At 60.5% G+C, this 57,671-nt stretch carries 43 protein-coding genes; 12 read left to right on the forward strand and 31 right to left on the reverse strand.

Translation table 11 applies throughout. The features are described from left to right. Positions 1-551 (reverse strand): IS1/IS1595 family N-terminal zinc-binding domain-containing protein (locus ACEXKH_RS04855; protein WP_373573276.1); only part of this gene is annotated, 551 nt, incomplete at its 3' end. Between the two features lie 72 nt (positions 552-623). Further along, entirely contained in the window at positions 624-767 is a 144-nt protein-coding gene (locus ACEXKH_RS04860) for a hypothetical protein (RefSeq protein WP_373573277.1), read from the reverse strand. 116 nt (positions 768-883) lie between these two features. On the opposite strand from ACEXKH_RS04860, the gene ACEXKH_RS04865 reads away from it, so the two are divergent. Both ACEXKH_RS04865 and ACEXKH_RS04870 read left to right on the forward strand, forming a co-directional pair. After that, the gene (locus ACEXKH_RS04865) at positions 884-3,451 is read left to right on the forward strand and encodes a hypothetical protein (protein WP_373573278.1); all 2,568 of its coding nucleotides are present in this window, start codon (positions 884-886) and stop codon (positions 3,449-3,451) included. Positions 3,452-3,493: 42 nt separating this feature from the next. Beyond that, positions 3,494-4,348, forward strand: a complete 855-nt coding sequence (locus tag ACEXKH_RS04870) for a MurR/RpiR family transcriptional regulator (RefSeq protein ID WP_373573279.1) — start codon at positions 3,494-3,496, stop codon at positions 4,346-4,348. A 344-nt stretch (positions 4,349-4,692) separates the two neighbouring features. Here ACEXKH_RS04870 and pyrE read toward each other — a convergent pair whose 3' ends face one another. Next, positions 4,693-5,373, reverse strand: a complete 681-nt coding sequence (pyrE, locus tag ACEXKH_RS04875; RefSeq protein ID WP_373573280.1) for an orotate phosphoribosyltransferase — start codon at positions 5,371-5,373, stop codon at positions 4,693-4,695. 438 nt (positions 5,374-5,811) lie between these two features. On the opposite strand from pyrE, the gene mgtA reads away from it, so the two are divergent. Beyond that, the gene (gene mgtA, locus ACEXKH_RS04880; protein ID WP_373573281.1) at positions 5,812-8,580 is read left to right on the forward strand and encodes a magnesium-translocating P-type ATPase; all 2,769 of its coding nucleotides are present in this window, start codon (positions 5,812-5,814) and stop codon (positions 8,578-8,580) included. 63 nt (positions 8,581-8,643) lie between these two features. Here the strand turns inward: mgtA and ACEXKH_RS04885 are convergent, their stop codons facing one another. The 8 genes from ACEXKH_RS04885 to ACEXKH_RS04920 form a co-directional block, all read right to left on the reverse strand. After that, on the reverse strand, positions 8,644-9,318 hold the full coding sequence (locus ACEXKH_RS04885; protein WP_373573282.1) for a hypothetical protein: 675 nt from the start codon (positions 9,316-9,318) through the stop codon (positions 8,644-8,646). Positions 9,319-9,356: 38 nt separating this feature from the next. Further along, positions 9,357-10,112 carry a hypothetical protein gene (locus ACEXKH_RS04890; protein ID WP_373573283.1) on the reverse strand — a complete coding sequence of 252 codons (756 nt, stop codon included), beginning with the start codon at positions 10,110-10,112 and terminating at the stop codon, positions 9,357-9,359. 75 nt (positions 10,113-10,187) lie between these two features. Further along, positions 10,188-11,750: a hypothetical protein gene (locus ACEXKH_RS04895; RefSeq protein ID WP_373573284.1), complete on the reverse strand. Its 1,563-nt coding sequence runs from the start codon at positions 11,748-11,750 to the stop codon at positions 10,188-10,190. A gap of 20 nt (positions 11,751-11,770) precedes the next feature. Beyond that, on the reverse strand, positions 11,771-12,220 hold the full coding sequence (locus ACEXKH_RS04900) for a hypothetical protein (protein WP_373573285.1): 450 nt from the start codon (positions 12,218-12,220) through the stop codon (positions 11,771-11,773). Positions 12,221-12,365: 145 nt separating this feature from the next. After that, complete coding sequence (locus tag ACEXKH_RS04905) at positions 12,366-13,910, reverse strand: helix-turn-helix transcriptional regulator (protein WP_373573286.1); 1,545 nt, start codon at positions 13,908-13,910, stop codon at positions 12,366-12,368. 382 nt (positions 13,911-14,292) lie between these two features. Continuing rightward, a complete protein-coding gene (locus ACEXKH_RS04910; protein WP_373573287.1) occupies positions 14,293-15,204 on the reverse strand; it encodes an ROK family protein in 912 nt (303 codons plus the stop codon). A gap of 112 nt (positions 15,205-15,316) precedes the next feature. Then, a complete protein-coding gene (locus ACEXKH_RS04915; protein WP_373573288.1) occupies positions 15,317-16,849 on the reverse strand; it encodes a DUF5605 domain-containing protein in 1,533 nt (510 codons plus the stop codon). Between the two features lie 87 nt (positions 16,850-16,936). Beyond that, the gene (locus tag ACEXKH_RS04920) at positions 16,937-18,229 is read right to left on the reverse strand and encodes an MFS transporter (protein WP_373573289.1); all 1,293 of its coding nucleotides are present in this window, start codon (positions 18,227-18,229) and stop codon (positions 16,937-16,939) included. Positions 18,230-18,537: 308 nt separating this feature from the next. Between ACEXKH_RS04920 and ACEXKH_RS04925 the strand changes: the two genes are divergently transcribed. Continuing rightward, positions 18,538-19,179: a TetR/AcrR family transcriptional regulator gene (locus ACEXKH_RS04925; protein WP_373573290.1), complete on the forward strand. Its 642-nt coding sequence runs from the start codon at positions 18,538-18,540 to the stop codon at positions 19,177-19,179. A 103-nt stretch (positions 19,180-19,282) separates the two neighbouring features. On the opposite strand, the gene ACEXKH_RS04930 is transcribed toward ACEXKH_RS04925, so the two are convergent. Both ACEXKH_RS04930 and ACEXKH_RS04935 read right to left on the reverse strand, forming a co-directional pair. Continuing rightward, positions 19,283-20,596: an apiosidase-like domain-containing protein gene (locus ACEXKH_RS04930; RefSeq protein WP_373573291.1), complete on the reverse strand. Its 1,314-nt coding sequence runs from the start codon at positions 20,594-20,596 to the stop codon at positions 19,283-19,285. 210 nt (positions 20,597-20,806) lie between these two features. Then, positions 20,807-22,234: a PTS transporter subunit EIIC gene (locus ACEXKH_RS04935; RefSeq protein ID WP_373573292.1), complete on the reverse strand. Its 1,428-nt coding sequence runs from the start codon at positions 22,232-22,234 to the stop codon at positions 20,807-20,809. A gap of 490 nt (positions 22,235-22,724) precedes the next feature. On the opposite strand from ACEXKH_RS04935, the gene ACEXKH_RS04940 reads away from it, so the two are divergent. The 6 genes from ACEXKH_RS04940 (at position 22,725) to ACEXKH_RS04965 (ending at position 30,487) form a co-directional block, all read left to right on the forward strand. Next, positions 22,725-24,062: a prolyl oligopeptidase family serine peptidase gene (locus ACEXKH_RS04940; protein WP_373573293.1), complete on the forward strand. Its 1,338-nt coding sequence runs from the start codon at positions 22,725-22,727 to the stop codon at positions 24,060-24,062. Between the two features lie 263 nt (positions 24,063-24,325). Beyond that, on the forward strand, positions 24,326-25,837 hold the full coding sequence (locus ACEXKH_RS04945; RefSeq protein ID WP_373573294.1) for a nucleoside hydrolase-like domain-containing protein: 1,512 nt from the start codon (positions 24,326-24,328) through the stop codon (positions 25,835-25,837). Between the two features lie 358 nt (positions 25,838-26,195). Continuing rightward, on the forward strand, positions 26,196-26,933 hold the full coding sequence (locus tag ACEXKH_RS04950) for a DUF4428 domain-containing protein (RefSeq protein WP_373573295.1): 738 nt from the start codon (positions 26,196-26,198) through the stop codon (positions 26,931-26,933). Between the two features lie 24 nt (positions 26,934-26,957). Further along, the gene (locus ACEXKH_RS04955; RefSeq protein WP_373573296.1) at positions 26,958-28,280 is read left to right on the forward strand and encodes a hypothetical protein; all 1,323 of its coding nucleotides are present in this window, start codon (positions 26,958-26,960) and stop codon (positions 28,278-28,280) included. Between the two features lie 48 nt (positions 28,281-28,328). After that, entirely contained in the window at positions 28,329-29,567 is a 1,239-nt protein-coding gene (locus ACEXKH_RS04960) for an SPFH domain-containing protein (protein ID WP_373573297.1), read from the forward strand. An 80-nt stretch (positions 29,568-29,647) separates the two neighbouring features. Then, positions 29,648-30,487, forward strand: coding sequence for a hypothetical protein (locus tag ACEXKH_RS04965; protein WP_373573298.1), 840 nt, complete (start codon positions 29,648-29,650; stop codon positions 30,485-30,487). A 206-nt stretch (positions 30,488-30,693) separates the two neighbouring features. Here ACEXKH_RS04965 and ACEXKH_RS04970 read toward each other — a convergent pair whose 3' ends face one another. The 4 genes from ACEXKH_RS04970 to ACEXKH_RS04985 form a co-directional block, all read right to left on the reverse strand. Beyond that, the gene (locus tag ACEXKH_RS04970; protein WP_373573299.1) at positions 30,694-31,317 is read right to left on the reverse strand and encodes a response regulator transcription factor; all 624 of its coding nucleotides are present in this window, start codon (positions 31,315-31,317) and stop codon (positions 30,694-30,696) included. After that, the gene (locus ACEXKH_RS04975) at positions 31,314-32,807 is read right to left on the reverse strand and encodes a sensor histidine kinase (protein WP_373573300.1); all 1,494 of its coding nucleotides are present in this window, start codon (positions 32,805-32,807) and stop codon (positions 31,314-31,316) included. The genes ACEXKH_RS04970 and ACEXKH_RS04975 overlap by 4 nt, the downstream gene beginning before the upstream one ends. Before the next feature lie 2 nt (positions 32,808-32,809). Next, positions 32,810-34,432, reverse strand: a complete 1,623-nt coding sequence (locus tag ACEXKH_RS04980; protein WP_373573301.1) for a histidine kinase N-terminal 7TM domain-containing protein — start codon at positions 34,430-34,432, stop codon at positions 32,810-32,812. Between the two features lie 609 nt (positions 34,433-35,041). Then, on the reverse strand, positions 35,042-36,472 hold the full coding sequence (locus ACEXKH_RS04985; RefSeq protein ID WP_373573302.1) for a 6-phospho-beta-glucosidase: 1,431 nt from the start codon (positions 36,470-36,472) through the stop codon (positions 35,042-35,044). A 465-nt stretch (positions 36,473-36,937) separates the two neighbouring features. On the opposite strand from ACEXKH_RS04985, the gene ACEXKH_RS04990 reads away from it, so the two are divergent. Further along, positions 36,938-38,044 carry an ATP-binding protein gene (locus ACEXKH_RS04990; protein ID WP_195622200.1) on the forward strand — a complete coding sequence of 369 codons (1,107 nt, stop codon included), beginning with the start codon at positions 36,938-36,940 and terminating at the stop codon, positions 38,042-38,044. A 195-nt stretch (positions 38,045-38,239) separates the two neighbouring features. Here ACEXKH_RS04990 and ACEXKH_RS04995 read toward each other — a convergent pair whose 3' ends face one another. The 12 genes from ACEXKH_RS04995 to ACEXKH_RS05050 all read right to left on the reverse strand — a co-directional run bounded on the left by ACEXKH_RS04995 (position 38,240) and on the right by ACEXKH_RS05050 (position 51,398). Continuing rightward, entirely contained in the window at positions 38,240-38,884 is a 645-nt protein-coding gene (locus tag ACEXKH_RS04995; RefSeq protein ID WP_373573303.1) for a DUF4867 family protein, read from the reverse strand. 125 nt (positions 38,885-39,009) lie between these two features. Next, positions 39,010-39,990, reverse strand: coding sequence for an alpha/beta hydrolase (locus ACEXKH_RS05000; RefSeq protein ID WP_276675040.1), 981 nt, complete (start codon positions 39,988-39,990; stop codon positions 39,010-39,012). Positions 39,991-40,094: 104 nt separating this feature from the next. Beyond that, positions 40,095-41,465 (reverse strand): PTS transporter subunit EIIC, encoded by a 1,371-nt coding sequence (locus ACEXKH_RS05005; protein ID WP_158554644.1) that lies wholly within the window; start codon positions 41,463-41,465, stop codon positions 40,095-40,097. A gap of 68 nt (positions 41,466-41,533) precedes the next feature. Then, positions 41,534-42,373 (reverse strand): PRD domain-containing protein, encoded by an 840-nt coding sequence (locus tag ACEXKH_RS05010; RefSeq protein WP_373573304.1) that lies wholly within the window; start codon positions 42,371-42,373, stop codon positions 41,534-41,536. 200 nt (positions 42,374-42,573) lie between these two features. Beyond that, entirely contained in the window at positions 42,574-43,062 is a 489-nt protein-coding gene (locus ACEXKH_RS05015) for an S-ribosylhomocysteine lyase (protein WP_373573305.1), read from the reverse strand. Positions 43,063-43,213: 151 nt separating this feature from the next. Continuing rightward, positions 43,214-44,704: an FGGY family carbohydrate kinase gene (locus ACEXKH_RS05020; protein WP_373573306.1), complete on the reverse strand. Its 1,491-nt coding sequence runs from the start codon at positions 44,702-44,704 to the stop codon at positions 43,214-43,216. 56 nt (positions 44,705-44,760) lie between these two features. Then, on the reverse strand, positions 44,761-45,702 hold the full coding sequence (locus ACEXKH_RS05025) for a transketolase family protein (RefSeq protein ID WP_373573307.1): 942 nt from the start codon (positions 45,700-45,702) through the stop codon (positions 44,761-44,763). Further along, entirely contained in the window at positions 45,695-46,531 is an 837-nt protein-coding gene (locus tag ACEXKH_RS05030) for a transketolase (RefSeq protein ID WP_373573308.1), read from the reverse strand. The genes ACEXKH_RS05025 and ACEXKH_RS05030 overlap by 8 nt, the downstream gene beginning before the upstream one ends. Before the next feature lie 2 nt (positions 46,532-46,533). Continuing rightward, on the reverse strand, positions 46,534-47,934 hold the full coding sequence (locus ACEXKH_RS05035) for an L-fucose/L-arabinose isomerase family protein (RefSeq protein ID WP_373573309.1): 1,401 nt from the start codon (positions 47,932-47,934) through the stop codon (positions 46,534-46,536). Between the two features lie 258 nt (positions 47,935-48,192). After that, entirely contained in the window at positions 48,193-49,203 is a 1,011-nt protein-coding gene (locus ACEXKH_RS05040) for a LacI family DNA-binding transcriptional regulator (protein WP_373573310.1), read from the reverse strand. 220 nt (positions 49,204-49,423) lie between these two features. After that, positions 49,424-50,398 (reverse strand): nucleoside hydrolase, encoded by a 975-nt coding sequence (locus ACEXKH_RS05045; RefSeq protein ID WP_373573311.1) that lies wholly within the window; start codon positions 50,396-50,398, stop codon positions 49,424-49,426. 4 nt (positions 50,399-50,402) lie between these two features. Next, positions 50,403-51,398 (reverse strand): ribokinase, encoded by a 996-nt coding sequence (locus ACEXKH_RS05050; RefSeq protein ID WP_373573312.1) that lies wholly within the window; start codon positions 51,396-51,398, stop codon positions 50,403-50,405. A gap of 186 nt (positions 51,399-51,584) precedes the next feature. Here ACEXKH_RS05050 and ACEXKH_RS05055 point away from each other — a divergent pair, with 186 nt between their 5' ends. Beyond that, positions 51,585-53,828 (forward strand): acyltransferase family protein, encoded by a 2,244-nt coding sequence (locus tag ACEXKH_RS05055; protein WP_373573313.1) that lies wholly within the window; start codon positions 51,585-51,587, stop codon positions 53,826-53,828. 506 nt (positions 53,829-54,334) lie between these two features. Here the strand turns inward: ACEXKH_RS05055 and ACEXKH_RS05060 are convergent. Continuing rightward, the gene (locus ACEXKH_RS05060) at positions 54,335-55,531 is read right to left on the reverse strand and encodes an Nramp family divalent metal transporter (protein WP_055252163.1); all 1,197 of its coding nucleotides are present in this window, start codon (positions 55,529-55,531) and stop codon (positions 54,335-54,337) included. A gap of 74 nt (positions 55,532-55,605) precedes the next feature. Further along, complete coding sequence (locus ACEXKH_RS05065; RefSeq protein ID WP_373573314.1) at positions 55,606-57,450, reverse strand: magnesium transporter; 1,845 nt, start codon at positions 57,448-57,450, stop codon at positions 55,606-55,608. Positions 57,451-57,671: the final 221 nt, after the last annotated feature.

Here is a 57,671-nt window from a genome sequence, read left to right on the forward strand (position 1 = left end):
TGCTTGCCGCGGTGCCGGGAGGGGCGCGGCATCGTGAACGACCCCTTCGCGTGGTTGCCCTTGAACGACTCGGGGAAGTAGGTCTCGTCGAGCTCGCAGCCGCAGCCCCGCTCGACCCTGAACGAGGGGGAGTAGGCCGAGAGGCACTCGATCAGCCTGTGGCGCATGGTGTAGGCGGTCTTGAGGCAGACGCGGCAGCGCCTCGCGCATTCGCGCAGGGGCAGCATGAGCGCGAAGCACTCGGCGTAGGCCATCCAGGTCTCCTTCGGGAGCTTGCTCGTCCCCAGGATGCGCTCGCTGCCCATGCCGAAGGTCCTGCCGCAGCCCCGGCAGAGGTAGCGCTGCTCGCCGTTCTTCGATTTGCCCTTCTTCACGACCGCGGCGGACCCGCAGCGCGGGCAGCGTTCGATTTCGTAGGCGGAGCCGGCCGCGTCGTCGAACGCCGCCGCGCGGATCACGTCCCTGACGGACTCGATAGCGCGGCGGCGCTCGGTCTTGCTGAGGTTCGCCATGCCCTTCTTGAAGTTGAGGACCAGGTCTTCGGCGTTCATGCTGCCCCCATCATCGCGGTCTATGGGGTCAACGATATGGCACCGTGGGGACACATGTATGTCAATCCTGGTCTAACAGAGCCTATGTTTTTCACTGATATTCTGTTGATGACCCCAGCTGAACGCATCATTCCAGTCATAGCGGGCGCCCGCGTGGTAAGCACGCTCGCTGTCGGTCAGCTCGAGCAGAAGGCTGTCTAAACGTGCAAGATCCATGGCATCACAATCGTTGATTCGGTCATATTCTGCTGTGGTTTTGATATTAGCAGGACGGCGCGCTCGGCGTACTCTGACTTCAATCGATTTAAAAGGTTGGTTTTAGAGGAGTGGATATGGCGGCATACGACAACCATGTGCTTCCGTTCTTGTGGCTCAAGGGCGAGGCGCACGAGACGATTACCGAATACCTGGAGCAGATCGCCGGTGCGAACATCCGCGAGGTCTGCCTCGAATCGCGCACGCATCCCGAGTTTTGTCGCAACGGCTGGTGGGCTGACCTGCGTTTTATCATCGGCGAGTGCAAGCGCTTAGGGTTGAAGATCTGGCTGCTCGACGACGCCCATTTCCCCACGGGCTACGCCAACGGCGCGCTTGCGGGCGAGAACGTCGACCCCGCGCTTAAGAAGACCGTGCTCAAACATCGCACGGTTACGGTCGTCGGTCCCCAGCCGTCCACGGTCATCAAGCTCGGCAATCTTATGGATCCCACGGAGCGCTTTGTGGGCGCGGCGACTTTCGACGCCGCCGGCGCACCGCTCGACCTTGAGCTCTCCGTTGAGCAGGCCGACGGCACCCCCGCTCGCCTGCGTTTTGACGCGCCCGCCGGCATCACCACCGTCGAGCTCTTCGTCACCAGCCAAAAGACCGGCTTTCGCGATGAGTACATCAATATGGTCGACGCCGATTCGTGCCGTGTGCTGATCGACGCCGTCTACGAGCCCACGTTTGTGCATCTGGGCGACGAGTTCGGCCACACCATCCTAGGCTTCTTTACCGATGAGCCTGGCTTTATGAACGAGAAGGGCACGGCACTCGATGACGCCTCTACCAGCAGCTTTATCGGAAGAGGCGACCTGGCGCTGCCGTGGTCGGACGAGCTTGCCCGCCGTTTGTACGAGGCGTTGGGCGCGAGCTGGCTCACCAAGCTACACGGCCTTTGGACGCGCGAGGCAGATGGTGCCCGAGTCCGTCACACCTACATGGACATTGCCACGCAACTCTACCGCGCATGCTTTGACGAGCAGATTGGCGACTGGTGCCGCGAGCACGGCGTCATGCACATCGGGCATGTGATTGAGGACAAAAGCTGCCACACGCGCCTGGGCCAGGGCGCCGGGCACTACTTCCGCGCGGTCGCCGGACAAGATATGGCGGGCATCGACGTTGTCATCAACCAGCTTGTCCCTGGCGTCGACCACGGGCGCTACAGCTACTTCCACGGCGCGTGGAACATGGAGTTCTTTACCTACGCACTTGCCAAGCTGGGCTCTTCGGCCGCGCGCCTCGACCCAAAAAAGCAGGGGCGCTGCATGGCCGAGGTCTTTGGCGCCTTCGGTTGGCACGAGGGCCTGCGCGAGATGAAATGGATCGCCGACCACATGCTCGTCCGCGGTATTAACTGGTTTACGCCGCACGCGTTTAGCATGGCGCCCTTCCCCGATCGGGACTGTCCGCCGCACTTTTACGCGCACGGCAACAATCCGCAATGGCCGCACTTTGGCCAGCTCATGAGCTATATGAACCGCACTGCCACGCTGCTTTCGGGAGGCAGCGCCACGCGTCCCGTCGCCGTCCTGTACCACGCCGATGCCGAGTGGGCCGGCAGCGCCATGCCTATCGAGCGCGTGGCTGCCGAGCTCACGCGTGCGCAGATCGACTTTGATTTTGTGCCCGCCGAGGCTTTTGAGGATGAGGACCGTTACGAGGTTTCGATTGCCGATGGAATGCTTACCATAAACGATTGCCGTTACCAGGCGTTTGTTATGCCAGGAGCTTCATTTATTGGCTCGGCGACGGCGCAGGCCGTGAGGCGCATGATGGCGGCGAGCGTTATGGTCCTCGCCGTCGACGAGGTGCCGAGCACGCTTTACGACGCCGATGGCGTGGTTGAACTGGGTGAACTTGCAGCGACTCCGCTTGCCGATATGGCGGGCGTGCTGGCGAGCGTTGGGCTGCAGACGGTTGTCACCGACACGCCCCAGCCCTGGTTGCGCGTGCTTCGCTACGAGCACGCCGGCGAGACCTACGTCATGCTGGTCAACGAACACCCGCACGAGCGCATCGACTGCACAGTTAAACTCGCGCAGGGCGAGCGACTTTGTGGCACGCGCCTCGACCTGCTGAACGGCACCGATCCTGTTGCGTTTGACGGAACGCTTGAGCTCGCACCCTTCGAGAGCTGCCTCGTTGCCTTGGAGACGGACGGCGAGTTTGAGTCCGGAGACGGCGCAGACATGGGCTCGAGCGATGCGCTCGCCCTCGACATCAACGGACCTTGGACCGTCGCCCTCTCCCCCGCCGGCAGCGGAACCTTTGGTGCCCCGCAGGAACTCGAGCACTTGTGCGATCTCACGGCCGAGCGATTCCCCGATGCATGCGGGACGTTCCGCTATCGCACATTGTTCGAGCTGGCGAACGACCTTGCCGATGCCACGATCGACCTGGGAGATGTCTACGAAGTCGCGACACTTACGCTCGACGGACACCCACTCGGCACACGCATCTGTCCGCCCTATCGCTTTGCCATCGACCCGCTTGCCGCCGGCACGCACGAACTCACCGTCGACGTCATCAACACGCTCGATCATGCGATTCCCGACATCTTCGCCCTCACCGAACCCGTCGCCCCGAGCGGCATCCTCGGTCCCGTTACCCTTTGCGGGCAAAACCTGCCAAAATAAACCTGTCCTTTTTTGGCAGGTTTGTTGAGTGTGGGAGTTCGCATGGATATCAAACGCAAGATTTCCGAGGCACAGGGCCTTACCCCTACCGAGCAACAACTCGGCATCTCGGCCCTTGCCATGGGCGAAGACGTCCGCGGGCTCTCTATTAAGGAATTTGCCGCACGCACCAATGTTTCGGTCGCGAGCGTGCACCGTTTTTGCAAAAAGCTCGGCCTCGAGGGATTCAAAGACCTCAAGGTCGAGCTCATCCGTCAGGCAGCCGAGACGGGTAACCGGCGCGACGTGGACATCAACTTTCCCTTCGATGCCACCTCCACTCCTGCACAGGTGATGGAGCGCATGGAAAGGCTCTACCAGACTACCTTGGCCGAAACGCAGGAGCTGCTCGACCCCGTACAGCTCGACTACGCCGCCAAGCTCGTCATGCGCGCCGGCACCGTGGACATCTACACGGGCTCGCACAACCTCTATCCAGCGGGAATGTTCCACGATCGTCTGCTTTCCGCCGGTAAGCGCGCGACGTGCTACGGCGGCGTCGAGGCCCAGGTGCGCACGGCGCTCACCTCGGGCCCCGACCATGTGGCAATCGTCATTTCCTACAGCGGCCTTGCCCCCAACTTCAAGGAAATCTTGCCGATCCTCAGTAGTCGGCATGTCCCGGTCATCGTCATCGGCACACCATACTGCGCCCGCATTCACCCCGGCTTTGCCGTCTATCTCATGGTGAGCGACCACGAGAGCATGACGCACCGTATCACGCAGTTTGCCAGCCACATCGCCGTGCAGTACGTGCTCGATTCGCTCTATAGCAGCTACTTTGCCAAAGATTACGCCCGCTGCTCCGAGTTCCTCGAGCGATTGTTTCCCTACACCCGCCTGCCCGGGCTTAAGTAGCGACGAGCGTGGGTTTTCGGACACTAACCTAACGAGCGTGGATAATCTCCCACTTTGAGACCGTCACCGAGCCAAAAACGGGAGATTATCCACTCTCATTTCAGACTGGTCATTGGGGACGTTCTTAAACGACTAGTCAAACAAGAACGTCCCCAAGTGCCGCATTTGGAGCAAGATGACGCCGCAGGCAGAGGACGGACAGCGAGCGGGTCGCATTTGAGACAAGGTGACGTGAAGCGAAAGGGCGCTGACCTTCTGGTCGCGCCCTTGAAGTTGAACGTCAGATTGTCCAAATGCAGCCCGCGCAGCGTCGAGCTGTTACGCGGTTTGGTAAAACCGCGTAACTAACGGACTCCGTACTGCTCGTAGTAGGCGTCGATGGCGGCCTTGAGTTCGTCGTCGATGACGACCTTGCCGTCAATCTCGTGGTTGTAGAGGGTCTCGACGACCTCGGCCATGGAGACGATGCTCGCGACAGGGAAACCGTACTTGACCTCGATCTCCTTCTGTGCGGTGGTCACGCCGCCCTTGCCGACCTCCATGCGGTTGAGGGACACGATGAGACCCTTGATTTCGACATCGGCAGCAGCCTTGACCTTGGGATAGGTCTCGTCGATGGACTTACCGCTGGTGGTGACGTCCTCGACCATGATCACACGGTCGCCGTCCTGGGGCTCGTAGCCCAGCAGGTTGCCCTTGTCGGCACCGTGGTCCTTGGCCTCCTTGCGGTCGCAGCAGTACTTGACCTCCTTGCCGTACAGCTCGTGGTAGGCAATCGCGGTCACGACGGCCAGCGGAATGCCCTTGTAGGCAGGCCCGAACAGCACGTCAAAGTCGTCGCCAAAGTTATCGTGAATGGCCTGGGCGTAGTACTCGCCCAGCTTCTTGAGCTGATAGCCCGTCACGTAAGCGCCGGCGTTCATAAAGAACGGGGACTGACGGCCGCTCTTGAGCGTAAAGCTGCCGAACTTAAGAACGTCGGACTCGACCATAAACTTGATGAACTCTTGCTTGTAAGCCTCCATGCGGGCTCCTCTCGTAATCGCGTACGTGCTTCACAGTTTAGCGCAGGCAGGACGTCGATGCGGGCGCGCTTTGAAGCCATGGCGCTCTGTAAGGGCTTTGTCAGGGGCGATGATTTTCCGAACAATGGGGTTGACACGGCAAACCCCCTCGTCAAAAATACCGGCGGATTGAAACGGGTACGAGATACCCAAAGCGCGCTGCGCCCGGCCTTAAGGAGGTGTGCCATGGAAGGCAGTCATAGTCGAAAAACCTGCATGTCGCCCTCGGCACGCCGCGAGGACCCCGCGCACGCATAAGCGCCAACAGTCGATCACCAAAACCACCACAAAGGTGCCTGTCCCCTTTGTGGTGGTTCGCGAGCATGACGTGAGCGACATCTAGGTTTTTTGCAATTCAATACGACACGTACGCTAACTCCCTTTAACAAGGAGGACCCTATGCTGATGCTCAAAACCGCCACGGTACTCGAAGTCATCTCCAAGCGCCGCCGCACGGCGCGCCCTGCCGCTCACGCCGGCCTTGCCAAGAACACCATCTTTGCCGCAACCCATAGCGCCGAGGACTCCCTCCTGCTGCTCGACGCCACGGCTGACGGCCTCACCGCCGGGCAGGCCGCCGAGCGCCTGGACGGCGCCGGTCCCAACACCATCGAGGCGCCGACCAAGACACTTGCCCGCCGCATCGCCGACGCCTTCATCGACCCCTTCGCCGGCATCCTCGCCGCGCTCGCGCTGGTCTCGCTCTACATCGACGTGCTCGCCGTGCCCGAGCCGCAGCGCGACCCCTCCACGGTCATCGTCATCGGCATCATGCTACTGGTATCGGGCGGCATGAAGTTTATCCAGGAAGCACGCAGCGGCAATGCGGCAGAGGCCCTCAAGGACCTGGTCTCCAACACCTGCACCGCCCTGCGCGACGGCGAGCGCATCGAGATACCCTTCGACGAGCTCGTCCCCGGCGACGTGATCCGCCTCTCCGCCGGCGACATGGTGCCGGCCGATGCCCGCATCATCACCGCACGCGACCTGTTTGTGATCGAGTCCGCCCTCACCGGCGAAAGCGAGGCCGTCGAGAAGACCGCCGTCGCCACCGTCGTCGAAGGCGCCGACAGCTCCACGCTGCCGCTCTCCGCCTGCAAGAACATCGTCTTTACCGGCACCTCCGTGCAAAACGGCACCGCCATGGCGCTTGTCGTGGCCACCGGTTCGGACACCTACCTGGGCGGCATCGCCAAGATGCTCAACGGGCGCGGCGAGAAGAGCGCGTTCGACCGCGGCGTCTCGAGCGTCTCGATGCTGCTCGTGCGCCTGATGCTCGTCATGGCGCCGGCAGTCTTTGCCATCAACGCCGCCACCAAGGGCAACGTCATCGATGCGCTGCTGTTCGCCACGAGCGTGGCCGTGGGCATCACGCCGCAAATGCTTCCCGTCATCGTGACCACGAGCCTGTCGCAGGGCGCCAAGGACCTCGCCCGCCGTCAGGTCGTCGTCAAGGAGCTGCCTGCGATCCAAAACCTCGGCGCCATGGACGTGCTGTGCTGCGACAAGACCGGCACCCTCACCGAGGACCGCATCGTGCTCGAGCGCTATCTCAACACCGACGGCAACGAGGACACGCGCGTGCTGCGCCATGCGTTTTTGAACAGCTTCTTCCAGACCGGCCTCAAGAACCTTATCGACCTGGCCGTCATCGATCGTGCCGACATGACGCCCTCGGCCATCGCGCCCGATGCCATGCTGGGCGAGAGCCTGCGCGGGCGCTATACCAAGGTCGACGAGGTGCCCTTCGATTTCTCGCGCCGTCGCCTGAGCGTAGTCGTCGCCGATGCCCAGGGCAAAACCCAGATGGTTACCAAGGGAGCTGCCGAGGAAATGCTCGAGATCTGCTCCTTTGTTGAGGTCGAAGGCGTCGCCCAGCCGCTGAGCGAAGAGAAGCTCGCCCAGATTCGCAAGCAGGTCACCGGGCTCAATGCCGAGGGCCTGCGCGTGATTGCCGTGGCGCAGAAGACCGATCCGCGCTGCGTGGGCGAGTTTGGCATCGCCGACGAGTGCGACATGGTACTGATGGGCTTTTTGGCCTTCCTCGATCCGCCCAAAGCAAGTGCCGCGGGCGCTGTCGCCACGCTCGAGGCCAAGGGCGTAGCGGTCAAGGTCCTGACCGGCGATAACGATCGCGTCGCCGCCACCGTCTGCGAGCAAATCGGTATCGATGCGAGCAACGTCTTGCTGGGCTCCCAGATCGATGCGCTCGACGACGCCGAACTTGCCGAGCGCGCCCAAGAGACGCACCTCTTCGCCAAGCTCTCGCCGCTGCAGAAGGCGCGTCTGGTGCGCGTCATGCGCGAGCAGCTCGGTCACACCGTGGGCTTTATGGGCGACGGCATCAACGACGCCGCCGCCATGCGCGCGAGCGACTGCGGCATCTCGGTCGACTCCGCCGTCGACATCGCCAAGGAATCCGCCGATATCATCTTGCTCCAGAAGGACCTGGGCGTGCTCGAGCGCGGCATTATCGAAGGCCGCCGCACCTACGGCAACCTGCTCAAGTACCTCAAGACCACGGTGAGCTCCAACTTTGGAAACGTGCTTTCCGTGACCGTCGCGAGCCTGTTCTTGCCGTTTTTGCCCATGAGCGCCCTGCAGCTGGTGCTGCTGTCGCTCGTCTACGAGATCGTATGCATCGCGCTGCCGTGGGACACCGTCGACGACGCCTGGACTGCCCGCCCGCGCGCCTGGGACGCCGCGTCCATCAAGGGCTTTATGCTCGCGCTGGGCCCCGTGAGCTCGCTGTTTGACATCGTGACCTTTGCGGCGCTCTTCTTTGTGGTGTGCCCCGCCGCCGTGGGCGCAAGCTGGACCGAGCTTGCCACCGCGGGCAACGTCGAAGGCATGGCGGCCTTTACGGCGCGCTTCCAGAGCGGCTGGTTCGTTGAGTCCATGTGGTCGCAGACGCTCGTGATCCACATGCTGCGCTCCCCGCGCCTGCCGAGCCCGCGCGACCACGCCGCGCCCGCGCTGTGCGTCCTCACCGTGCTGGGCCTGGCGCTCGTCACTTGGCTGCCGGCAAGCCCCATCGCCGACGCGTTGGGCCTCATGCCGCTGCCGACGAGCTTTTTCGCGCTGCTCATCGGCATCGTCGCCGCCTATATCGCGCTCACCCAGCTGGCCAAGCGCCGCTACATCGCCCGCCACGGCGAGCTGCTGTAGCAGACAGCCCTAAGGCAAAACCACCACAAAGGTGCCTGTCCCCTTTGTGGTGGTTTTGGTGCGCTATGATGCGTTGGCCAGGCGGCTCCAGAGCTCATCGATATCGATCTGGTCGCCGCCGCTCAGGTAGCCGGTGCGAATAAAAGCCTCGTTGTAGATATAGATGTCATGAGCGCTGTCGCCATCGTCTTCGGTGTCGTAGGCCGAAATCACATAGCGGCTGCCGTCGAGTGCCCTGACCAGCCAATACGCGGAATCGTCAACCGTACACTTCTCCTGCACCATCGCTGCATCGCCAATTGCGCCGGCAAGCGCGCGGTCGCCCGTCGTATAACCGGCCACCGAAAGCAAGATCGCCACGCTATCGTCTCCGCCGCCCGGTTCAAGCTCCTCGTACTCGGACTCCGAAAGCGGTATCGCGCTATTTGCAAGTTCGTCCACATCGTCCGAAACCTTGGAAAAGGTAAAGGCGAAAAATCCCGCGTCATCGACGGCGCCGTAGCCCACGTTCTCGCCTTGCCACTCATAATTTTGATGTTTGAGCAGGCGCACCAGATCGGCACCGCCCAGGTTGATTGCGGCATAGACCGTCACGTTGGCATTGTCGTCCACGCAGGCGGCGTCCGCCGTGCTCGCCGCCTTGGCGCCGCCCGCGCCGCCCGAGCAGCCAGCCAGCGTGCAAGCCGCCGCGCCCGCGCCCGCCACAAAGGCCGCGCGGCTCATCGTCATCTCATTCATCATGTTCATCCCTCGCTGTGATGTCGGTCGCGTCGCGCTTAGCCGAGCGCGCGCCCGGTCTTCTCCTGCCAAAATTCGTCAATCGTGGGGGCACCGCCGCCCTGGGTAAACGTACCGATCTTGATAGCCTCCTCGGTAATGAGATCCAGGCGGTAGTCGCCGTTTTCCATCGGGCTCACCATGGCAACGTGACGCGCCATATTGGAACCGTAAACGCACGCAATCCACGAGCCCGAGGTGATCTGCGCTCGGTCCTCAACCGGCACGGAAAAGCCCGCGATAACATCCTCGCAGCTCGAATAGCCCGAAAGCTGCAGCGTGTACATCACGGTGCTTCCGGTGCCGCCCTTGTCGAGCTTTCCGATTTCGTCCTCGCCGAGCCATTCGGTCGCGCCGTCCTTGCTGATATTGCAGACGCTGAGTACGCGGCCTGCCTCGTTCTCGTACATCTCGAGCGCATCTTGCCAGGTATAGCCCTGTTGCGACGCAAATTCCTGCAACTGCCAGCCCTTAAGCTCGAGCAATGCCGCGATGCTGATGTTGCGGTGCGCATCCCAGCAGTCATCCGACCACGTATCGAACGCATCCGTCGAGCTGCCGTCCGCATCCGAGCTGCCGCCCGCATCACCGGAATCGCCCGATGACGAGCCCGCGACCATCTTGTCCTTTACCGGGCGGTCGTCGTTAAAACCCGTCGTATCCTGCGCCTGCTGTCCACCGCACCCCGCAAGCGTCAGCAGCGCCGTTCCCGCCGCCACGACAAACGCCGTGCGCGAAATAACCGTCTCCCTCATCGTTGTTCCTTTCCCGTTCTTTATCACAATGCCGAGAAACACGCCCGGCATCGATTCAGACATAGCCCGCTCACGCTATTGACGAGGCAGTTCCGTCCAGCCAAAACCGGGCTCAAAGCCATCGCGCGTGCCGATCACATCGCCCGAGCCGTTCACCCAAGCCTGGTCTGCCATCACCGAAACCTCGACATCGGTGCCATCGGGCCTGGTGTAATGGTTGACTCCGCGAATGGCATCGGAATACGAGGCCGCGCCCGTGCCTACGCCCGCGCTGGAGAAACTGGCTGCGCTGGCGGCCATGTTCGCGGCGTGCTGACGATCGCTGCGATCGAACCATGCCTGTTGGTAACTGTCGAACGCCGCTTGCTGCGAAGCATGCATCTGCTGCCAGGCTGCAAACTGCTGTTGCTGCTGGGCGATATTCATCTGCGTGCGCTGGCGTTGCTCGAGCACCATCTGCTGCTTTTGAGCGCTCGCCTCGCGCGCAAGCTCCGGGTTGAGCCGCAGGGTCGATGCCATTGAGGCAAGCGCCGTAGAGGCCGCCTCGTCCAGACGGCCCTCTGGCGCAACCAAGCAGAAGCTGTCCCTGATACGCCACTGCAACAGGTCGACCGCCCCCAGCTTAAATGGTGCCTCGTCTGGGCAATCGCCTTGATCCGTAGCCTGCTCTTGCACGACGCTCTGCCCCGCCGCTGCCGCCGCATGGCGCTCGCGCAGGCGCTTGCCCAGAACGCCGCCGATGAGCCCGCTCGAAAGGCCCGCGCCCAGCAGCGCCTCGGCCCCGGCGGCAATGCCTTTACCCATAGAGCCCGCGACTCCGCCAATCGAGGCCACATACCCCTCGACTTTGGCGGCCACCGCAAGCTCGGTGGGCACTGGGGCGCTCGCGAGCCGATATCTACGCATGCGGCACTCATAGATCACATCGCTCGGCTCCATCGAAAAGCCCTGGATCGCAAAGTCGTTTGCCGCCTCGCGCTTTACGCGGGCACGCTCGCGCTCGATATCGACCTCCGCGCTCGATGGGTACGGTTGCTCGGCAACAACCTCTGCCCGCGCACCCAGCCGTGCCGCACAGGCCTGAGCCAGCTCGTCGCAAGCTGCCTCCACGTGCACAAACACCTTGCGTTCGGTTTGCGTGGGGATACGCTTGGCAACGGCGCCCGCATCCACGTAGCAGAGCTCGGAGCGGTACATAATCCGCTCACCCATCGGACCCGCCGCCGTCACGCCAACCGAAATCGGGCAGTCGAAACTGCCGCTGCGCTCAAGATGCGCCTCTTCGATATGCCAGCCCCGCGGCAGCACCACCTGCGCGAGTGCCTGGCCGCCAGAGGTATCGCATGCGGTATGAAGCTCAAGGTCACCGATGTGAGGCGCATCCGTCGTGGCCGCGTCACGAGACGACGACGCGACGCCGACAGCCTCTACCAGCGCATCGGCCGGCGCGTCCACGCTCGAGTCGGCGCCTTCGTCCGCATCGTCATCGGCAGTCGCCCCATCTGTAGGCCCCACGGCGCCCGAGTAGCCCACAACGCCCTCAAGTCGGACGCCGCATCCCGGGCAAAATCGTACCGGCACGCCGGCGACCCGAGGCAGCTGCGCCCCACACGCTGGGCAGAATCTCAACTCACTCATCCCGTACACCCCTAATTTCGTTAGCTGTTTTTGATCGCGGCAAGCTGCCGCCATAACTCATCGGCACCGTTAAGTCGGTACGCCGTCTTATCGAGCACGATGTTTTTGCCCTCAAGTTCCACCGATTGCTCCGAGCCATCCGTATAGACAAAGACGAGCGTTCGGCCGGCATCGCTCGTCCGCTCATCCACCGCATCCCCCACGGTGCAGCCATCGAGCGCAGCAAAAGTCGATGCGACCAGTTCGGCATCGTCGGTCTCATAGACCGTCCGCGCCTCCCCGTCCTCGATAAGCTTGACCGCCACCGGAACGGCGGCGCAATCGTTGAGCGATGCTTGTGCGGCAGTCTTTCCCTGAGCGCCATGGGCGCCGGCGCCGTAAGCTCGCATGAGTGTCACCGCCGCGGCAACAACAACCACGGCGATAAGCGCGCCCGCAATTTTATTAGACGCGCAACCCTGAGACGCCATAGACGCACCCCTTCCGTTCTGCTTCGCTCAACATCACATTCATATGCCTTTGAGCGCCAAAACGGCAGGTGACAAATGTCTCATATTCATATTTTTGCAGGTAAAAAACCACCACAAAGGTGCCCGTCCCCTTTGTGGTGGTTGGCTAGTCTTGGGGCGTCCAGGACCAGAAGAAGTTGATGAGGGCCACGCGCGAGGCGGCACCGGTCTTTTTGTTGATCGAGGCGATGTGGCGGTAGAGCGTAGAACGCGAAAGGAGGAGCGCCGCCGCCACGTCCTGCACGCTGTCGTCCGAAACGACCAACGCCTCCAGCACATCGCGCTCGCGCTTGGTGAGTCCAAAGGCGGCTACAAAGCCGTCGAGTCGATCGTCAAACGAAAGCTCCGGCGTCTCCGGGGGCACCGCGTCGGTCTGATCGGGCGCACGGCTCTTGCCAAGATCGTCGGTGGCAAACGCCAGCCCCCTGTGATCCGCTTCGTCCTCAACGCCTTGTCCAAACTGTCCCAGCAGCGAGATCGCAATGCCGACAAACAGCACGAGTACGACACCCACCGCCATTAGCACGTTTTGGCTCGAGATGATCGCCACCGCCGGCGCCGTCACAAGCATTGAGCAAATGTTGTTGATGACGCGGCCCATGCACGGCCACAGATACGACCAGCGCGCATACATCGAAATCGCGGCGAACTTCGCGGTGAAGAACACCACGAAAAAGCCCGTGCCCAGGTAAAAGATAATCGTGGCGGCGAGCGCATTACCGCCGTTGCCATCGGTGATAAGCACGAAGAACGAGAGCGTGGACAGCATGGCGGCGCACGTTATGATGATATTCATATACGAGCGTCCTCGCAGGTCATACAGGGCGCCGGCGGCAAGCGCGCTCACGACCAGCAGCAAGCGCGGCCAGTCGCCCAAATCGATGGCGCCGGCGGCATGCGAGGTCGTAAGACCGGCGTTGAGAGCCGCGAATACGCCGGTAAGACAGGCGGTCGCCACCGTCAAGCGCACTACGGCACCTTGGAAGGCCGCCTTTGCCTCGGGATTATCGCGCCACTTGGCGCCATGCTCCGACGCATCGACCGATAGCTCGGCAATCTCAGCTTCGAACTCGGGCGCAGACTCATCACGCAATTTAGCTCGGCGGGTACCGTGAAGCAGCCCAACCAGCGCAATCGCACAGGCGACCAGAACAAACTGTTGAGGAATGCCCGCAGGCATCACCATATGGTTGAGCACCTGTACCAAAATGCCCGCAGCATAAGAAACCGCCACGGCACGTGCCAGACAAGGCGTCTGCGCAAAACGCCGCGCCAGATTAGCATGGGCGGTCGATCCGCAGTAGCCCAGAGCGCAGCACGCCACCAAGCCGCCCGCAATCACGACCTGAAACTGCGCCGCCATAATCAGCAGCAGCAATGCCGACACCAGCAGCACGCCCGTCATATCGCTCGTTGCATCGATTGCCTGGGGACAGCGATAGTACAGGAGAGGACGCACAAAATAGCCAATCACGCTCGCGCCGACGACGATGCTCTCGTAGACAACAACCTCGTTCGCTGGCACAAACTCGGCCACGCGTACGTCAAAGAAGTACTCGCCGGCCAAAAACGTGAAAAAGAATAGCGCCAGGCACAGAATCTCCCGCATGCCCCGGCGCAAATATGCGGTTGTGTCTCCCAGGTCCCTCATGGTAACCCCCACCCGCTTGTTGTCCGGAACACCATTTTAATAAAGAACCAATCTCAATATCGAAGCCGAGCTCGAAATACTGTAAATTCGACCCCAGCCGTCCGCATGACGCCGCGATTTTGAGCCGCAAGGCCCAGAAGGGGCGCGCACGGCTTGCAGCTCGGCAAGGAGTGTCCCCAACTGCCACTCATTTAAGTACGTCCCCAATGAGTGCAAGTGCCGCAAGTGCCAATCAAATGACGAGAGCGGATAATCTCCCACTTTGAGCCCGCATGCAGGCCAAAAACGGGAGATTATCCACTCTCATTCTGTGGGTAGTCATTGGGGACGTTCTTAAACGACTAGTCAAACAAGAACGTCCCCAATGACTATGTCCAATGCGCTACACCAGGCGCATGGCCTCCTGGACAGCACCGTAAAGGTTGGCGTCGTTGCCGAGCTCGGCCGCCTTTATCTGCGGCACAGGAATGCCGGCAAGGGTCCCTTCGTAACTCGAGAGGGCCAGCGGCATCTGCGCACGCAGGGCATCGACGAGCTCGGGATGGCACGAGATGCCGCCTGCGATCACAAAGACCTCGGGGTCGAGCACGGCCTGCAGGTTGATGAGCTGTCCGTCAAATGCGCGAGCGTAGCGGTCGAGCGCGCGCTGCGCCGCCATGTCGCCATCCGCGATCCACTCAAAGACGCGGCGGCCGTCCACCGGAGAATCCGCAGGCAGGCCCTTCTCGGCAACGGCGGCATCGCGGAGCGCACGCCAACCGCCCGAACCCGCAAAGGAGTTTTCCATGCTCGCAGCAGTCGTGACATCGTTGCGCAAGAAGCTAAACTCGCCCGCAAAGCAATGCGCGCCGCGCAAGACCTTGCCGTCGATAACGATGCCGCCACCGATACCTGTGCCGACAGCGAGCACCACGCCAAAACGCGTCCCGCGCAGAGCGCCAGCCGCATACTCACCGAGTGCACAGCACTTACCGTCGTTATTGACGGCAATCGGCACCCCCAGAGCCTCGCGCATAAGCTTTCCGAGCGGACAGCCATCCATAAACGCGAGCGCACCACCGCGATGGATCGTTCCTGTGACATCTCCCTCGTAGATGCCGCCGGGCGCACTCACGCCCACGGCGCTCACGCGCTCGCGATACGGCTCGACGAGCGAGATCAGCGCCGCGACCGTCTCATCAGCCGTGGTAAAGCCCGTCGGCAGGCTTCCGCGCTCGCGGATGGAAAAATCCTCGCCCAGCACAGCCCATTTAACGGCCGTACCGCCCACATCGATTCCAAAAAACTCCTGCATGTTCACTCCTTACAAGCGTAGCTCCGGACGCGCATCGCCGCGACCATCACAGGGGCTACCCCCCCTGCGATGGTCGTGCAGCAAGTCACGCCCGGAGCCGATTATCTCTGTTTTACGCCTCTAATTTGGTCAGGCGAAGCATCATATACTGCTTACTTGGGAGATCGATGCGGAACTTGCCCTCAAAGGTTCCGGGAAGCTCCTCCTCCGTCATGCCCCATGTGTCCACGACACTCACCTTGTATCGAGCGCCCGACTCGCCCTCAAACTCACGATACGCCGGACGGTTGAATCCAAAGTACATAAGGACATCGGCAGTCCCGCGGCCATGGTCGTTGGACATGCAGGTGACATCCCAGGTAAACGTACCGTCAAGGATACCGACCTCATCGGGCGCCCAGTCAAAATCGGCCGGCAGCGCCTCCATGTAGCGACGGCAAAAGCCAATGCGCTCGGGCGAGTCGCCGTAGAGCTTGCCGCCGTGCGCCCACCACAGCTTGGGTCCGCGGTCGACGTAGGTCTCACCGTGGGTCACATAACCGCCACGTAAACTGCCCTCCCAGAAACGACGCACGAGCTCCTGAGCGGTCAGGTTGCCCCAACCCCAGTTGATGTTGCCCTCATAGCCGACCTCGTCGATCAAAACCGGCTTGTTATACTGCGCGCGCAGCGTGGTAACGTCCTCGGCCGTGTTCTTAAGGTCGCACCTCTGGTAGCTCACATGCGTAATCCACGGATGGCTGTGGTCAAAGATCTCACGGCAATTGTGGATGCTGCGCAGATGACCATACGGGTCGTTCGCCATGATGATGCGGGCATAGCGATCCCAGTCCTCGGCCGGCTTCCACGGCATAAGATCCCACTCGTTGGCAAGGCTCCACCAGATGTTCTTGTATGCCGAGAAGCGGCGGGCGACATACGTCAGGTAGAAAACATCCTCCTCGCGCGTCATACGAGAGAAGCCCCAGTCCTCGGGCTTGTCGTACGGATGCAAAACGATGAGGTCCGCCTGGATGCCCAGCTCGTCGAGCTGCTCGATGCGGTGCTCAAGGTTCTCCCAAAACGGCTCATAGAAGCGGTAATGGTCGAAATCGCCCTTCTCGCCCTCGTAGGCATACATCGCCGGGTCCTCAACGTTATAGTCGTAGAACTTGGGAAAGACACACATGCGGATCTTGTTGAACGGAGAGGTGGCGAGCGTCTCGAGCGTCTGCTCCTGCAAGGCCGTATCCTGGTTGGTCCAGGCATAGCAAGTGGTGCCAAAGGGCAGGTAGCGCGTTCCATCCTCGTAGGCAAAGTTGGAATCCTCGTCGGTAATGAACGGAGCGTCGTGGGCAAGCACGTCTTTTGCCAGCAGCACACGACCATGGTTGTCGCCCGTAGCAGGCACGGCCTCAAAAGAGCCGGCGGTACCATCGAGCTCGGGGTCGTTGGAACTCACCGCGTAGTTCCAGACGCCGGCGCTCTCGGGCATAAAGTTAATTCGGTAGCAGCCATTGCCCTTGTAGAAGCCATGGACCTCAAAGCTGTCCTGGCCATCTGCGCGGGCGAACCGTGCCGACAGCTCGACCTCGACATAGGGATTGCCGGCCGCGGTGCCCGTGAGCTCGAGTTTAAACACCTTGTACTGCTCGACGGTGGTCATAATAACGCCTCCAAGTTAAGCGATTGAATAGTCGGAGTCCGTCGGGCAACGCGAACGCTGCCCGACGGAAGGAAAGAGAGCGACGGATTACTTGGCGTTCTTGATGAGCATGATGAACACATAGTCCACGGCGATGAGCACGATGGAGATCGGGAACGCCATGAAATAGGAGCCGGTGGCGACAACGATTGCCGAGGTCACGATGGGGCCAAGGATCTGGCCGATGGTGTTGGCGATGTTGAGGATGCCCAGGTCCTTGCCGGCGTTCTCCTTATCGGGCAGAACATCGACATTGAGTGCCTGGTCGACGGAAGAGTAGATACCATAACCAAGTCCGGCCAGCAGCGCGAATCCGTACATGCCGATAACGGACTTAAGCAGCCAGGGCAGAGCGATGCCGATGCACATCATGATCGTTGCGACGAGGATGATGGGCTTGCGGCGGCCGATCTTGTCGGAGATAGCGCCCGAGGTAAGCGAGGCGACAAGCGACACGACCATGATCACGACGGACATGGAGGAGAGGACGGCGCCGGCTTCTGCCACGGGAAGACCGATGTACTTCTCGAGGATGTAGAGCTGATATCCGTTGATGCAGAAGTAACCGAAGATGAGGAGCAGGCGGCCAAAGAGCGCCAGATAAAAGTCGCGGCAGTTCTTGGTGGGCGGAACGAACATGAGCAGCAGCGACTTGAGATTGAGCTTCTCGGACTGCTCGCCCTCGTCAAGAGCGGCAGACTTCTCGCGCGGCCAAATGATGACGGCGAGGATGCCGGTCAGCAGCCAAGAGACCGTGCCGATGATAAAGCCAGGAACTGGGTTGGAGAGGAACTGCGTACCGATGATGGTGCCAATCGACTGGCCAGCCGTTGCACCGCCGCCATAGAATGCGGAGAGCGTGCCGCGCTTGTTAAGCGGAATGCGGTCGGAAAGCACGGCAACAGCAGGGGCAAGCATGCAGTTGAGGCCAATCTGCAGCACGCACCAGGAGGCGACGATCATGGGAAGTGTGGTCGCGACCGAAGTGCTCCAGAAAGCACAGCCGCAGATAAAACCGCCGAGAACGATAAACGGTGTGCGCTTGCCAAAGCGGCTGTGGCAGTGGTCGGAAAGCGCGCCGAAAACGAGATTTGAGAACAGGGCGAAGATTGAACCGACCGAGTTCATCGCCGCGAGAATTGCCTCGGGCTGACCAATATTAAGGCCGTTAAAACGCTCGGGGAACAAGACGTTGGAGCCGATCGTGCCCGACATCATCCACATAACGCCAAAGATAATAAAACCGATCATAAAGCGCCATGTCTCGGTTTTGGTCATGGGCTTTCCGGTGTCGGGGGCGATGGCGTTCTCGTCAATCGCTGCGGCGGTTTGATTTGCCATGGGATAGATCCTCTCTCTGATGGAATGCGCGAGGGCGCCCGTGCACCAAGGGTCAAGGGGTCAAACCCGCTGGATGCGGCGGCCGTGGAATGGGGTACGGCCGCGCGCGAGCGTCTGTTGGGTTGTTACTTACTAACTAGTAAGTAACTTCCATGACCTGTATAGTACGCTTACTAAGTACTTAGTAAGCTATAAGAGCGGTAAACGGTTGTTTTGAGCCGCTGAACGGCTGAGGTAAGCTATGGGGGTATACAAAAGGCATTTGGCGGCAATACTCGAGCCGCCCTAAATAAGGCAGCGCGATTTATATGGACACTCAGAAAACTCCCACACACGCGGCAAAGAAACGCAGCGCTGCGGCGCAGGAACGCCTTGACCAGATTGTCTCGGCGGCCGTGCGGCTTATCAACGCGCGCGGCTTTAACGGCATGTCACTCCAGGCGGTAGCCGACGAGGTGGGCATCACCCAGGCGGGCGTGCTGCACTACGTGGGCAGCAAGCACGGGCTTTTGGTCGAAGTGATCCGTCGCTATTACGATCGCAGCTCAACCTTAGACGACTATCTCTCCCTCTTTCATCCTGGCGGGGCATTTGAGGGCCAGAGCCCCAAGATTCCCGAATACTGCCGTCTGCTCGTGGCGGAGAACAACAACCAGCCCGAGCTCGTCATGCTCTTCCAGATGCTCAATACCGAGGCCATGAGCACGGAGAGCCCCCTGCACGAGTATTTCAACGACCGCTCGCGCGGTGTTATCGAGCCCGAGCCCGATGTTAACTGGAGCGTTCCCGAGGGAATCGACGCCACCGAAGCCATCTCGTGCGCGCTGGCGGCGATGTATGGATTGGAAGGCCGTTGGGTGGCGCGACCCGACGAGATCGACTATCCCGCCGAGTGGTCTAAATTTGAGGACATCCTCTTTCCCCTTCCCCTCTGGGAGGGCTACCGTTAAGAGCGGCAGTACGCAATCGCCATCACCAACCGCAACGGCTGTATTGATATAAAAAGGCCCGGGCTACCACCCGGGCCTTTTCTCTTGCGTTATTCCGTTTTCCTTAATGCGCCGGCGAAACCACGAGCAGAGCGTCGTGCTCAAAGGGATGCTGAGCCACGCGCACGGTGCCGTCGCCGTTGTCGCGCACGGGCAGCTTGGCAATGCGCTTGTCCTCCATGTCGAGGGCCGTCGCCGTCCAGCCGCGCGCGCCGTCGAGCTTAAACTTGAGCGCCGTGGTGCGCGGCAGGTACGTGACGACGCGATCGCCAACGCGCGCCACACGAATGGCCTCGCGCGCGTCGTCGAGCAGCTCCTGCGCCGGAACCACGGCAAGCGCGTCGTCGGCAGCCGTGGCACCCAGGCCGGCAAGCACATGCTCGATCGCGCCAAAGTCCCACACGCCCGCAAACTGCAGGCACTCCTGCCAGCGGAAGGGCATATCAAAGCCCTCGCCCAGGACCGAACCCTGGCTGCGCGACGTCTGCCAGTTCCAAACGCCGTGTGCGCCGTAGGTCACGCCGGCACTGGCACCGGCAAGAATCGACGACCAAACGCTCGCGCGGCAATCCTGCGCGGTAAAGCGCCAGTACACGTTGCGCGACGCACCCATCTGCTCGTAGCAGGGCTCGGAGTTGACCATCGGCTTTTTGGGATAGTTGGCGATAAAGTCCTGCGGCAAGTGCCAAGCCTCGGGCTGGCCCTCGTAGTTGTGGCCGGGCTGGAACATGTAAAAGTCCAGACGGTCCAGATACTGCGCCGGAATGGTGCGATTGCCGCGGTTGATATGCATGGTGCGCAGCGCCTCGGGCGCACGCTTGACGACCTCGTCGAGCGCGTCCTCGTAATAGGCAATCGCCTCGTCGCCGGCAAAATCGGTATCACCCGTCACCACGTAGACGGGGTCAAACTCGCCCAAGTTCTCGATGACGCGGGCAACGTGGGCACGAACCTCCTCACGCGGCATAATCTCGGCGCCGCAACGCTCGGCAATCTTGGCGCCCCAGGTGCCGGGCACGTAGTTGCACCACATGAGCACGAGTGCCGGACGAATGCCGTGCTCGACGGCAGCGTGGCACATGGCAGCAGCGCGGTCCCAGTACGCCTGGTTGGGGCGGGACCAATCAAAATGCACGCCGTCCTCGCTGGCATAGGGCCAAATACCCAGATCGGGGCAGCAGCGATCCCACTGCGGCAGCGTGTTGATCTGCAGCACGTTCATGCCCTGCTCGGCGCGACGGGTCAGATAGTAGTCCCAATCGGCCTCGGCAATGCTCGTAAACGCGCTCCAGCACGTATCGGCAAACCAAAAGAACGGTTTGCCCTCGCACAAAAAGCCATCCTGGCGACCGTTAACGGTCAGCTTTCCCAAACTCATCTGCATGTCCTTTCGTTTGATAAAGGAGTTGCGAACCGGCAGATTCTTTCGCGGTAACCCCGCGCGAAAGCCCCTAGCGCTTAGCAAGCCCCGGCGAGTAGGCGCCACGCGCCCCCAATCAGTCTACCTTGTAAGAAGGGCCCCGCCGGGCTTGCGCCTGACGGGGCCCTGTCGTGTAGGTAAGGTCGTATGTGACCGAATGGTTTGGCCTTAGGCCTCCATCTCGGCAAGCTCCTCCTTGGAGAAGCCGGAGACATAGACGACGGCAGCGGCGATGACAAAGGAGATTGCCATACCAACGATAGCCCAGACGGTGTTCATCTGGCCACCCTGCAGATAGTTGGTGAAGACCAGGAAGCTGGCAGCACCGCCGGCCAGGTAGTAGGTAACACCCATGATGCCGGAGAACACAGCGCCGATAGCACCGCCGATGAACATACCGAACATGGTGCGACGGAAGCGCATGAGGATACCGAAGAGCGCGGGCTCGGTGACGCCGCCGGCGATGGCGGAGATGACGTAACCCAGGGCAAGGGACTTCTCGTCGGGGTTCTTCATCTTGAGGAAGGCACCGAAGGCGCAGCCCCAGACAGCGGCCATAGCGCAGTTGGTGGAAACGAAGACGAAGGGATCGTAGCCAGCAGCGATGATCTGAACCTGAGCGAGCAGGATGACGGGCATGTGCATACCGCAGACCACGAAGAGCTGCCAGAAAGCGCCGAGGACGGCCATGACGACGAGGACGCCGATGCCGCCAAGATCAGCAAGACCAAACAGGGCGTTGGCGATGAGGTTACCGAGCTCGTTGCCGATCGGGGCGAGGACGATGAAGGCGATGGGGATCGTGACGATCATGGTGCAGAACGGCGTGAAGACCGTGGAGAGCACGTCGGGCATGACCTTCTTAAAGAACTTCTCGATGAAGTAGAGGACCGGCACCGAAAGGATGATCGGCAGGACGGACTGCTGGTAGTTGGCCGCGGCGATCTGGATGCCGTAGACCGAGATGATGCCGCCACCCTCCTGGGTCGCAACGCTCACAACGGACGGGGCCATGAGGGCGCCACCGAGGAGCATGCCGAGCACGGGGCTTGCGCCGAGCTTCTTAGCTGCGGCATAACCCAGGTAGATGGGGATAAACGTGAACGTTGCCTCATACAGCGTGGTGTAGAGGAACGTGTAGGTCGGGTCGGTGTCGGAGAGGAAACCGAGCATGGTGGGGCCGAGGATAGCCGCGATGGTGCGGAACAGACCGCCGGCCATGAGCAGCGGGATCAGCTGGGTCATGGAGCCCGACAGATAGTCAAGGATGATGTTGGGCAGGTTCTTGATCTCGAACTTCTCCTTGGGAGCGTCGAGGTTCTCGTCAACCGCGGCACCCTGCTTGACGCCGGAGATGGCGACGAACTCGGCGAGCACCTTGGGCACGTTCTGGCCGATGATGACCTGGAGCTGGCTGCCGGCGAACTGGCAACCCAGAACACCCTTGACCTTCTTGATCTTCTCCACGTCGGCCTTATTGTTGTCCTTGAGCGTCAGGCGCAGACGCGTCATGCAGTTGGTGGCGACGGAAACATTCTCCGCGCCGCCCACGAGCTCGAGGACATCGGTGGCAATCTGCTTGTTATCTACTGCCATGGGACCCCTCCCCATATCTTCGTGTGCCAGCCCCCTTGGGCTTAGGCACGCCTTTGGCCCGGCGACTATAACCCCTTACGGTTGCCGGACCCTTGGATACGCTTTTGTAAACAAGGTGTTTACTGAACGTTTACGGGCTTTAGTTTACACGGAGCGCCGAATTTATGGCAATTTTGCCGTCTACAGTCCGGTGAACGGTAGGAAATCGGGGGTGAACGTACTTGAACGGTAAGGGATTGTCTATTTGACGCTCTGCTGCTAAATGCCTATTTACGTGGTCTTTTAATTTGGTAAACACCTCTATTCTTTGTTGACCCATCAACAAAAGCCCTGCTAAATGGTGATAAACGAATGTTTAGTAATTTGTTGAGTGTTCATTTTGACCGTTTACCGAGTTCATCTGCCTGTTCTGTAGCTCTGCATTAAACTAAACATGTTTAAGTTGTATTGCCGCTGATGTTTACCACTCGCGGCGCAGAGGAGGCAGCTCATGGAACTCAAATCGTGCACCTACGCAACCGTCACCACGCTGGGAGACTTTGGCCCCTGGATCAGCAAAGTCGTGCTCGACCTGCCGTGCACCGTTCGCGCCAACGATATCGATGCGCGCACCTTCCATATATATGTAGAGCGCCATGAACGCACGGGCGAGATCCTGATGCGCAAAGAGCGCGGCGCCGACCACGCCGCACCTTCCGTAGGCTATGTCGACGTCCTCGCCGCCTATCCGTGCGATGAGTGCGGACGCAAGCTCGCCTTTGGCACCCATGTGGCGCTCGAGATCGCCGAGCAGCGTCTGACCAAGAAGATCGAGGGCAGCGTGATGGGCTCGCGCTTGCTCGACGACCAGCTGCGCATCACGCAGCTCGCGGCCCTTCCCGGCAATGACGGTGACGATCCAACCTGCGGCCTGGTCTTTGACACCTGCCGCGGCGACATCTGTCCCGCGCTCAAGGGCTGGAGCAATGCCACGCAAAAGACCGCCGTCAACGGCATCGCGCTCGAGTACGGCTTCTTTGAGCCCAGCTTTAAGGCCGAGGACTCCGCCTGCTTCAACCCCTTCGCGCCCGAAACGACAGTCGTGCCCCAGAAGGCCCCGCTCGTGGTGTACCTGCACGGCGCTGGCGAGGGCAAGGGCGCTACGCAAGGCGAGGGCGCCACGCGCGCTTATATCGGCAACCGCGTGACGGCCATCAGCCAGGCGCAGATCCAACGCTACTTTGGCGGCTTTGCCTGGGTTCTCGTGCCGCAGTCGCCCACGTTTTGGATGGACAACGGCACTGAGCAGCTCGGCCACTCCAACCAGAGCATCTACTCCCCCGTCATTAAGGCGCTCATCGACGAGTTTGTCGCCGAGCATGCCGACCGCATCGACACCGACCGCATCGTGGTCGCTGGCCTTTCCAACGGCGGCTTTATGACGCTGCGCCTGTGCGCCGACTACCCCGAGTTCTTCGCCGCGGGCCTTCCCTGCTGCGCGCCGTGGTACAACGCCACGGACGAGGACGTTGCTGCCCTTGCCAAGACACCGCTGTGGTTTACGCACTCCAAGGGCGATGAGCTCGTGATACCGCAGGAGACCGTGCTGCCGCTCACGGCTCGCCTACGTGACGCCGGAGCCAACGTGCACCTCACCTACTTTAGCCATGTCGAGGACCTGACCGGGCGCTACCGCGAGGCCGACGGCTCGCCCAAGAAGACGTTCAACCATGGCGTGTGGATCCACCAATTCAACGACCTGTGTTATCAAGACTTCGACGGGGGCAACGTACTCATCGACGGCGAGCCGGTGGGCTGCTGGGAGTGGTCGGCCAGGGTCGACAGGTAATCCTTTCCCGACGCGGGGACCGGGGCTTAGTTTTGCAAACGTCCTCGGGCATGCATGGGTCGGCGCTTTGCGCTTCGCGCTGCGCCGACCCATGCCCCCTGTGGAATGTTTGCAAAACTAAGCCCCGGTCCCCGCTGCGTTGACGTTGCTGTAGACCCTGGACGAGCGCTTCTAGCGGGCCGCCGGGTCGGTGGCGATGAGGGCGTGGGTCCCGTCTTGCCTTGCGCGTAACTGGCTGAAATGATTTTGGTTGGAGCTTTCTTATGACTCGCGATTTAACTCGGGTGATTGTTACTACCGATATGGAAGTCGATGATATGAACTCGCTCGTTCATTTGGCTCTGTATCTCAACTTGCTTGATGTTCAGGCTGTGGTGTATACGGCTTCGCAGTATCACTTTCTTGGGGATGGCGTCCATACGCTCGGTGAAGTGAATCCGCATTGGCGTACTAAAGGACGTCGCTCTTATGAGTGGGATGTGGTGCCTCATGAGCCTGATCCGCTGGCTGGGGAGCTTTTTGAGTATCGGCCGTTTCCTGAGCATTGGATTGAGAGTCTCTGGAGCAATGAGTATGCCCAGGCTTGGCCGCAGTTGCAGGCGAATGCTGCCGCGGCTGGTGAGCCGGCGTTTCCTTCGCCGGCTCAAATGATTGAGCGTACGTTCGTGGGTAATGTTGCCTTTGAGGGCGATGTGCGTGAGGAGACTGAGGGCTCGCGCGTGATTGCTCAGGCGATCTTGGATGATGATCCGCGCACGCTTTGGCTGCTCAGTTGGGGCGGTATGAATACCATTGTTCGTGCGCTCATGAGTATTGCCGAGCGCTATCGCGATATGCCCGAATGGCCTTCCGTGCAGCAGCGCGTCTATCAGAAGGTGCGCGTGATGGGTGTTGCCGATGGCGTGGGGCAGGACAATTCTTGGCTCGACCATGGGCGCGAACTTTTTCCCGATCTCATCTTTTGGTGCGTGCCCTATATGTATGGCGGCTATGTCGACGCCAAGATGGCTCAGCCCGATACGCTGCCGCTGTTTAAGGCCCCCTGGCCCGAGCAGAATCTCGCGCAGGGCAACGGCCCCCTCATGGCACGCTATATGCTCTATGGCGATGGTAAGGTCTACGAAAACGAGCCCGAGCGCTTTCAGTTTGGCAAGCATGCCCGTCTGGATTGGGGTCTAGAAGGCATGCCCGCGATACAGTTTGAGCGCGGCGACTTTATGGCCGAAGGCGACAGCATGACCTATATTCCGCTGCTGCCGTTTGGCCTGCGCGGTATCGATGACCGCGGCTTCGACACGCTGCTCGGCCGCATGTTTCTTGATGGACATCCCAATGCGGCCGCACCCGCCGCCTTTGCCGCCATCGGCACGCCCGCAGGCGACAACCCCAATCCCTACCTGCGCGCCTATCAGGAAGACTTTGCCGCCCGCGCGCAATGGTGCGCCCATGATCCGGCAGCTTGCTCGCATCCGGCATATGTTGTCGAGGTCACGGCCGACCGCAGCGTTACAGCAGGCGAGCGCGTCACCCTTGCAGCGACCATCGTCGACCCCGACGACAAGGGCTTTGATGCACATTGGGATGTAGCCGTGGACCCTTCGAGCTATGCAGGCGCTCAGAATCTTTCGCTGTGGCAGGAATGCACGGTGAGCACCGCTTTTATCGTGCCCGTCGACGCGCAGCCCGGCGACCGCCTCGTGCTTACCCTTACCGTGCAGACGCGCGCCGAGCGCCCCTGCAGCCGCTACGCCCAGGTTGCCGTAACCGTGGCGTAGCAAGGACAGCGCCTACATTCGGCAGCCACCATATTCGGCAAGGAGCGTCCCCAGGTGCCAAACGAGCGAGGATTTTTGGACGCCCAAATGACGAGAGTGGATAATCTCCCACTTTGAGCCTGCATACAGGCCAAAAATGGGAGATTATCCACTCTCATTCTACGGGCAGTCATTGGGTACTCATTGGGGACGTACTTAAATGAGTGGGCACTCGCTTAAGTACGTCCCCAACGACTAATCAAAAATGGGCCATGTGTCCCAGTTGTGGAGACTCCTTGAGCCGTCTGGGTATCGTGAAAGATCGTGCACTCCCCCATCATCAAAAGTGACACACGCTACCTGTTGATGGGAGGCAGCCATGGGCTTCTTTGACAAGATGTTCGAGAAGAAAGAGTGCGCGATTTGCGGTACCGAGCTGGGGCTTTTGGGGAAGACCAAGATCAACGAAGGCTACCTGTGCAAAGAGTGCGTCGGCAAGCTCTCCCCCTTCTTTGGCGGCTATCGTTCCAGCACCGCGGACGATATCCGTGAGCAGCTCGCCTACCGCGAGGCCAATGCCGAGCGCCTGGCGTCGTTCAACCCCACGCGCACGCTTTCTGCCGGGCGCACCAACATCATGCTCGACGAAGACGCGGGCTTGCTGATTATCACTTCGCAGAGCCGCTGGCGCGACGCCAATCCCGACATCATCGAGTTCTCGCAGGTACTCGGCTGCGACATGGACATCGACGAGCATCGGACCGAGATCTATCGCGAGACCAAGGACGGCGAGCGCGAGAGCTACAACCCGCCGCGCTACGACCTGGACTATGACTTTAACCTGACCATCCATGTCAACACGCCGTACTTTACCGAAATCAACCTGCGCGTAAACGACTCCACCATCGAGCAGCGCGGATCCATCGAGTACCGCGAGGCCAAGCGCCAGGCAACCGAAGTTCGCGATGCACTGGTGCAGCTGCGTCAGGAAACGCGCGACAGCGTCGTGGCCGCCAAGGCCCCCAAGACCGCGGTCACCTGCCCCTTCTGCGGAGCCACCACCATTCCCGATGCCAGTGGGCGCTGCGAATACTGCGGCGGCGCCATCGGCGCATAGCCTCCGGCAGCGAAAGGACCGATCATGGCCTTCGAGAGCGTCAACTATCAGTGCCCCGCATGTGGCGGCCCCCTTCACTTTGCCAGTGCCGAGCAAAAGCTCGTCTGCGACTACTGCGACTCGCGTTTTGAAGTCGAAGAAGTCGAGGCCCTCTATCGCGAGCGCCAGGACAAGGCAGATGCCAAAGCCGATGCCGCAGCAGCAGCTCCCAAACCTGCTGTCGACGATGCCGTGCAGGAGCTGGCCCAAAACGCCGGCTACATCTGCTCGTCGTGCGGCGCCGAGCTCGTGTCCGATGGTACTGTCGCCGTTACCACCTGCCCGTACTGCGGCAACTCCGCCGTGGCACCCGGCCAGCTCTCGGGAGATTTCTCGCCCGATCTGGTGATCCCGTTTAAGCTCGGACGCGACGATGTCATGGCCGCGCTCAAGGAACACTACAAGGGCAAGATCTTACTGCCCAAGAGCTTTGTCACCGGCAACCACATCGACGAAGTCCAAGGTGTCTACGTGCCGTTTTGGCTCTACGGCGCCCACGTGGACGGCGAAGTGTACTTCGACGCGACCAACGAAACCGTAACCGAGGAATCCGACCGCACCGTCACGACCACCGATCACTACGATGCCTACCGCAAGGGCAACATCTCGTTTGAGCGCGTGCCCGTCGACGGATCGTCCAAGATGCCCGACGGCCACATGGATGCCATCGAGCCGTTTGACTACGACGCGCTGCGCCCGTTCTCGGTCGCCTATATGCCCGGCTACATCGCCAACCGCTATGACGAGGATTGCGAGACCTGCAAAGCGCGCGCCGAGCGTCGCATGGAGGAGAGCACGATCTCGGCCCTGCGCGAAACCGTCGTCGACGAGTACGACGACGCCACGGTCGAAAGCAAGCAGCTCGACTACACCTGGGAAGACAGCGACTACGCCCTGTTCCCCGTGTGGATGCTTTCCACCTCGTGGAACGGCAAGAGTTATCTGTTTGCCATGAACGGCCAGACCGGTCGCATGGTCGGCGAGCTTCCCTGTTCCAAGCCCAAGCTCGCCATCGCCTCGGTGCTGTTCTTTGTGATCGGGTTTGTCCTCTCCCAGATTCTCTTTATGGGTGGGAATGCCTTCGATCCGGACTACCTCACCTTTGATGTCGAGGGCATCCTCATCAACATCGTCGCGCCGTTGATCATCGTGGTCATCGCAGACGTGCTGCTGGTGGGCCAGCTCAAGACGGCCAACGAGGCCACCCACGCCGATTGCTACTGTGGCGAGCTCGACCTGACCGAGAAGCACGACACCTTCAGCCATACCGAGACCTCGGTTGTCATGAAGGACAACAAGGACGATTAACCATTCTGACCAATACCACCCGGCCTTTGACGAGAAAGGAAAATCACCATGGGACTCTTGAAAGCTGGATTGGGTGCTGCCGGCGGCGTCATGGCCGACCAGTGGAAGGAATTTATCTATTGCGAATCGATGCCCGCTGACGTCTTGGCCTGCAAGGGCAGCAAACGTACCGGTGGCCGCAGCTCCAACACGCGCGGCGAGGACAACGTCATCTCCAACGGCTCGGTCATCGCCGTCAACGACGGCCAGGGCATGCTCGTGGTGCAAAACGGCAAGATCATCGAGGTCGCGCTTGAGCCCGGCGAGTTTGTCTTTGACACCGGCAGCGAGCCGAGCGTCTTTAGCGGCAACCTGGGCGACTCCATCAAGGAGACGTTCGCCAATATCGGCAGCCGCTTTACCTTTGGCGGCGACGCGGGCAAAGATCAGCGCGTCTACTTTATCAACACCAAGGAGATCATCGGCAACAAGTACGGCACCGCCTCGCCTGTGCCCTTCCGCGTGGTCGATAACAACATCGGCCTGGACGTCGACATCTCCGTGCGCTGCAACGGAGAGTACTCGTACCGCATCACCAACCCGCTGCTGTTCTACACCAACGTGTGCGGCAACGTGACCGATAGCTACACGCGCGACAAGATCGACAGCCAGCTTAAGTCCGAGCTGCTCACCGCTCTGCAGCCCGCCTTTGCCAAGATCTCGGAGATGGGCATCCGCTACAGTGCCATCCCCGGCCACACCACCGAGCTCGCCCGTGCACTCAACGAGGTTCTCTCCGCCGACTGGCGCGACCTGCGCGGCGTCGAGATCGTGAGCTTTGGCGTCAACTCCATCGCCGCCTCGCAAGAAGACGAGCAGATGATCAAGGACCTGCAGAAGGCCGCCGTCATGCGCGACCCCACCATGGCGGCCGCCAACATCGCCAGCGCCCAGAGCGACGCGATGCGCGCGGCAGCGGCCAACCCCAACGGCGCGATGGCCGGCTTTATGGGCATGGGCATGGCAGGCGGCATGGGCGGCATGAACGCCAGCCAGCTGTTCGCCGCCGGCCAGGCACAGCAGCAGGCCGCCCCGCAGCCGGCTCCGGCACCCGCCCCCGCACCGGCACCCGCCGCCCCCGCAGCCGGCTCATGGACCTGCAGCTGCGGCGCCACCAACACCGGCAAGTTCTGCCCCGAGTGCGGAAGCCCCGCTCCCGCCCCAGCACCGGCCAAGTGGTTCTGCCCCAACTGCGGCAGCGAAAACGGCAGCAAGTTCTGCAGCAACTGCGGAACGCCTAGGCCCTAACCCCTTTATCTGGTAATTGGCGGGGGTTCCGCCACCCCCGCATTTGCTTCTATGGGTTTTCACACAAGAAGGAGGACACCATGAAGACAACGTTCAAAAAGTCCGCACTCGCATTCCTGACATGCGTCCTGGCGCTCGCCTTTGCCCTTACGGGCTGCAGCGGCGGCAAAGACCCCAAGGCCAACTTTGTCGGCAGCTGGGAGCTCTCGGGTGGAACCTCGCAGGGCGAGGAGCTGACCGAGGAGTACATGGAGATGTTCAAGGAATGGGGCGTCAACATCATCCTGGTCCTCAACGAAGACGGCACGGGCAGTCTCGATTTGTTCTCCGAAGTCGACGACCTCAAGTGGGAAGCCAAGGACGCCACCACCGCGAGCATCACCATTGACAAGGAAACGCATGACGTGAAGCTCGAGGACGGCAAGCTCATCCTTGAGGAAGGCGAGGACAAGCTCATCTTTACCAAGTCCGATAAGGATCTCTCCGGCAAGGTGAAGAAGGATCGCGAGGCCGCCGAGAAGGAAGAGGAGATCGATGAGGCCGTCGAAGACGACGACACCGAGAACATTGAAATCTCCCCCGCCGTCACCGTCGCCGATGACGACCTGTGCACCATCACCATCACCGAGAAGTTCAAGGACGAGTGGGGCGATATCGGCTTTGTCGTCAACATCACCAACAAGAGCGACAAGGACCTGACCTTCTACGCTCCCACCGGCAAGACCAACGTCAACGGCACCATGAAGGATGCCTGGTTCTCGGCTCACCTGATGCCCGGCACCAACGCCACCGAGGAATACAGCTTCTCGAGCGGCGATCTCGACAGCCTTGACGACCTGGTCAACACGACCATCGGCATCGACGTCTATCTGACCGATTCCTACGAGGACGTCGCCTCCTACAGCGCAACTATCGCGTAGCGACAGACATCGACAGCCGCGGATTGGCGGACATATCCGCGGGCACCAGACGGGGCCGCAGGAGATGATCCTGCGGCCCCGTCGCTTTGTGTTGGTAAAACACCGGCCATGCAAATAGGCCGCGTCCACAGGCAGGCCGCCCGCCGCTTTCAGAGTGAAGCAACGGGCGGCTTGTCTTTAGCGTCGAGGCACGGCTGGAGCGTCGATTACGGGCGCTCCATGTTGGGGACGATGCTGCCCTCGGTCACCGCATGCACCGCCAGGCGCATGATGTTGTCGTAGCCGGTCTTGCTCAGAATCTCCGAGATGCGGCGCTTGATGGTACCCTCGCTCATAAACAGCTCGCCCGCGATCTCGCGACGGCTCTTGCCCTCGCAGGCAAGGCGCAGAATCGACAGCTCGACATCGTCGAGGGCCGCCGTGCCCGAAAAAATGCTCTCGGGCGGCTTGGGAAACGTGCAGTAGCCCGCCAACGTGGAGCGCATCACGGCGAACAGCTCATCGATACCGACGTTCTTGTACACAAAGCTATCGACGCCCGCCTCGCGCGCCTGATCGACAAAGGTGATCTCGGGCATACCCGTCATGATGATGACGCGGCACTCGGGCATCTCTTTTTTAATGCGCGCCGCCGCCACAATGCCGTTGGAATCGTGCTCGGTGCACACGTCCATCAGTATCATGTCCGGGCGTTCCTTGAGCGCAACATCGAGGGCATCGGAAGCATCGGCGATCGCGGCGACAACGGTCATATCGGGCTGGTCGCCCACGGAGCGCGCGAGACTCTCGCGCAAGATGGCCTGGTCTTCGACGATTAACACGCGGATCATGAGCTTCTCCTTTGGTCCGTGGCGCTGCAGTTGAGCGGGATGGATACCGCAAGCGTAAAGGGCGGGGCGGGGCGAACTTCCAGGCTGCCGCCCAGATCTTGCGCGACATGCCTCATACCTGGGATACCCGTTCCCTCGCGATACGATACGGGGGCCGGGGACCCGTCGTTAGAAATCGTCATGCGCGCGACGGCGTCAGCATCCGTCCCCTCCTGCCACAGGCGCACATGGACCTGATGCGCCTGCGCATGCTTGGTGGCATTGGTCGAGGCCTCGCGGATAATCTGCAGAAACGCCGCAGCGACGCGAGCGTCCTTTGGCAGCGCGCCCTCGACATCGATCTGCACGCTCACCAGGCCAAAGGCGTTGACGATATCGTCCAGCTGCTCTGCAGGCTCGCTGGCACCACCGCTGCGCAGATCGGCGGCGATTGAGCGCAGCAACGGGTCGATCTGCTCGAGCGACTCGTCGTCCAAGCGCCCCTCCTCCAGATAGCGATGGAGGATAGACAGGCGCTGGCCGATCACATCGTGAACGCGGGCACGCATGCGCAGGTAGGCCGCATTGTCGGCAACTTTTTTGACTTCTTCGATCTGGGCCTGGAGCTCTTGGCCCGCAAGCTCAAGCAGGTGGTTAGCTTGCGCCAAGCGGTCGTGCGCATGCGCATACTCCGTCACATCCAGGCCGATGATGCGCTCGAACGAACGACCCGAAACCATAACGCTATCGCACACAAAGAGGCGTATCTCGGCGGGAGAAACCTCGATCACCGCACGCGCCTCACCAAAGCGGTCCAGATCAATCCGCATGCGGTTTTTGCTGCTTTCGGGCGTTTGCATGCTGAGCTTGCGCAGGTCGCTCCACGTACCGCTCATATCGCCCAAGTCGGTGGGCATGTGAAGCTCCACCAGGTTTTTGCGCATGCAGTGGTTCATAAGCAACGGGCGGCCCTTCGGGTCCAGATAGAGGATGCCCACGGGAATCACGTTGATGGTTTCGATTGTCGAGAACGCCGTGATGTCTTCCTGGCGATTGCGAACGTCCATCAAGAGCGCCGCGACGGAGCGGAAGAGGAAAAATGCCGCCTCCGCGATAACGACAGCGGTCCACGCCAGGCCCATGGCGCGGACCACCGGCGGCGTCACGGCGGCAACAAGCAGCAGCTCAACCAGCATAACGGGGCGACGATAATGCACCATAAGCACGACGCCATAGGCAAAGGTCGCGGCGTTGAGCCACAGCACGCTGCCCATTCCCTCGGCACAAACGTTGAGCGGCGCCAGCAGATACGAACCGCTCGAGCCAAACATAATAATGGCCAGGATCATGAGGTGAAGCACCAGGCTCGCCTCGTAGACGCAAATCACCTTGCGGTTATAGGACGAGCGGCGTGACGCGATGAGCGGAACGTGAATCGTCTGCAGGCATGCCGCGAGGGCAAAGACGACGTCGAGCGCGACAATCTGGGGAAGGATAAGTGGAATCTGCATGGTCACTCACCTGCCCGTGGCATCAAGACGGTCATGCGCAGCTGACCGGGCTCGCCCTCAAGACGATACGCCACATTTCGTCCCCGCAGCGCGACCTCGAGTTCGTGGGCGGCGGGCGTCCGCGAAAGATCGCCCTCGTCGTTGGAGAAGAGCGTGGCGCGTAGCTCGACGCTACACGAATCGTGGTCGCTCAAGTGATACATAAGCGCCGGATGATCGGTGGTATAGGCAAAAAAGGCAAAGTCGTACACACAGTCGTACAGTGCGCTTACCGTGCTGGCGTGCATGGGGCGGCGTATGGCGATAATCGAGGCGCAGTCGACATCGATAGTGCGCAGATCGCTTGCAAGCTCATTGGCAATTAGCTGGATACGGTCGCGGTCGAAGCCGCTCTCCCCGTGCTGCGCCAGCGTGAGCGACCCCTTGCGCTTGCAATAGGCAACGAGCATTTTTGCGCACTGCAGCATGCGGTAGCGCTCATGCGAGGACGCCTCGTCGGTCAGCGGGGGCAGCGAGCTCAGCAGGCCGTACATCTCATCGAGCGCGCGGGCAAGCGCCCGGTCCACGTCTTGGATCAGCAGGGCCTCGGCCTCCTGGTCTGCCAAGTGCGCCTTGAGGTCATAGTCGGCCGCGAACAGTTCGTTTTGACGCTGCAGCTCCATGCGCCGATGCGCCAGCTCGCGATTGAGCTCGTTGAGCTCCGAGACGTCCTGGGCAAGGAGAGCCGAGCCGCCCAGCAGCGGAAAGGCTCGATACATCACATCGGGGGTAGACGCCACGGCAAAGGCATGGGCGCGCCCGTGCTCCTGCGCACGAAGCTCCTCGAACACACCCGGCGGAGTCGGTCCCGACATCGGCGTGGCATAGGCCACCTGCAAGTCGCGCGTCAGGACCTTGAGGTCGAGCGGCAGGGTATCGAAGATGCCGGCGATGTCGTGATACGACGGGATGACGCCGCAATCGAGGCAAATTTCGAGCGTCACCACGCACAGCACACAATAGACCAGCGAAAAGTTGAGTTTCCACGCCCAGGGCACGCGCATGACATATGAGACGCAAAAGAACGCGCCGCCCAGCAACACGAGCGCCGCCGTACCCGAGAAACGCTGGATTCTAAAGGACGAGGACCGTCTCACCAGGGCAAAAAAGGCGACGAAGTTAAAGACCGTCCATGCCGGAAAGAGAAAGTAGCCCCAGCCATACGTGTAGTCGTTGCTCCAGGTCTCGCTTGCGCGGTCGAAGTGAAATACCTGCCGATGCAAATCGTTGGTGAGCACAAACGCGATCAGCAGGGCGGCCGCAATCCACAAGGCCGTGCGGTAGCGGCGACCCGCGCGATGCTGCTCCACGCCCGCGAGGCGCATGCCGCACAGCTGGTAGAGCAACGGGATGAGCGTCATGGGTACGTAGTACAGGTACCAAAGCAGCGTGGCGTAGGTTGGCGTGAATGAGTTGTACTTAAGGATGACCTCGATCACCCACAGGGCGCAGATGGCAGCAATGGCAACAAGGCGGCGCCGCAACACATAGTCCAAACAGCGCAGGTAAGCGAGAACGCCCCAGATCGAAAACACGACCGCGGCGACAAGCAACGGAATGGAGCTCGAATGGGTAAGCTCGTCCACGATCCTTTTGGACACCCGGTAATACACAGGCACGGTGTTGGAAAACTTGGGGTCGGAGGCGAACAGCGCCGGCAAAACTGCCAAAAGTATAAGGAACAACGCAGTGATGGCGCCGGCGATGGCAAAGGCGCGGTGGCGGTATATGCGATGCGATATGCCGGCAAGGAATCGCGGCATGGCGAAGAGTCTGCCGCCCCTGGGATCCGCCACGGGTGCGGACCGGGCGGTCGCGTGGCCGATATGTCGCTCGCGGGTACCCATAGTGCCTTTAGTGTACCGACAGGCAGGCCCAAAAAACGGGCCACATGTCCCAAAATCCGTGGACGGCAGAACGTCTCTTATCGATATTGAGTCCTATTCCTTTTCACTTCTTTTGCAAGTTTTAACTTCTTTTGCTTTCTTTCACTTCTTTTAACAAGGCGCCCGGCGAGCGCAAACTGCTCGCCGGGCGCCTTGGTTAAGAGGCTATGAAGTTCTACGCGTAAAACACGTCCGTCGGAGTCGCCCCCTAAGGGCCTGAGGTGCTCAAGATTGGGAGCGACAAGCCCGACGAAGCGTACTTAGGTACGCGAGGAGGGTTGGAGCCCCAAGGTTGAGTGCCTTGGGTCCTTAGGCCAGGTCTTCGCCGTTCGTCTCGATGACGTGTTTGTACCAGTCGAAGCTCTTCTTCTTGGAACGCTTGAGGGTGCCGTTGCCCGCGTCGTCGCGGTCGACGTAGATAAAGCCGTAGCGCTTGGACATCTCGCCCGTGCCGGCAGACACCAGGTCGATCGGACCCCAGGTGGTGTAGCCCAGCAGGTCAACGCCGTCCTCGGTCACCGCGTCGCGCATGGTCTTGATGTGCTGGCGCAGGTAGTCGATACGGTAGTCGTCGTTGATGGAGCCGTCCTCCTCGACAACATCCTTGGCGCCCAGACCGTTCTCGACCACAAACAGCGGCTTCTGGTAACGGTCGTACAGGTCGTTGAGGGTGATGCGGAAGCCCAGCGGATCGATGGCCCAGCCCCACTGGCTCTCCTGCAGGTAGGGGTTCTTGGCGCCAGCGAAGGCGTTGCCCTGGGTCTTCTCGACATCGGGATTGTCGGCACCGGCAGAGCAGCGGGTGCTGTAGTAGCTAAAGCTGATGAAGTCGACAGTGTTGGCAGCCAGGATCTCGCGGTCCTCGTCGGTCATCCCGACGTCGATGCCCAGGCGCTCGAGCTTCTTGACGGCATAGGCCGGGTAGTAGCCGCGGCTCTGGACGTCGACAAAGAAGTAGTTGTCCTGGTTGTCGAGCTGTGCGGCGCGCACATCGCCCGGACGGCAGCTGTAGGGGTAGTAGGTGCCAGCGGCGAGCATGCAGCCGATCTTAACCTCGGGGTCGATCTCGTGGGCGATCTTGGTTGCCCAAGCGCTGGCGACGAGCTCGTTGTGGGCGGCCAGGTACTCGACAGCCTCCTTGTTCTCGCCCTCCTCAAAGACCAGGCCGGCACCCATAAACGGCAGGTGCAAGATCATGTTGATCTCGTTGAAGGTAAGCCAGTACTTCACCAGGCCCTTGTAGCGGGTGAAGATCGTGGTCGCGAGGTTCTTGTAGAAATCGATGAGCTTGCGGTTGCGCCAGCCGCCGTACTCCTTGATAAGGTGGATGGGGCAGTCGAAGTGCGTGATGGTCACGAGCGGCTCGATGCCGCGCGCCTGGCACTCGCGGAACACGTCCTCGTAAAAGGCCAGGCCGGCCTCGTTGGGCTCGGTCTCGTCACCGTTGGGGAAGATACGGGTCCAGGCCAGGCTCATGCGGAAGGTCTTGAAGCCCATCTCGGCAAAGAGGGCGATGTCCTCCTTGTAGTGGTGGTAGAAATCGATGCCGGTCTGCGCGGGGTAGTAATAGCCGTCCTCGAAGTCGAGCATCTTGCGCTGGCCGGAGACCACCGCGAAACGCTCCGGGCCGTGCGGCGCCACGTCCACGTTGGCCAGGCCGCGGCCATCCACGTTGTAGGCACCCTCGCACTGGTTGGCAGCCGTCGCGCCGCCCCACAGGAAGTCTTTACGGAAAGCCATGCATCGATCCTTTCACACGATGTTTGTCGTGATTTCAGTATCACCGCAAACAGCGCATCGCTCAACGGCAACGGCGCAGGTCGACACTTCTTTTCGCACGCGAGCGGTCGACAGCCGCCCACAGCTGACACTTTCTGATACCGCCGCCCCAACCACCACAAAGGGGACAGGCGCCTTTGTGGTGGTTGGGGGCGGTTTGTCTCGATCTGTAACAGATAGGCAGTCAAAACCGGGCCTGGTGTTACAGATTGAGATTATTCGGCTTGCCCGCTGTTGTTCGTCTTGATCTGTAACAGGAAGAGACGATTTAGCCTGCTAGATGTTACAAAACGAGACAGAAGGTCCCGGTCTTCGTTGATGTCGAGGTTCTTTTCGATGAGCCCCCCTGAAGCCGCCCTCGACCAGTAGTCAATTTGACTGAATAGGAAAAAAAGGAAAAAATAGGAAAAAAAGGAAAGGAGACTTATGACTGAAACCATCTTCTCCCCTTCATTTGGAAATCGCCCATCCTATCTCGTTGGGCGAGGAAATGTAATTTCAACATTCATCTCCGGCCTTGAACAGGAGCCGGGCAATCGAGACCGCGCCATGCTCATGCTCGGCCAGCGAGGAAGCGGCAAGACGGTTCTCCTGTGGGAGCTCGCCGATCGCGCTCGCAAGCTCGGCTTCGTCGTCGCCACGCCCACCGTTGCCTCCGAGGACATGCTCGAGCGCATTGTTGAAAAAATCCAAGAGGCGGGCGAGCCCTATGCCAACAAACGCCATCTCCCTAAACTCACGGGCGGCAGCCTGAGCGTCTTCGGTTTCTCAGCCGGCCTTGAGTTCACGCGCGATGTGCAGGAAACCAAGAGTTTCCAGTTCAAGCTCACGCAACTGGCGCGCAAACTAACCGAGCAAGGACATGGCATCCTCATCCTCATCGATGAGCTTCAGGCTAATTCGCCCGAGATCAGACAACTCGTCACCGCTTATCAAGAACTCGTCGGCGAGAGACTCAACGTCGCACTCGTTATGGCGGGCCTTCCGGGAGCGGTCTCGGCGACGCTCAATGACCGCGTGCTGACGTTTCTCAACCGCGCTCGCAAAGTCACACTCGAACCGCTTTCAGTCGGAGACGTCGACACCTATTACCAGCGGGCTTTCGAAGAACTCGACCTTGATATCCCAAGCGATCTTCGACTAGATGCCGCTCGCGCAACCCAGGGCTCGCCCTACATGTTGCAGCTCATCGGTTACAACATCGCCAATCGTTGCCAGGCAGGAGAACGCGCAACACGAGAGCTAGTCGACGGAGCCATCGAGGCGTCAAAGGTCGATTTCGAAAACGATGTGTGCGAGACGACGCTCGCCGCGCTCTCGGACCAAGACGTTGCGTTTCTTGCCGCAATGGCGGATGACGAAGACACCGTGTCGCGCATTTCTGATGTAGCCGAGCGCATGTCGGTCACACCCGACTACGCACAAAAGTATCGCCGGCGCCTTATCGACGCCGGCGTAATCGAACAGGCCCGCCGCGGGTACGTGCGCTTCGCTGTTCCTTATATGGCTGACTACCTGCGCAGTCAGCTGTAGGAAAACCACCACGAAGGGGACAGGCACCTTTGTGATGGTTTTGACCGGTTTGTCTCGGTCTGTAACAGTTAGACCGTCAAAACCGAGCCTGGTGTTACAGATTGAGATTTTCGGGCAGCCCCCTGCAGTTTGTCTCGTTCTGTAACAGGTAGAGACGATTTTGGCTGCTAGATGTTACAGGATTGAGACGAAGCGCTAGTCGCAGGTGATGTCGAGGTTTTTGCCGGTTAGGCCTACGTAGCCGCCCTCGGCTGCTTTGGGACTATCGGCGTGGCAGAGAACCCACTTGTCGGCCTTCCAGTAGCAGTAGCTGTCGCCGGCGGCGGACATGTTGGCAGCGGCCTCGGGACGCGGACCATTGGTGCCGGCGGGCAGCGCTACCATTACCTGGAAGCCACCGTCGTCGACCATGCACGGCGTGTAGTGCAGCGTCGTGGCGTAGACCTCGACGAGCGTGCCGGCCGGCGCGCGGAAGGCCTTGACCTGCGCGGTATCGAGCTTGCCGTCGACGATCTGCTCGCGCTTGGCCAGCAGCAGGATAAAATCGCGGGCGCCCAGGTTGAACTCGCTGGCGCGGTGATACTCCAGGCAGTTGAGCTTCGTGTTACGGCCGTTGCACCAGCCCAGCTGGAAGGGGCGGCCGCCGTACATGAGCAGACCGAGCGTGTCGGCACCTTCGACCTGTTCCAGCTCGGGCGCGGAGGCCACATACTTGCTACCCTCGGGAATGGGCGTGGCGGAAAGTGCCTCGACAAGCGGAGCTGTCAGGCTGGAGGGTACGTCGTCCCACACGCGGCCGTAGGACTTGAACTCGGGATCGGTAACAGAGTAGATATGCATGTTCGCTCCTGTTCGTAAATGTGACTATATAAACATTCTAGAACATTAGCCGTCTTTTGATGGAGTCAATACCGCAAACAACACGCACCAGAGTCACATGGGCAAAAGGGCGGCGTGTATTTTACTTAGCCGAGATAGCCCTTAAGGAACTCAATGACACCCGAGCACCAGTGATCAGTTTCCGGCGCATGAGGTTTCATTAACGCATGTCCTCCTTCTGGATACACAATCTCCTCGTGGTGCACCCCAGCCGCATCCAGTGCGTCAACCATCTTTCCGAGATTGCCGGGCGATACGACATCATCGTCGGCGCATTGCCAAAGATATGTCGGCGGATACCGTTCCCACACATGTTGATCAATGCAGAAATCATCAATCGCATCGTGCCCAGCTCCACCGCACACCGAATCAAGAAATCTATGGTCTGACGCACATTCGGACTCATGAAGGTCAATCGGGGCGTAACACAGAACCAAAGCTTTTGGCGGCTCGCATCCGTAAGATGCAAACCCCTTGTTATCCGTCCCCCACTCGGCGGTCAAATGCGCGCCAGCGGAAAAACCGATAACCGCATATTTTTTGTCCACATTAAATCGCGTTGAATTCTCGAGGACAAAACGGACTGCGCGATTAAGGTCATCGATCGGACGCGGCATCAGCGGCTCGACCCTCACCCTGTATGACAACACAAACACGTTATAGCCCGCATCGTTGAGCTCGGGAGCAACGGGAAAACCTTCCATTTGGTGACAAACGCTCTGATAGCCCCCACCCGAAATCGCGATAACGAATGGCGCCCCCGGTCGCCCCGGAAAGAAAAACAGCTTTGTGTTGCGCCGGGTCGGATCGCGAATACAATCGGCTTCATCCCAAATATCGTATGCAACCTGCCTCCCGTCATCCGCAAGCTCAACAATCCGATTCAACCCGCGCAGAACACGAGTAACTTCATACGGATTAGTGTCGGAATTCAAATGGGCCGCGATGGGCTTATTCCACATGCGCTCCCAAGTTGAAGGTCGGCAAAGCATGAGATGCTCACCGAACCCAGCGAACTCAGGAAGAAGTGCGATTTCTCCAAATGTCATATCGGCAGTAATTGTCATAACCAGTCACTCCAAAAACGAGGTGGGCTCGCGCAGATCAATCGCAAGCCCACCATATGCAATCTGCCGCGGGGTTTTCAGCAGCTTACATTCCGAATAATTGTCTATTCCGCCGACGTGTCTGCATCAGGGCGATACATGATGTAGACGAGGACGAAGGTAAGAATAAAACCAACGACATTGCAAAGGATCGCACCAATAAGGCTGCTCATATCACCGGAAGGATTCATGTAGCCGGGGAAGCTGAAAATACCACTCGACGTCATAACGAACGTGCGGGTATTGAAGATAGCCGGGATAACAGCGCTAATTGCACCAGAAATCATGGAAGCGACGATGATCTTCTTGTGCTCCAAAACTATGCCGTACAGGGCAGGTTCTGTAATTCCGCACAGGCTCGTAATGGCACAGCTGAATCCAAGGCTCTTTTCGCTCGGATCCTTCGAGCGGAAAGCAAACGCCAAGCAAGCGCCGACGACACCCATGCTACCGCAAAGAAGTCCAAGGATAGGGTCGGAACCGACGGTCATAATATTGTTGATGGAGATCACAATGAGGGCCCAATGGAGTCCAAGAGGAATCATGACGAGGCCAAATATCGGTCCAAGAATAACGCCGCAAAGAATGGGGCTGAACTGATAGACCGCCAGTACGGCAGTCGCAAGCAAGGAGCTCGCCTGTTGGATAACCGGGCCAACCACAAGAAGCGAGATGGGGGCAGCAATAGCAACTGTCAGGAACGGAACGAGTGCAAATGCCAAAGCATCGGGAAGAACCGCACGCAGCCACTTATAAAGAACGGATGCGAACCAAGCCGCCACGATAGCGGGAAACACCGTCGAGGCATAGCTCACCATCGTGAACTTCATGCCGAACAAATCCAGCGCATCACCAGCTCCAGCTGCGGCAACAAAAGTCGGGTAAAGCAGGATTGCACCGAGCACCGCACCGATATATTGATCGATTCCAAAGAATTTGGCCGCAGACGATCCGACGAGAACGGGCAAGAAATACATGCTGGCGTTTCCCATGCCGTACAGCAGGGTATAAATTCCGCTCTCAGCGGAAACGACACCTGCCGTCGTCAGGATACTAAGGACGGCGTTTATCATTCCGCATGCAATCAAGGCGGGAAGAACGGGCATCATGATGCCGCTGATCAGCTTCATCAGCTTTCCCAGAAAACCTTTGGTCTCGCCTTCATCTGCCGCGGACTTCCCGGTGTCAACCCCGGTTTCCTTTGCAACGATTTCGTAGACCTTATCGACCTTGGGCCCCACAATCACTTGGTATTGCCCTGCTGAATGGCGAATATCGATCACACCATCGATTGCCTTGACTTTTGCATCATCTACGATGCTTTCGTCCTTAAGATTGAACCTTAAACGAGTCATGCAGTGGGCTACAAATGTAACGTTTTCTGCACCGCCCACCATCTCGAGAATCTCGGCAGCGAGCTTGGTTGTATCTGCCATAAATACCATTTCTCCCATGTTGTGTTTTATATGTAACCATCGGCAAAGCGCGCGCCTTCGCCGACCAATTACCTAGCTTTCGATGCGATTCGATTGATATGCATCATCAGATAGAGTCTTTCTTCGTCTATAAGTTCTTGGCCCGTCAGCCGGCTGAGAACAGAAGCGATGTCATCGGCGCACGCCGATGCCACCGGATATTCATCTTTGAGCGAGAGATACATCTTGCGGTTGTCGCTTACGATACTTTCGCCAGAGTTCAACCTATTGAATAGGTACTGAAGGTGGGTTGCGAACCTTGCATAATCGAAGCCCTCCCGATCAGCTTGAATACCAAGCCGTCTTTCAACAGCAATAGTTGATTCTTCGAGAACGCGATCGTAAACGTCCGTGCCAAACTCTTCAGCCAGCTCACATGAATCCGAATCGGCCATGTTATTGATAAACGCCATGGCAATTCCAACTGTCTCATGAGCGGGAAGCCTAACATTGAGACGTTTCCTGATTATTCGAAGCGCGTACTCGCCGATTTTGAATTCGACGGGATATTGTTGGCGAACATCAAAAGACAAGGGCATATGGACAACAATGTTTTGCTCCTTGCGCTTAATTGCATACGCGATATGGTCCGCAAGAATAAACGGCAAATTAGGGCTTACTTCATAGGGAAGCAGTCCTGTCGACATATCAATAACATCCGAGGTCAGCTCGAGAAGTTCATCCGAGACTTCATCAATGAGAGCGATGTAGCGGGAACTAACGTTATAGAACGTTCGTTGAATCTCCGAGAGCGGTAATTCATCGCCAACGTCCTTAAACCCCAGGCCACGCCCGAATGCCACCAGCTGCCTGCCATTTCCGTCGATGCAGAGGACAGCGCTGGTGTTAATTCGTTTAACGATTTCCATGTGTCCCCCTTAAACAAAACAAGGCTCCCGAAGCAGAATCCGACAATCAATGTCGACAGATGCTGCTTCAGGAGCCTTGCCTGAATATCACTCTGGTTGCCAGTTTAAGCGAAACACCGTAAATGACCTCGTGTAAACATTACTAAACAGTTAAACGGTCGATATCTCCATGTGAACGGTTTAGAAGCAGAAGGCAATCCTTACGCCTGCTGGTAGTGCAGGTGCTTCTCGTCGATATCGGCCAGGTCGCGGTCGAGGTAGCGGCGCGCGAGCCAGTTGGCCATGGGGAGGTTCTGATCCAGGTAGTTGCCACACTCCTCGGGAGCGGCGCCGGGGACATCACCCTCAAAGCCGGCGACGAACTCAAACAGCTCACGCACGAGCGGCAAAATCTCCTCGCTCGTCACCTCGCCAAACACGACCAGGTAAAAGCCCGTGCGGCAGCCCATGGGGCCAAAGTAGACGATACGGCTCGACCACTCGGCATGATTGCGCAGAAACGTCGCACCCAGGTGCTCGATGGTATGGCACTCCGCCGTGTTCATGACCGGTTCCTTGTTGGGCGTGGTCAGGCGCAGGTCAAAGGTGGTGACGGCAGTGCCGGTCGCCGGATCGCGGTCGATGCGGCTCACGTACACGCCGGGCTCAAGCAGCAGATGATCGACAGAAAAGCTCGCGATGCGCTCCATGGCAGATCCTCTCGATAGTCAAATTGGGACGGGCTCTTTTAGCTGGTTCGAATGGTCGCACCAATCATACCAGTCAAAAAAGCCCCGTCCCAAATTAGCTACCTGGGACGAAGACCAGTGATTATTTGATCCCCGTCCCAGAAAAATCATGCTAGGCGGTATACGCGATTGTCGCTGCCACCGCATGGCGCCAGCCGGCGATCTTTTTGGCTCGCTCATCCGCGGGCATCGAAGGCTCCACGATGCCACGGGCGCCGTAGACATCGACGACGTCGCGCGTGTACATGCCGAGCGCAATACCGCAGGCCCAAGCCGCGCCCAGGCCGCTCATCTCGTCGTTGCTTGCGATGCGAATGGGCGAGCCCACCAGGTCGCTCTCAAACTGCATCAGGTAGGCATCGCGCGTGGGGCCACCATCAACGCGAAGCTCGGCCAGCGCCGCGCCCGAATCCTCGACCATCGCATCGATTACGTCGAAGATCTGATAGGCAATCGACTCATCGGCGGCCTTTACGAACTCCGCGCGGCCCGTGGTGCGTGTCATGCCAAAGACGCAGCCCTCGGCGTCACTCGCCCAGTGCGGCGCGCCCAGGCCAGTGAACGCCGGCACAAAGTAGACGCGGCTCGCCGGATTGGCGGCGTAGCACAGGTCGGTGACTTCCTCGGGGTTATTGATAAGCTCCAGGTCGTCGCGCAGCCAGGTCTTGACGGCGCCGGCGTAGCTCACGTTGCCTTCGAGCACATACTCGGTCACGCCGTCCATACGCCACGCAAGCGAGCTCGAAAGGCCGTGCGAGCTGGCGACGAACTCGTCGCCGACGTTCATCATGACCGAGCTGCCGGTGCCATAGGTCGCCTTGGCCATGCCGCGGCTATGGCAGCCCTGCGCAAACAAGGCGGCATGGCTGTCGCCGAGCACGCCGTGAATGGGCACGGGTGCCGGCAAAAAACCGCCCAGGTCCGTCATGCCGAACAGGCCATCGGAATCGGTCACCTGCGGCAGGCAGGCCACGTCAACGCCAAAGGCCTCGCACACCGGCTCGCTCCAGCAGCCACGGCGCAGGTCAAAGAGCTGCGTGCGGCTGGCGTTGGACCAGTCGCAGCGGAACTCTGCGCCGCCCGTGAGCGTCCAGACCACCCAGGCATCGATGGTGCCCAGGCACAGTTCGCCAGCCGCCGCGGCCTCGGCAGCAGCGGGAACGTTCGCGAGGATCCAAGCCATCTTGCCCGCCGGGTAGTAGGGCGAGAGCACCAGGCCCGTCGTGTCACGCACCAGCTCGGCCGCACCCTCGCGCGCGGCCAGCTTGTCGCACAGCTCGCGGGCGCGGGCGCACTGCCACACCACGGCGTCGCACAGCGGCTCGCCCGTCGTGCGGTTCCAGGCAACGGTGGTCTCGCGCTGGTTGGAGATGCCGATACCGGCGACGTCGGCCGGATCGACCCCGGTCTCCTCCACCACGGCACGTGCCACGGCCAGCACATTGGTGGCAATCTCGGCCGGATCATGGCTCACCCAGCCGACCTCGTTGACAATCTGGCGATGCGAACGGTCGGCACGATGAATCAAATGGCCGCCCTCGTCTACCAGCAGCGCCTTGGTGCCCTGCGTGGATTGATCGATTCCGATGATGTAGCGGCCCATGGCCACCCCTTTCAAAACGAATGTGACAAAGGGGCGGTCCCTTTGTCACATTCCAGTTACTCTGCGGGCAAGAACTCGGCGACGGTCTGCGCGATTCCGGCACCCGTCAGGCCGTAGTGCGCGAAGACCTCGGGGCTCGTGCCGGTGATGACCGGCGCATCGGGCAGGGAGAGGCACTTGACCGGACGCGGGCAATGCTCGCCCACGACCTGCGCGACCATGGAACCCAGGCCGCCGAAGGGGCTGTGCTCCTCGACGGTCACGACGGCGCGCGTGGCACCGGCGGCCTCGATCACGGCCTCGGCATCGAGCGGCTTGACGCAGTACATATCGAGCACCGTTGCCGAGATGCCCTGCTCGGCCAGCAGATCGGCGGCGTCCACGGCATGGCGGACCATCTCACCGGTGGCGACAAGCGTCACATCGGTACCGCGACGCACCCAGGTGGCGCGATCCACCTGGAACGGGCACTCGCCCTCGGTGTACACGTCCTCGACCGGATTGCGCCCCACGCGGATATAGGCCGGCTTGTTATCGGCTACCAGGGCGCGCACGAGCTCGGCGGTCTGGAAGCGGTCGCTCGGCAGATACACGCGCATGTTGGGAATCGCGCTCATGGCGGCGATATCCTGCGCGGAGTGGTGGCTCATACCCAGAGCGCCGTAGGACACGCCGCCCGAGATGCCGATGAGTTTGACGTTGGTGTTGGAGTACGAGACGTCGACCTTGCACTGCTCATACGAGCGCGTGGTCACAAAGGATGCCGGCGAGGCGGCCCAGGCCTTCTTGCCGCACGAAGCCATACCGGCGGCGATGCTCACCAGGTCCTGCTCGGCGATGCCGACCTCAACGGACTGCTGGGGATACTGATCAAAGAACGGCGTGAGCGACGCGGAGCCACGGGAGTCGGAGCACAAGACGACGATGTCTTTATCGGTCTTCGCGGCCTCGAGCAGCGTGTCGCAGATAACCTTGCGATTGGCGATCTTGTTAGCCATTGATGGCCTCCTTATGGGCAGCGAAATCGGCGATGATCTGGGCATATTCCTCATCGTTGGGCAGGTGGTGATGCCAGCTGGCCTTGTCCTCCATGACGGACGAGCCGTAGCCCTTCACCGTGTTGAGGATGATGACCGTGGGCTTACCCTTGGTCTCGGCAGCAAGCGTCAGCGCAGCGTCAATAGCCTGGACGTCGTTGCCCGGAATGGACAGCACGTTCCACCCAAAGGCAGCCCAGCGCTCCTCCTGGCTGTCCTGCTTCATAACGTCCTCGGTGCTGCCGCTGATCTGCAGGCGGTTGCGGTCCACGAGCGCGCACAGGTTATCGAGCCGGTAGTTGCCACCGCTCATGGCGCCCTCCCAGACCGAGCCCTCGGCAAGCTCGCCATCGCCCATGATGGTGTAGACGCGGTAGTCGCGACCGTCCATCTTGCCGGCGAGCGCCATGCCCACGGCCACGGGCAGGCCGTGACCCAGCGAGCCCGAGTTCATCTCGATGCCCTTGAGTTTGTTGTTGGGGTGGCCGATGTAGGGGCTGCCGAACTTGGAGAAGCGGGCCTTAACGTCGTCGAGGTCCAGATAGCCCTCGTGGCAGAGCACCGCGTAGTAGGCTTCCATGGCGTGGCCCTTGGAGAGCACGAAGCGGTCGCGGTTGGGATCGTCGACGGTCTCGGGCGAAATGTTGAGGTGGTTGGCGTAGAGGGTCATGAGGGCGTCGATGACCGACATGTCGCCGCCGATGTGGCCGCCGGCGCCAGCCATGATGATATCGACGCAATCGCGGCGAAGGTCCCAACGCAGGGATTCAAGCTCTTCGATAGTTGCCATTTCTACTCTCCTCGCAGGTAGGCTTTAACGTCTTCTTCGATGGGGTCGTACAGGTCGGGCTGGATGCCGAGGTACTTGCACGCCTCGTAGAGCACCGGCACCACGTTGGCGTGAATAGCGACGCAGTGGTGGATGTAGGGGCCCTCGACGATCTTGGCCTCGAGGCGCTTGAGGTTCTCGACCTCGACCCACAGGTAAGTGCCCATGCCGGCCGGGCCGTCGATGCCGCGGGCGTTGCCCAGCAGCAGCGAGTACTCGCCGTTGTCGCCGTCAAAGCGGGCAAGGGTGAGGTCGCCGTGCTTGGCCTCGGCCGTCAGCGCACCGGGGTGGTCGAAAGCCAGCGGGTAGGTGAGCTTGGGCTTGACGGCCGCGCAGCTGCAGGGCCAGGGGCCGCAGTGCTGCAGCAGCTCGCCGTTCTCGTTATCGGGATGGCGCACGGTCCAGTCGGCGAACATGCCACGGTGACGGCCCAGGTCGGCGGCCTCGACCATCAGTGCGGTGACAGCGCCATGGATATCGGTCTCGCATACGATAGGAATGCCCATCTCGTTGAGGATGGCGTTGGCGGCGCAGGGCATAATGCCCAGCTCGTCCTGAAGGGCGTTCCAGCACTGAATGGCACCGGCGTTGCAGCCGTACTTCTCGACCAAGCGCTTCATGGCGATGGCAAGACCGGCGACCGCGGGAACCTTGTCCTCGGGGATGCAGATCTCAAAGCTGTCGTTGATGTGGGCAAGCATGGCGGTCATGGCCTGCTCGTCGGCCTGGGCGTCGCGCACGGCCTGGACAAGCTCGGCCATGGGGATGGGCGAAAGCTGGATGTTGAACTTCTCGAGCAGCTCGCCCTCGTTGCACATGGTCGACCAGAAGTCGAACGGACGGGTGGCCATCTGCAGGATGCGGGTGCGCTTGAAGGTCTTGACCACGTTGCACACGGCCAAAAAGTCCCAGACGCCGCGCTCGAACTCGGGGTCGGTCAGGCGGCAGTTGGTCATGTAGGTAAAGGGCACCTGGAAGCGGCGCAGGACCTTGCCAGTGGCGAACAGGCCGCACTGGCTATCGCGCAGACGGGTGCCGTCGGGCTCGGGGCGCTCGTCGCGCGGGCCCCACAGCAGCACGGGCAGGCCGAGCTCGCGGGCAAGGCGAGCGCAGACGTACTCGGTACCAAAGTTGGCGTGGCACAGCATGATGCCGTCGACGCCCTCGGCGCGGAACTTCTTGACGATAGGCTCGATATGGCTGTCGTCGAACAGCAGGCCCTCGTCATTGATGTCATCGATATCCACAATGTCGACACCGATCTCGCGCAGGCGATCAGCCGTAAGGCCGCGATACTTGATCGCGTCCGGCGCGCTAAAGATGCTGCGGCGCGTGGGCACAAAGCCGAGCTTGATCTTGTCCATGTACGTCCTCCCCTAATCACATGTTCAGTAAACAGACGTGTGTTTCGTTTTATTCTGTTTACTAAATGTTTTACTCTTATGTTTAGAAGTTTAGCGCGAAATACCCGTGGACGGTAGAGAAATCAGCCTAAACGATATGTAAACAATCTGAACATACAAGGGCAACAAAAAGAGGGCCCCGAAGGACCCCCTCTTGGTAGCGTTATGTATGGTTGCCTTTGGCGGACTTTTCCGCTCTGAGGCCTGGCGCCGTTCCGCCTAGATTTCACGCACGCTCTGGCGCTCGACAAAATAGGTCGACACGGCCGTTTTGCAGGTATAGCTCTTGGGATTGCGGATGTTGCCCACCAGACGGCGCACCGCGATCTCGCCCACCTCGTGTTTGGGAACATGCACCGTGGTGAGCGGCGGGTTGGAGAAGGCACCCAGAGATAGGTCGTCAAAGCCGATGATCGAAACATCCTCGGGCACGCGAATACCGTGCTCGTTGAGCGCGCGCATGGCGCCTACGGCGAGCACGTCGTTTTCGGCAAAGAAAGCCGTTGGCAGATCGTCGCGCGAGGAATTGTCGAGCCACGTGCCCATGTCGCGATAGGCGCCCTCGAGCGTGGTGCCCAGCGTGACGCGCCATGTTGGGTTAGCCTCAAGGTCCGCATCCTCAAGCGCGTGGCGATAGCCGCGCTCGCGGTCCTTAAAGTTGCGGATACGAAGGTCGCCCGCCAGATAGCCGATTTGCTTGTGACCTTTCTCGATAAGGTAGTCCACGGCACGCAGCACCGAATCGGTGTTGGCAATAACTACGGCATCAAAGTACTGACGATCGCTCCAGCCATCGAGCACGATCAGGTGGGCGGCAGCGTTGGCAAACAAGGCGTAATCTTCCTCACCCAGCTCGGTACCCATCAGCACGATAGCGGCGGCCGGATCGGCAATCAGGCCCTCGACCTGCGGGCGCACGGCGTCCAGGTCGCTAAAGTCGAGCGAGACAAAGCTCGTGCTCATGCCGTGACGGCGCGCCTGGCGCTCCACGCCCTCGATGACCGCGGGATGGAAGGTGCTCTCGTCCAAGATGGCGCCCGTCTTGCGCGCAAGCACAAACTGGATGCTCTCGAGCTGCGTCGATTGCTGGTAGCCGAGCGACTGCGCGCACTCCAGGATGACCTTGGCGGTCTCCTCGCTCACGCTACGCTTGCGGTTGAGTGCGTTGGACACGGTCGCAGGCGAAAAACCGGTGATGCGGCTGATCTCGCGAACACTTGCTTTGGCCATTGTTCCCCCTAGTAACGGCCGTGGCGGAGCATCGGGGCTCGATGGCTCGGCAAATAAACGACCGCAAATTCAATCTAAACAGAGTAGTAAATATTTATGAGCTAGTTTAGCCTGTTGTCAAGCGAAGTGGCACGACTATTCCCCCCAACGGGCACATTTACTCGGTAGCTAAAAAAGCCCCGTCCCAAATTGACTACATGGGGCGGGGCGCGGAAATCTATTAACCCAGGACACGGGCCATACGCGTCTTGAACTCGGACAGGAAGCGCGGGGCGTCGACGGTCAGCGCCACGAGTGCGCCCTTGTCGGGGTCGGCCACACGACGCTCATCGCAGATGGTGCGGCCGCGATACTCGCCCAGCAGATCAACACGCAGATTGCAGCCGAGCGCACCCACGAGCGTGGGGTCGATCGCCACGGCAACGGCCAGAGGATCGTGCAGCGCACAGCCACCCAGGTAGGGTGCGTTCATCTCGTACGAGCCAATGTAGTGCTCCACCATGCTCGCAAATGCGCAGCCCGCCATGGTGCCCGAGCCCGTCCAGCCGGCAATGTCGCGGCGTGTGAGCACCACGCGATGCGTCACATCCAGACCCACCATAGTGAGCTTGCGGCCCGAACGCAGTACGGCATCGGCCGCCTCGGGATCACTTGCCATGTTGGCCTCGGCGCCCGCGCTCACGTTTCCGGGCACGGTCAGGGCGCCGCCCATCACGACCACGCGACCGATAGACATCATCGCCGCCGCATCGCGCTCCAAGGCAAGTGCCAGGTTGGAGAGCGGACCGGTCGCCACGTAGATCAGATCGGGGCCATAGGTGCGCGCGGCATCGATCAGATAATCGACCGCCGCGTTACCGTCGGCCGACGTCGCCCCCACCGGCTCGTACGGCGACGCGGGCACGCTCGCCCCGCCAATGCCGTTCTTGCCGTGGATGAGCGTGGTGGACGCCGGCGGTGTATAGGGCTCAGTCGCCTTAATGGGACGATCGGCGCCCAGGTACACCGGCACCTCGGGACGACCCAACAGGTCGAGCACCGCCAGGCAGTTGTGCGCCGATTGCTCGACGCGCACGTTGCCAAAGCACGTGGTGATGCCCACGAGCTCCACCTCGGGGCTCGCGATGGCATAGGCCAGCGCCATCGCATCGTCCACACCCATATCCAGATCAAGGATCAGCTTCTTGATTGCCATTGTTCTACTCCGCTTCTCCGTCTTGTACTAAATCGTCTAAATCAAACACGCGCTCAACTTCGGCGCGCGTGGGAATCGATTGCTGAGCGCCCAGGCGCGACACCGTCACCGCCGAGGCGCGAGCACCCGCCGCCATGCACTCAAAGAGCGGCAAGCCCTCCAGACGAGCCGCCGCCAACGCGCCGATAAACGTATCGCCGGCGGCCGTGGTATCGACTACCGTGCTCGAAAGCGCCGGCATGCGCAGCAGCTCACCGCCATCACCGAGCGTAACCGAGCCGGCGCCGCCCAGCGTGATGGCCGCGGCGCCGGCACCCTTGGCGAGCAAGGCATTGAGTGCCGCGAGGCAGCTCGCATCATCCGCGGGCAAGATGCCCGTCAGCACCTGGCACTCGGTCTCGTTGGGGCAGACCAGGTCGACCGCAGGCCAGGCCTCCGCAGGCAACTCGCAGGCAGGCGCTGGATTAAAGACCGTATAGAACCCCAGCTCGTGAGCGCAAAAAAGCGCCTCGGCAGTCGCTGCAAGGTCACATTCGCCCTGGGCGATAAAGACGCTTCCGGCAGCCGGGGCAATCTCGCTGGTGTCGCCGTCGAGCTCATCGGCCACCAAACGTCTCAGCGCGCAGGCAACGTCCTCGCCCGCAAGCGCATGGTTGGCGCCCGGTGACAGCACGATGCGGTTGTCGCCCTCGCAGCGAATGATAGTCGCGGTACCGGTCTCCACGTCATCGCGACGTGCCACGAACTCAACGCCCACGCCGGCATCCTGAAGCCCCGCCACGAGCACATCGCCAAACGCATCGCGCCCGACCGCGCCGATCATGCACGTGCGCGCGCCCATGCGCGCAGCTGCCACGGCCTGGTTAGCGCCCTTGCCACCGGCGTTGGTGATAAAACCGCTGCCACCGACGGTCTCACCCGCGCGCGGCATGCGCTCGCACGCCACCGAAAGGTCCATGTTCATGCTGCCGAACACCGCAACGATGCCGCGATCTGCCATGGGAACCTCCTCATCTGCGGGCCTTATGCCCACCGTCGGCCGTCGATCGTGCGCCCTCGCACCTCTATAACTTTAGTTCACTTTGATGTGAACGCGCCCTTGAGGTTGCGCCAGCAGCAAGCATTCACAGGAGCAGGCAGCTACAATGAATATGTGCTGATTATTCTCGTCATTGGATGATGTTTTATGGAACAATTCCCACCATCGAGCCCACGCGGACCGCGCCGCGCGCCCGATAACCAGGCGCTGCACGAACGCCCGCGCGCCGACCGCCGCGCCGGCGAGTCGCGACGCGGCCCGAACCCGCATCGAACGCCCACCAACAAGGACGCCCATGCAGCCAAGACCAACACCGGCGCCACACGCTCGTCCGCTGCCGACAAGCAGGCACCCGCTCGTCCCAAGTCCCGCTACATTCCTGCGCTCGATGGTCTGCGTACGCTCGCCGTCGTCGCGGTGGTGCTCTATCACCTCAACCTCACGTGGGCTCAGGGCGGCCTGCTTGGCGTCACGATTTTCTTTGTGCTTTCGGGCTATCTAATCACGCGCCTGCTGCTCAACGAAGTCGCCAAGACCGGCCGCATCGACCTTAAGAGCTTCTGGATTCGCCGCATCCGTCGCCTGGTCCCCGCCGTGGTAACGGTAGTGTTCGTAACCTGCGCGCTGTGCACCATCTTTAACCACGTGATGCTCACCAAGATGCGTCCCGACATCCTGCCGTCGCTGCTGTTCTTCAACAACTGGTGGCAGATTGCCCAAAACGTCTCGTACTTCAATGCCCTGGGCGACCCTTCGCCGCTCACGCACTTTTGGTCGCTTGCCATCGAGGAACAGTTCTACCTGATTTGGCCGCCTCTGCTGTTTGCCATGGTATCCATGCATGTGAGCAAGCCCAACACGCGCCGCGTGGTTCTGGGCCTTGCCGCGGTTTCCGCCCTCGCCATGATGGTGCTTTACAACCCTGCCGCCGACCCCAGCCGCGTGTACTACGGCACCGACACCCGCGTGTTCTCGCTGCTGCTGGGTGCCTGGATGGCCTTTATCCCCGATCGCGACCTGGCGCCGGTGCGTCTCGCACGTCGTTTGGGGCTCAATCGCCTGGCTGGTGCCGCCAAGCACGGCAAGAACGCCGAGGGCAAGCCTGGCGAGAAGGCCGACGAATCAGCCGAGACCGCCCCGGCACAGCCGAGCGCCCTCGTGCGCTTTTGGTCCTCGCCCGCATCCATCGATGTGTTGGGCGTCGTGGGTCTGGTTGGCCTTGCCGCCATGGTCGCGCTCACCAACGGCTACACCGCGTTCCAGTATCGCGGCGGCACGCTGTTATGCTCCATCCTCACGCTCATGGTCATCGCGGCCTGCGTGCAGCCCCAGGGAATGGTTGCCCGTGCGCTGTCCGCCGAGCCGCTCGTGTGGGTTGGCAAGCGCTCGTACAGCATCTACCTGTGGCACTATCCGCTGCTGTTGCTCATGAACCCGGTCGCCAACATCAACGATACGCCCTGGTGGCAGTACATCTTGCAGGTACTTGTGGTAGTCGCCGTAGCCGAGTGCTCTTATCGCTTTATCGAAACGCCGTTTAGGAAGGGCGCCTTCGGCCGCACCGTCACCGAATTCCGCAATGAAACCACCACACCCGCCAACTGGGCACGCGCGCACGTCCCTGTCTGCGCAGCCTGCGCTATCGTGTTGGTCGTCGCACTGGGCGGTCTGATCTTTGTGCCCGAGACGTCTGCGCTGAGCGGCGAGGGCGCCGAAGTTCTGAACAAGGAAGCCAAAAACACCGCGCCCACCGACCAGCAAGCGGCCGACGACACCGACAAGGACAACGACGGCTTCCCCGATGGCTCCTACGACCTGTTGATGATCGGCGACTCCGTGTCGCTGCGCGCCGTTGATTCCTTTGACGGCGTGTTCCCGCACAGCCATATCGATGCCGAAAAGGGCCGCCAGTTTGATGCGGGCCGCGCGACATTTGAGGGCTATATCCAGCAGAACCTTGCCGGCAAGATCGTGGTCTTTGCCCTGGGCACCAACGGTTTGGTAACGGACGCCCAGGTCGACGCGATCATGGCCGATGCCGGCGATCAACGCATCGTCGTATTTGTAAACACGCGTAGCCCGCAGCCGTGGGTCGGGTCCACGAACCAGGCCATCGCCAACGCCGCCACGCGCTACAAGAATGTACGCGTTATCGACTGGTACGGGTACAGCGCCAACCGCAACGACCTGTTCGACGGCGACGGCACGCACCTGTCGACCACCGGCGTGGCCGAGTACCTCAACCTGATCCACGATGCGGTCAAGAAAGACCTGCCCGTGCACCCCGAGGACCACGTCAACGATCCGCAGCCGGCAGCCGTCAAATCCGCCGCCGACGCACTCGTCAATGCCCTCGCCTACAAGCCGCACAAGCTGGGCACCGACAAGTAACGCGCAGCAAAATCTGTTTACACCCGCAGGGGGCGCTCCTTAACTACCGGCACCTGGAGGCACTCCTGGCGCGGCCAATGAAGACCTCTGCGGATGAATTCCAAGCCGCTCCGCCGCTCCAGACATCGTTTCCGCGCCTCGCGCCTGCCCCAAACAATCAAAACAAGCCCTTTTCGCCGCAACCTCAAAGGTCTGTGGGCAAAAAAGGCCAAATATGAGTACTGTTACCATTTTAGTAGCAGGCAAAACCACCCAAAATGACGTCCGAGCGACCCCTACAACCCCCTAAAGCAGCCAACCTGACTGGTTTAAGGCATATTGGAGCCAATTTTAATGAACATACTATAGGTTATGTTCATTATCTTTTTGGATGTAAATGCTATTCACTTAGCAACAGTACTCATATTTAGCATTTTTTTCCCACCGCCATATAACTAACGCCCTATAGCAGACGAAAAACAGGCCGCAGCCCATGGCGGCGGCCTGTTCGGAAGCAAAAGTAGGCGCTACGCGCTGTAGCCCATCGCTTGCAGCACAAACATGACGACCGTCAGCACCGTAATCACACCGATAGTCGCCCACGTGAGCACGTTCCATACGCGGCCGTTGCGGTTGGCGCCCATAATGTGGCGATCCGCCGCGATAACTACCTGGAATACCAAGACTACGGGCAGCAGCACGCCGTTGATGACCTGCGAGGTCATCATAATCTGGAACAAATCGACGCCAGGCATGAGCACCAACACGGCAGAAATGCCGATGATGGCCGTAATGATGCCGCGGTAAACCGGGGCCTCGTCCCAGCTGCGATCGGCGCCGCGCTCCCAACCAAAAGCCTCGCAGATGGCACTCGACGTAACACCCGGCAGCACACAGGCAGCCAAAAAGCTCGCTGCGACCAGGCCCGAGGCAAACAACACCGTGGACCACTGGCCCGCGATGGGCTCCAGCGCGCGGGCGGCATCGGCGGCATCGCTAATCTGAATACCCGCCGGGAACAGCACCGTACCGGTCGTGATGATAATGAAGCCCGCAATGATATCAGCAGCGATCGAACCGCTCACGGTATCAATACGCTGCAGCACGATGTCGTCCTCGCCCGCATTCTTATCGACCACGTTGTTCTGAGCCAAGAAGATCATCCATGGTGCGATGGTGGTACCGATTGTTGCGACCACGAGCGACACGTAGCTGGGATCGTTCTGAATATTGGGGACGACCAAGTCGACCGCGACCTCGCCCCAGTTGGGGCCAGCCATAAACGCGGCGACAATGTAGGTCACGAACACGCAGCTTACCAACAGCAAAATCTTCTCGATGCGCTGGAAACTGCCCGACATGGTAAGCATCCACACCAGCAGCGCCACGAGCGGCACCGAGATGCTCGCCGGAACGCCAAACAGAGCAAGGCCACTCGCGATACCCGCGAACTCCGAGATGGTCACCGCCGTGTTGGCGATCAACAGCGCCGCCATGGCCAGCACGCTCTTGCGCACGCCAAAGCGCTCGCGAATGAGCGACGCCAGGCCCTTACCCGTGACGCATCCGCAGCGCGCCGCGGTCTCCTGCGTCACGATAAGCAGCACGGTCATGACGGGAAGCATCCAGAGCATCTTATAGCCATAGCTGGCGCCCGCGCTGGAATACGTGGCGATACCGCCGGCGTCGTTACCCGAAAGCGCCGCCAGCAGACCGGGGCCCATGGCTCCAAAGATGGCCGCGATGGTCAGCTTTTGCTTGGTGCTCGGCTTTTGCTTCGTATTTTGCACGCGACCACCTACCCCATGACCGACATGGTGAGCAGCACCGCAGCAACACAGTACGCCACACACGAGATCATGACGGCGATGACGTTCATGGCGGTACCCGACGTATTGAGGTCGTGCTCATCGCGCCAGAACAGCACCATCAGGTAAATCACGGCGCTCATGTTGCCAACCAGGCAAATAACGGCAGCGATATTAAAGCAGCCGGTAAAGAGCTGCTCCTCAAACATAGTGGCATCGGGGAACGCGGCGGTGCGCACCAGCTGCGCGCACAGGTAAGTAACAAGCGAAAGGATCAGGCCCATACCCGTGCTCTGGAAGAAGAATCCCAGGTACGGTTTGGGCTCGTCGTCGTGACCGTCGTACTCGAGGAAGTAGTTCTTGACGAACGACACCATGCGCGAGGCAGCCAGCAGCACGAGCGGCATGGCGCACATGGGGAACACCACCAGATGCGCGGAGCCCAGCGCCGTCCCCAGCACCGTCGCCATAATGCACGAGGCGATGCCCCACACGACGACCCAGTACTGACGATGCACGAACCAGCTGAGCACGTTCGTCGAGTCGTCCGACGCGCTATCGCCCGAGCCGACACCGGCGATCTGCAGGTCCTCCTGATGCTCCTCGGCGATAACGTCCATGGCGTCGTCGAAGGTCACGATACCCAGGATATGACGGTTCTCGTCGCAGACAGGGATGGCAACCAGGTCGTACTTGGTCATCTCGTCCGTCACGTCTTCCTGGTCCTCGTCGGGCGACACGTAGACCAGATCGCGATAGGCGAGCTGGCCCAGCGTGGCGTCGCGGTCGGCCACGATCAGCGTGCGCAGCGAAAGCACGCCCGTCAGCATGCCGCTCGGATCCTCGGTATAGACGTAGTAGACGCTCTCAAAGTCCTCGTCGAGTTTGCGAATCGCCTCGATGGCATCGCCGACCGTCGCCGTGGCGGGCAGCGAGACAAACTCCGAGGTCATGATGCGGCCGGCGGTGTTGTCCTCGTAGCCCAGCAGATTACGAATCGCCTTCTCCTCCTTGACGCCCATCAGGCGCAGGAGCTTCTCGGCCTTCTCATAATCGAGTTCGTCGATCAAGTCGGCAGCGTCGTCCGGGTCCATCATGGCCAGCATCGACGATGCGTCGGTATCGGACAGGCCCTCGAGCATCTCGGTCATAAGCTCGTCGTCATCGAACTCCGAGATGGCCTCGGCGGCCTGTGCCGTATCGAGCTGCGCGAACACCTGCGCGCGCAGGCGCGGGTCGAGCTGCTCGATAATGTCGGCAATGTCGGCAGGATGCAGCTCGCCAAGCGTCTTGTGCGACACCGAGAGCTGGATGTTCTTAGTCGAGCGATCGAGCAGGTCCATATAAGACCAGGCGATAATGTCCTCGCTGAGCGGTTTGCCCAGATGTTTCATAAAGCCCTCGACGACATGCTCGAGTGTGGGGCTGATCGCGCGCAGCAGACCGCGGGCGCCGACCTCGGCACCCAGCAGGCGCAGCTGATTTTCGCCCGACATGGAAAACTTGATGTCGTTTACGCGCACGACCTTCATGCCCTGCGTGTCGACAATCTGCTTGTTAAGCACGTCGCGGGCAAGCAAGAGTTCGGTCGGCTGCAAGTACGAAAAACGGATTTCGGTGGCCGACGTCTTAAGGTGTACGCCCGTCTCGTCGATACGGTCGACCCATTTGCGCCAGCTGATCATAAACGGCGTCTTGCCGGGACCGCGGAACGCGAGCGACGTCACGTGCGGAAAAACTTCGCCGGTTGCAATGCCAAAATCGTTAACCACGCCGAGCTTTTCGCCGTCGACGTCCAAGACCGGCAATTTGAGCATCTCACTCAGATAATTCAATGGTGCTCCCCATCATTATTCCTGCGGACCGCGCGACCATGCCGGCACGCAATCCGTGGACTTTTAGATATGTATACGCATGCGCGGGCGGCACGCCGCTCGGCACTTACACCCCGTGCACGCGCAGAAAGCACCTGCATGGGGTCATCGACTGTATGGTCGAGGTTTGGATTTCACCTGTAACCTTTCTCTTGACCCTCATTAACCGCAGTAACTATAGC

Origin of the sequence: Collinsella aerofaciens ATCC 25986 (genome assembly GCF_964259375.1) — a bacterium.
In the GTDB taxonomy this organism is placed as follows: Bacteria; Actinomycetota; Coriobacteriia; order Coriobacteriales; family Coriobacteriaceae; genus Collinsella; species Collinsella aerofaciens_BO.

Coding starts and splice junctions, on each gene's coding strand:
- ACEXKH_RS04915 (WP_373573288.1), bottom strand. CDS start 16,849: ATGACCACCGTCGAGCAGTACAAGGTGTTTAAACTCGAGCTCACGGGC.
- ACEXKH_RS05000 (WP_276675040.1), bottom strand. CDS start 39,990: ATGACAATTACTGCCGATATGACATTTGGAGAAATCGCACTTCTTCCT.
- ACEXKH_RS04930 (WP_373573291.1), bottom strand. CDS start 20,596: ATGAGTTTGGGAAAGCTGACCGTTAACGGTCGCCAGGATGGCTTTTTG.
- ACEXKH_RS04970 (WP_373573299.1), bottom strand. CDS start 31,317: ATGATCCGCGTGTTAATCGTCGAAGACCAGGCCATCTTGCGCGAGAGT.
- pyrE (WP_373573280.1), bottom strand. CDS start 5,373: ATGGAGGCTTACAAGCAAGAGTTCATCAAGTTTATGGTCGAGTCCGAC.
- ACEXKH_RS04905 (WP_373573286.1), bottom strand. CDS start 13,910: ATGAGGGACCTGGGAGACACAACCGCATATTTGCGCCGGGGCATGCGG.
- ACEXKH_RS04935 (WP_373573292.1), bottom strand. CDS start 22,234: ATGGCAGTAGATAACAAGCAGATTGCCACCGATGTCCTCGAGCTCGTG.
- ACEXKH_RS04985 (WP_373573302.1), bottom strand. CDS start 36,472: ATGGCTTTCCGTAAAGACTTCCTGTGGGGCGGCGCGACGGCTGCCAAC.
- ACEXKH_RS05055 (WP_373573313.1), top strand. CDS start 51,585: ATGGAACAATTCCCACCATCGAGCCCACGCGGACCGCGCCGCGCGCCC.
- ACEXKH_RS04870 (WP_373573279.1), top strand. CDS start 3,494: ATGGATATCAAACGCAAGATTTCCGAGGCACAGGGCCTTACCCCTACC.
- ACEXKH_RS04975 (WP_373573300.1), bottom strand. CDS start 32,807: ATGCAGATTCCACTTATCCTTCCCCAGATTGTCGCGCTCGACGTCGTC.
- ACEXKH_RS04960 (WP_373573297.1), top strand. CDS start 28,329: ATGGGACTCTTGAAAGCTGGATTGGGTGCTGCCGGCGGCGTCATGGCC.
- ACEXKH_RS04955 (WP_373573296.1), top strand. CDS start 26,958: ATGGCCTTCGAGAGCGTCAACTATCAGTGCCCCGCATGTGGCGGCCCC.
- ACEXKH_RS04895 (WP_373573284.1), bottom strand. CDS start 11,750: ATGAGTGAGTTGAGATTCTGCCCAGCGTGTGGGGCGCAGCTGCCTCGG.
- ACEXKH_RS04860 (WP_373573277.1), bottom strand. CDS start 767: ATGGATCTTGCACGTTTAGACAGCCTTCTGCTCGAGCTGACCGACAGC.
- ACEXKH_RS05040 (WP_373573310.1), bottom strand. CDS start 49,203: ATGGCCAAAGCAAGTGTTCGCGAGATCAGCCGCATCACCGGTTTTTCG.
- ACEXKH_RS05025 (WP_373573307.1), bottom strand. CDS start 45,702: ATGGCTAACAAGATCGCCAATCGCAAGGTTATCTGCGACACGCTGCTC.
- ACEXKH_RS04865 (WP_373573278.1), top strand. CDS start 884: ATGGCGGCATACGACAACCATGTGCTTCCGTTCTTGTGGCTCAAGGGC.
- ACEXKH_RS05030 (WP_373573308.1), bottom strand. CDS start 46,531: ATGGCAACTATCGAAGAGCTTGAATCCCTGCGTTGGGACCTTCGCCGC.
- ACEXKH_RS04965 (WP_373573298.1), top strand. CDS start 29,648: ATGAAGACAACGTTCAAAAAGTCCGCACTCGCATTCCTGACATGCGTC.
- ACEXKH_RS04945 (WP_373573294.1), top strand. CDS start 24,326: ATGACTCGCGATTTAACTCGGGTGATTGTTACTACCGATATGGAAGTC.
- ACEXKH_RS05010 (WP_373573304.1), bottom strand. CDS start 42,373: ATGGAAATCGTTAAACGAATTAACACCAGCGCTGTCCTCTGCATCGAC.
- ACEXKH_RS05005 (WP_158554644.1), bottom strand. CDS start 41,465: ATGGCAGATACAACCAAGCTCGCTGCCGAGATTCTCGAGATGGTGGGC.
- ACEXKH_RS04885 (WP_373573282.1), bottom strand. CDS start 9,318: ATGAATGAGATGACGATGAGCCGCGCGGCCTTTGTGGCGGGCGCGGGC.
- ACEXKH_RS04995 (WP_373573303.1), bottom strand. CDS start 38,884: ATGCATATCTACTCTGTTACCGATCCCGAGTTCAAGTCCTACGGCCGC.
- ACEXKH_RS04925 (WP_373573290.1), top strand. CDS start 18,538: ATGGACACTCAGAAAACTCCCACACACGCGGCAAAGAAACGCAGCGCT.
- ACEXKH_RS05045 (WP_373573311.1), bottom strand. CDS start 50,398: ATGGCAATCAAGAAGCTGATCCTTGATCTGGATATGGGTGTGGACGAT.
- ACEXKH_RS04940 (WP_373573293.1), top strand. CDS start 22,725: ATGGAACTCAAATCGTGCACCTACGCAACCGTCACCACGCTGGGAGAC.
- ACEXKH_RS04950 (WP_373573295.1), top strand. CDS start 26,196: ATGGGCTTCTTTGACAAGATGTTCGAGAAGAAAGAGTGCGCGATTTGC.
- ACEXKH_RS05060 (WP_055252163.1), bottom strand. CDS start 55,531: ATGGGCCCCGGTCTGCTGGCGGCGCTTTCGGGTAACGACGCCGGCGGT.
- ACEXKH_RS05035 (WP_373573309.1), bottom strand. CDS start 47,934: ATGGACAAGATCAAGCTCGGCTTTGTGCCCACGCGCCGCAGCATCTTT.
- ACEXKH_RS05050 (WP_373573312.1), bottom strand. CDS start 51,398: ATGGCAGATCGCGGCATCGTTGCGGTGTTCGGCAGCATGAACATGGAC.
- ACEXKH_RS04910 (WP_373573287.1), bottom strand. CDS start 15,204: ATGCAGGAGTTTTTTGGAATCGATGTGGGCGGTACGGCCGTTAAATGG.
- ACEXKH_RS04890 (WP_373573283.1), bottom strand. CDS start 10,112: ATGAGGGAGACGGTTATTTCGCGCACGGCGTTTGTCGTGGCGGCGGGA.
- ACEXKH_RS05015 (WP_373573305.1), bottom strand. CDS start 43,062: ATGGAGCGCATCGCGAGCTTTTCTGTCGATCATCTGCTGCTTGAGCCC.
- ACEXKH_RS04920 (WP_373573289.1), bottom strand. CDS start 18,229: ATGGCAAATCAAACCGCCGCAGCGATTGACGAGAACGCCATCGCCCCC.
- ACEXKH_RS05020 (WP_373573306.1), bottom strand. CDS start 44,704: ATGGGCCGCTACATCATCGGAATCGATCAATCCACGCAGGGCACCAAG.
- ACEXKH_RS04900 (WP_373573285.1), bottom strand. CDS start 12,220: ATGGCGTCTCAGGGTTGCGCGTCTAATAAAATTGCGGGCGCGCTTATC.
- ACEXKH_RS04990 (WP_195622200.1), top strand. CDS start 36,938: ATGACTGAAACCATCTTCTCCCCTTCATTTGGAAATCGCCCATCCTAT.
- mgtA (WP_373573281.1), top strand. CDS start 5,812: ATGCTGATGCTCAAAACCGCCACGGTACTCGAAGTCATCTCCAAGCGC.